General features: G+C 48.7%; 54 protein-coding genes and 2 pseudogenes (2 of these 56 running past the window's edge). 39 read left to right on the top strand and 17 right to left on the bottom strand.

Annotated elements, in window-relative coordinates:
* Nucleotides 1-634 carry the 3' portion of a carbohydrate ABC transporter permease gene (locus tag ACFQ03_RS04790; RefSeq protein WP_144941317.1) on the top strand. The gene continues 248 nt to the left of window position 1, outside the view, so the window shows 634 of its 882 coding nt (coding positions 249-882); its start codon lies beyond the left edge, outside the window; its stop codon occupies nt 632-634.
* A gap of 40 nt (nt 635-674) precedes the next feature.
* Entirely contained in the window at nt 675-2,198 is a 1,524-nt protein-coding gene (locus ACFQ03_RS04785) for an extracellular solute-binding protein (RefSeq protein WP_379286427.1), read from the top strand.
* Between the two features lie 51 nt (nt 2,199-2,249).
* On the opposite strand, the gene ACFQ03_RS04780 is transcribed toward ACFQ03_RS04785, so the two are convergent.
* Nucleotides 2,250-3,539, bottom strand: a complete 1,290-nt coding sequence (locus tag ACFQ03_RS04780; RefSeq protein ID WP_379286425.1) for a helix-turn-helix transcriptional regulator — start codon at nt 3,537-3,539, stop codon at nt 2,250-2,252.
* A gap of 33 nt (nt 3,540-3,572) precedes the next feature.
* Entirely contained in the window at nt 3,573-4,574 is a 1,002-nt protein-coding gene (locus ACFQ03_RS04775; protein ID WP_379286423.1) for a hypothetical protein, read from the bottom strand.
* Between the two features lie 340 nt (nt 4,575-4,914).
* On the opposite strand from ACFQ03_RS04775, the gene ACFQ03_RS04770 reads away from it, so the two are divergent.
* From ACFQ03_RS04770 to ACFQ03_RS04680, 19 genes are all read left to right on the top strand, one after another.
* Entirely contained in the window at nt 4,915-5,307 is a 393-nt protein-coding gene (locus tag ACFQ03_RS04770; protein ID WP_144941312.1) for a VOC family protein, read from the top strand.
* A gap of 408 nt (nt 5,308-5,715) precedes the next feature.
* Nucleotides 5,716-6,093 carry a GntR family transcriptional regulator gene (locus ACFQ03_RS04765; RefSeq protein WP_144940374.1) on the top strand — a complete coding sequence of 126 codons (378 nt, stop codon included), beginning with the start codon at nt 5,716-5,718 and terminating at the stop codon, nt 6,091-6,093.
* A 47-nt stretch (nt 6,094-6,140) separates the two neighbouring features.
* Nucleotides 6,141-6,914 (top strand): hypothetical protein, encoded by a 774-nt coding sequence (locus tag ACFQ03_RS04760; protein ID WP_379286420.1) that lies wholly within the window; start codon nt 6,141-6,143, stop codon nt 6,912-6,914.
* A 12-nt stretch (nt 6,915-6,926) separates the two neighbouring features.
* Nucleotides 6,927-8,360: a hypothetical protein gene (locus ACFQ03_RS04755; protein ID WP_379286418.1), complete on the top strand. Its 1,434-nt coding sequence runs from the start codon at nt 6,927-6,929 to the stop codon at nt 8,358-8,360.
* The gene (locus ACFQ03_RS04750; RefSeq protein ID WP_379286416.1) at nt 8,357-9,073 is read left to right on the top strand and encodes an ATP-binding cassette domain-containing protein; all 717 of its coding nucleotides are present in this window, start codon (nt 8,357-8,359) and stop codon (nt 9,071-9,073) included. Before ACFQ03_RS04755 ends, ACFQ03_RS04750 begins: the two co-directional genes overlap by 4 nt.
* A 282-nt stretch (nt 9,074-9,355) precedes the next feature.
* Nucleotides 9,356-9,778 (top strand): hypothetical protein, encoded by a 423-nt coding sequence (locus ACFQ03_RS04745; protein ID WP_379286414.1) that lies wholly within the window; start codon nt 9,356-9,358, stop codon nt 9,776-9,778.
* Nucleotides 9,779-10,845: 1,067 nt separating this feature from the next.
* Entirely contained in the window at nt 10,846-12,474 is a 1,629-nt protein-coding gene (locus ACFQ03_RS04740; protein WP_379286412.1) for a serine/threonine protein kinase, read from the top strand.
* A 255-nt stretch (nt 12,475-12,729) separates the two neighbouring features.
* The gene (locus tag ACFQ03_RS04735; RefSeq protein ID WP_379286410.1) at nt 12,730-13,836 is read left to right on the top strand and encodes an AAA family ATPase; all 1,107 of its coding nucleotides are present in this window, start codon (nt 12,730-12,732) and stop codon (nt 13,834-13,836) included.
* Nucleotides 13,785-15,047 carry a CpaF family protein gene (locus ACFQ03_RS04730; protein WP_379286408.1) on the top strand — a complete coding sequence of 421 codons (1,263 nt, stop codon included), beginning with the start codon at nt 13,785-13,787 and terminating at the stop codon, nt 15,045-15,047. The genes ACFQ03_RS04735 and ACFQ03_RS04730 overlap by 52 nt, the downstream gene beginning before the upstream one ends.
* Nucleotides 15,048-15,099: 52 nt before the next feature.
* A complete protein-coding gene (locus tag ACFQ03_RS04725; protein WP_379286406.1) occupies nt 15,100-15,936 on the top strand; it encodes a type II secretion system F family protein in 837 nt (278 codons plus the stop codon).
* Nucleotides 15,937-15,947: 11 nt separating this feature from the next.
* Nucleotides 15,948-16,733, top strand: a complete 786-nt coding sequence (locus ACFQ03_RS04720) for a type II secretion system F family protein (RefSeq protein WP_379286404.1) — start codon at nt 15,948-15,950, stop codon at nt 16,731-16,733.
* A 115-nt stretch (nt 16,734-16,848) separates the two neighbouring features.
* Entirely contained in the window at nt 16,849-17,067 is a 219-nt protein-coding gene (locus ACFQ03_RS04715; protein WP_379286402.1) for a Flp1 family type IVb pilin, read from the top strand.
* A 4-nt stretch (nt 17,068-17,071) separates the two neighbouring features.
* The gene (locus ACFQ03_RS04710) at nt 17,072-18,085 is read left to right on the top strand and encodes a TadE/TadG family type IV pilus assembly protein (RefSeq protein WP_191964395.1); all 1,014 of its coding nucleotides are present in this window, start codon (nt 17,072-17,074) and stop codon (nt 18,083-18,085) included.
* Nucleotides 18,086-18,101: 16 nt separating this feature from the next.
* A complete protein-coding gene (locus tag ACFQ03_RS04705) occupies nt 18,102-20,411 on the top strand; it encodes a DUF5702 domain-containing protein (RefSeq protein ID WP_379286399.1) in 2,310 nt (769 codons plus the stop codon).
* Nucleotides 20,412-20,457: 46 nt separating this feature from the next.
* Nucleotides 20,458-21,081: a hypothetical protein gene (locus ACFQ03_RS04700; RefSeq protein ID WP_379286397.1), complete on the top strand. Its 624-nt coding sequence runs from the start codon at nt 20,458-20,460 to the stop codon at nt 21,079-21,081.
* 37 nt (nt 21,082-21,118) lie between these two features.
* The gene (locus ACFQ03_RS04695; RefSeq protein ID WP_379286395.1) at nt 21,119-21,631 is read left to right on the top strand and encodes an A24 family peptidase; all 513 of its coding nucleotides are present in this window, start codon (nt 21,119-21,121) and stop codon (nt 21,629-21,631) included.
* Nucleotides 21,632-21,650: 19 nt separating this feature from the next.
* Complete coding sequence (locus ACFQ03_RS04690; protein WP_379286393.1) at nt 21,651-23,171, top strand: DUF6382 domain-containing protein; 1,521 nt, start codon at nt 21,651-21,653, stop codon at nt 23,169-23,171.
* 332 nt (nt 23,172-23,503) lie between these two features.
* On the top strand, nt 23,504-25,063 hold the full coding sequence (locus ACFQ03_RS04685) for an ABC-F family ATP-binding cassette domain-containing protein (RefSeq protein ID WP_379286391.1): 1,560 nt from the start codon (nt 23,504-23,506) through the stop codon (nt 25,061-25,063).
* 134 nt (nt 25,064-25,197) lie between these two features.
* Complete coding sequence (locus ACFQ03_RS04680; RefSeq protein ID WP_144940404.1) at nt 25,198-25,485, top strand: Dabb family protein; 288 nt, start codon at nt 25,198-25,200, stop codon at nt 25,483-25,485.
* A 963-nt stretch (nt 25,486-26,448) separates the two neighbouring features.
* Here the strand turns inward: ACFQ03_RS04680 and ACFQ03_RS04675 are convergent.
* Nucleotides 26,449-26,880, bottom strand: coding sequence for a hypothetical protein (locus ACFQ03_RS04675; protein WP_379286388.1), 432 nt, complete (start codon nt 26,878-26,880; stop codon nt 26,449-26,451).
* A gap of 121 nt (nt 26,881-27,001) precedes the next feature.
* Entirely contained in the window at nt 27,002-27,334 is a 333-nt protein-coding gene (locus ACFQ03_RS04670; RefSeq protein ID WP_144940408.1) for an ASCH domain-containing protein, read from the bottom strand.
* 155 nt (nt 27,335-27,489) lie between these two features.
* Between ACFQ03_RS04670 and ACFQ03_RS04665 the strand changes: the two genes are divergently transcribed.
* The 4 genes and pseudogenes from ACFQ03_RS04665 (at nt 27,490) to ACFQ03_RS04650 (ending at nt 32,211) form a co-directional block, all read left to right on the top strand.
* Nucleotides 27,490-28,536: a M42 family metallopeptidase gene (locus ACFQ03_RS04665; protein ID WP_379286386.1), complete on the top strand. Its 1,047-nt coding sequence runs from the start codon at nt 27,490-27,492 to the stop codon at nt 28,534-28,536.
* A gap of 6 nt (nt 28,537-28,542) precedes the next feature.
* A pseudogene (locus ACFQ03_RS04660) lies at nt 28,543-29,889 on the top strand (ABC-F family ATP-binding cassette domain-containing protein); the annotation flags it as partial.
* A gap of 18 nt (nt 29,890-29,907) precedes the next feature.
* Nucleotides 29,908-30,477 carry a hypothetical protein gene (locus tag ACFQ03_RS04655; protein WP_449290180.1) on the top strand — a complete coding sequence of 190 codons (570 nt, stop codon included), beginning with the start codon at nt 29,908-29,910 and terminating at the stop codon, nt 30,475-30,477.
* A gap of 117 nt (nt 30,478-30,594) precedes the next feature.
* The gene (locus ACFQ03_RS04650; RefSeq protein WP_150960335.1) at nt 30,595-32,211 is read left to right on the top strand and encodes an ABC-F family ATP-binding cassette domain-containing protein; all 1,617 of its coding nucleotides are present in this window, start codon (nt 30,595-30,597) and stop codon (nt 32,209-32,211) included.
* Nucleotides 32,212-32,783: 572 nt separating this feature from the next.
* Here the strand turns inward: ACFQ03_RS04650 and ACFQ03_RS04645 are convergent.
* On the bottom strand, nt 32,784-32,984 hold the full coding sequence (locus tag ACFQ03_RS04645) for a hypothetical protein (protein ID WP_144940417.1): 201 nt from the start codon (nt 32,982-32,984) through the stop codon (nt 32,784-32,786).
* Nucleotides 32,985-33,188: 204 nt separating this feature from the next.
* Between ACFQ03_RS04645 and ACFQ03_RS04640 the strand changes: the two genes are divergently transcribed.
* The 5 genes from ACFQ03_RS04640 to kapB all read left to right on the top strand — a co-directional run bounded on the left by ACFQ03_RS04640 (nt 33,189) and on the right by kapB (nt 36,132).
* Entirely contained in the window at nt 33,189-33,668 is a 480-nt protein-coding gene (locus tag ACFQ03_RS04640) for a glutathione peroxidase (protein ID WP_144940419.1), read from the top strand.
* A 112-nt stretch (nt 33,669-33,780) separates the two neighbouring features.
* On the top strand, nt 33,781-34,302 hold the full coding sequence (locus tag ACFQ03_RS04635; protein ID WP_379286381.1) for a hypothetical protein: 522 nt from the start codon (nt 33,781-33,783) through the stop codon (nt 34,300-34,302).
* Between the two features lie 342 nt (nt 34,303-34,644).
* Nucleotides 34,645-35,394, top strand: a complete 750-nt coding sequence (locus tag ACFQ03_RS04630; protein ID WP_379286379.1) for a DUF6483 family protein — start codon at nt 34,645-34,647, stop codon at nt 35,392-35,394.
* Nucleotides 35,387-35,701 (top strand): thioredoxin family protein, encoded by a 315-nt coding sequence (locus ACFQ03_RS04625; protein ID WP_186328464.1) that lies wholly within the window; start codon nt 35,387-35,389, stop codon nt 35,699-35,701. Before ACFQ03_RS04630 ends, ACFQ03_RS04625 begins: the two co-directional genes overlap by 8 nt.
* Nucleotides 35,702-35,736: 35 nt before the next feature.
* Nucleotides 35,737-36,132, top strand: coding sequence for a sporulation phosphorelay system protein KapB (gene kapB, locus ACFQ03_RS04620; RefSeq protein ID WP_379286376.1), 396 nt, complete (start codon nt 35,737-35,739; stop codon nt 36,130-36,132).
* A 45-nt stretch (nt 36,133-36,177) separates the two neighbouring features.
* Here the strand turns inward: kapB and ACFQ03_RS04615 are convergent, their stop codons facing one another.
* Nucleotides 36,178-37,092, bottom strand: a complete 915-nt coding sequence (locus ACFQ03_RS04615; RefSeq protein WP_379286374.1) for a stalk domain-containing protein — start codon at nt 37,090-37,092, stop codon at nt 36,178-36,180.
* A gap of 487 nt (nt 37,093-37,579) precedes the next feature.
* Between ACFQ03_RS04615 and ACFQ03_RS04610 the strand changes: the two genes are divergently transcribed.
* Nucleotides 37,580-39,310, top strand: a complete 1,731-nt coding sequence (locus tag ACFQ03_RS04610; RefSeq protein WP_379286372.1) for a hypothetical protein — start codon at nt 37,580-37,582, stop codon at nt 39,308-39,310.
* 153 nt (nt 39,311-39,463) lie between these two features.
* Nucleotides 39,464-39,784, top strand: coding sequence for a hypothetical protein (locus ACFQ03_RS04605; protein WP_225312782.1), 321 nt, complete (start codon nt 39,464-39,466; stop codon nt 39,782-39,784).
* A gap of 410 nt (nt 39,785-40,194) precedes the next feature.
* Here the strand turns inward: ACFQ03_RS04605 and ACFQ03_RS04600 are convergent, their stop codons facing one another.
* Entirely contained in the window at nt 40,195-40,953 is a 759-nt protein-coding gene (locus ACFQ03_RS04600; protein WP_144941170.1) for a (S)-benzoin forming benzil reductase, read from the bottom strand.
* A gap of 149 nt (nt 40,954-41,102) precedes the next feature.
* Complete coding sequence (locus ACFQ03_RS04595; protein WP_379286369.1) at nt 41,103-41,699, bottom strand: hypothetical protein; 597 nt, start codon at nt 41,697-41,699, stop codon at nt 41,103-41,105.
* A 335-nt stretch (nt 41,700-42,034) separates the two neighbouring features.
* Between ACFQ03_RS04595 and ACFQ03_RS04590 the strand changes: the two are divergent.
* Nucleotides 42,035-42,154: pseudogene (locus ACFQ03_RS04590) on the top strand (VOC family protein); the annotation flags it as partial.
* A 12-nt stretch (nt 42,155-42,166) separates the two neighbouring features.
* Here ACFQ03_RS04590 and ACFQ03_RS04585 read toward each other — a convergent pair.
* Both ACFQ03_RS04585 and ACFQ03_RS04580 read right to left on the bottom strand, forming a co-directional pair.
* A complete protein-coding gene (locus ACFQ03_RS04585; RefSeq protein WP_379286367.1) occupies nt 42,167-43,354 on the bottom strand; it encodes an MFS transporter in 1,188 nt (395 codons plus the stop codon).
* Nucleotides 43,355-43,729: 375 nt separating this feature from the next.
* Nucleotides 43,730-44,521, bottom strand: a complete 792-nt coding sequence (locus ACFQ03_RS04580; RefSeq protein ID WP_150960343.1) for a class I SAM-dependent methyltransferase — start codon at nt 44,519-44,521, stop codon at nt 43,730-43,732.
* A 256-nt stretch (nt 44,522-44,777) separates the two neighbouring features.
* Between ACFQ03_RS04580 and ACFQ03_RS04575 the strand changes: the two genes are divergently transcribed.
* The 4 genes from ACFQ03_RS04575 to aac(2')-IIb all read left to right on the top strand — a co-directional run bounded on the left by ACFQ03_RS04575 (nt 44,778) and on the right by aac(2')-IIb (nt 47,033).
* Complete coding sequence (locus ACFQ03_RS04575; protein ID WP_379286365.1) at nt 44,778-45,377, top strand: short chain dehydrogenase; 600 nt, start codon at nt 44,778-44,780, stop codon at nt 45,375-45,377.
* 109 nt (nt 45,378-45,486) lie between these two features.
* Nucleotides 45,487-46,011, top strand: a complete 525-nt coding sequence (locus ACFQ03_RS04570; protein ID WP_150960345.1) for a GNAT family N-acetyltransferase — start codon at nt 45,487-45,489, stop codon at nt 46,009-46,011.
* Between the two features lie 84 nt (nt 46,012-46,095).
* Entirely contained in the window at nt 46,096-46,317 is a 222-nt protein-coding gene (locus tag ACFQ03_RS04565; protein ID WP_260982222.1) for a DUF1963 domain-containing protein, read from the top strand.
* Nucleotides 46,314-47,033, top strand: a complete 720-nt coding sequence (aac(2')-IIb, locus tag ACFQ03_RS04560; RefSeq protein ID WP_379286362.1) for a kasugamycin N-acetyltransferase AAC(2')-IIb — start codon at nt 46,314-46,316, stop codon at nt 47,031-47,033. The genes ACFQ03_RS04565 and aac(2')-IIb overlap by 4 nt, the downstream gene beginning before the upstream one ends.
* A 125-nt stretch (nt 47,034-47,158) precedes the next feature.
* On the opposite strand, the gene ACFQ03_RS04555 is transcribed toward aac(2')-IIb, so the two are convergent.
* Entirely contained in the window at nt 47,159-48,109 is a 951-nt protein-coding gene (locus ACFQ03_RS04555) for a cation diffusion facilitator family transporter (protein ID WP_379286360.1), read from the bottom strand.
* A 339-nt stretch (nt 48,110-48,448) separates the two neighbouring features.
* Here ACFQ03_RS04555 and ACFQ03_RS04550 point away from each other — a divergent pair, with 339 nt between their 5' ends.
* Entirely contained in the window at nt 48,449-49,066 is a 618-nt protein-coding gene (locus ACFQ03_RS04550; RefSeq protein WP_379286358.1) for a nitrite reductase, read from the top strand.
* Between the two features lie 166 nt (nt 49,067-49,232).
* Here ACFQ03_RS04550 and ACFQ03_RS04545 read toward each other — a convergent pair whose 3' ends face one another.
* Both ACFQ03_RS04545 and ACFQ03_RS04540 read right to left on the bottom strand, forming a co-directional pair.
* Nucleotides 49,233-50,666, bottom strand: coding sequence for a DUF6179 domain-containing protein (locus ACFQ03_RS04545; RefSeq protein WP_379286356.1), 1,434 nt, complete (start codon nt 50,664-50,666; stop codon nt 49,233-49,235).
* Between the two features lie 2 nt (nt 50,667-50,668).
* A complete protein-coding gene (locus ACFQ03_RS04540) occupies nt 50,669-51,136 on the bottom strand; it encodes a DUF6323 family protein (RefSeq protein ID WP_144941154.1) in 468 nt (155 codons plus the stop codon).
* Nucleotides 51,137-51,715: 579 nt separating this feature from the next.
* Here ACFQ03_RS04540 and ACFQ03_RS04535 point away from each other — a divergent pair.
* Nucleotides 51,716-53,089, top strand: coding sequence for a UDPGP type 1 family protein (locus ACFQ03_RS04535; protein WP_379286353.1), 1,374 nt, complete (start codon nt 51,716-51,718; stop codon nt 53,087-53,089).
* 164 nt (nt 53,090-53,253) lie between these two features.
* Here ACFQ03_RS04535 and ACFQ03_RS04530 read toward each other — a convergent pair whose 3' ends face one another.
* The 4 genes from ACFQ03_RS04530 to opp4C form a co-directional block, all read right to left on the bottom strand.
* Entirely contained in the window at nt 53,254-54,957 is a 1,704-nt protein-coding gene (locus ACFQ03_RS04530) for a proline--tRNA ligase (RefSeq protein WP_379286351.1), read from the bottom strand.
* Nucleotides 54,958-55,432: 475 nt separating this feature from the next.
* A complete protein-coding gene (locus tag ACFQ03_RS04525; RefSeq protein WP_379286349.1) occupies nt 55,433-56,398 on the bottom strand; it encodes an ABC transporter ATP-binding protein in 966 nt (321 codons plus the stop codon).
* Nucleotides 56,391-57,377 carry an ABC transporter ATP-binding protein gene (locus ACFQ03_RS04520; protein ID WP_379286346.1) on the bottom strand — a complete coding sequence of 329 codons (987 nt, stop codon included), beginning with the start codon at nt 57,375-57,377 and terminating at the stop codon, nt 56,391-56,393. Before ACFQ03_RS04520 ends, ACFQ03_RS04525 begins: the two co-directional genes overlap by 8 nt.
* Nucleotides 57,378-57,388: 11 nt before the next feature.
* On the bottom strand, nt 57,389-57,671 hold the final stretch of the coding sequence (gene opp4C / locus ACFQ03_RS04515) for an oligopeptide ABC transporter permease (RefSeq protein WP_379286344.1). Its footprint extends 647 nt past the window's final position; the window shows 283 of its 930 coding nt (coding positions 648-930); its start codon lies off the right edge, out of view; its stop codon occupies nt 57,389-57,391.

The raw sequence follows: 57,671 nt of genomic DNA, 5'->3' as shown, positions 1-57,671 counted from the left end.
TGGAACCGTGCTGAGCCTAGTTGTCAGCTCCGGGTTGGCGTATGCGATTTCCCGCAAAAGATTGCGTTTCCGAAGAGTGTTCATGTTCGCTATCCTGTTCACGATTTTGTTTCAGCCCGGATTGATTCCGCAATATTTGATCGTCCGGCAGCTGGGATTGATCGACAGCCTCTGGTCCCTTATTATTCCGTCTTTGACCGGAGGATGGTTCGTGCTGCTGATGAAAGGCTTCTTCGACAGCATCCCCGATAGCCTGGAGGACGCCGCCCGAATAGATGGAGCCAATGAAATTGGAGTTTGGCTGAGGATCATTCTCCCGTTATCCGTTCCGGCTCTGGTCGCTTTCGGACTGTTCTTCGCCGTCGGCTACTGGAACACTTTTTTCAACGCAATCATGTTTATCAATGACCATAAGAAATGGCCGCTTCAGGTGCTCCTGCAAAATATGCTGGTCGATCCGACATCTTCGGTCAATGCAGGCTCCGCCATGGATTTCCGTTCGAATCGGCAGATGCCGACCGAAACGCTGAAGATGGCTTCCGTCGTCATCGCGACTTTACCTATTATGCTGGTGTATCCATTCCTGCAGAAGCACTTTGCCAAAGGAGCCATGGTGGGCTCCGTCAAGGAATGAGAACATACAAAGTTAAAATCAAAAAGGGAGGTATTGTGATATGAATAAAAAATCGATAGCATTGCCGTTCTCGGTGCTTCTGTCTTCGTCACTTGTATTATCTGCCTGCGGGGGAAGCACGAGCTCCGGAGGTGGACAGCCGACCGATAAAGACCAGGCGCCGGTAGAGCTTACGTTGAACACCCTCAGCTACGGAACGCAATTTCCTGACGATAATAATCCGGTGGTCAAGGAATTTGAGAAGCGGACGAATACCAAGCTGAAGATTGACTGGGTTCCTGTTACCACTTCAGAGGACAAGTTCAAAGTGCTGTATGCCTCCGGAAATCTTCCGGACGTCACTTTCGTGGAGGACTTGAATGATTCCCAAATCCGGGGGCTGATCAAGCAGGGCGTCTTCTGGGACTTGACCCCATATATTAAAGATTATCCGAATTTGATGAACCCGAATTTGGCGGAAATGTGGGAGATCGCTAAAATTGAAGGCAAAAATTATTCGATTCCCCGCTATTATCCGACTCACGGAGGCGGAGTGTTTCCGATGCTGCGCAAGGATTGGCTGGATAAGCTGGGAATGGAGGTTCCGGAAACGCTGGATGAATTTTACGAAGCTCTGAAGGCATTTAAAGAGAAGGATCCGGACGGCAACGGGGTAGACGATACGATCGGTTATTCCGCCGGTCTCGCCTATATGGGATTCATTTATAACGTATTCAACGATACCCAGGGAGCCTGGAAGCTTAGAGACGGCAAGCTGTATCCGATCATTACCGAGGATGCATCGAGAGACGCTCTGCTGTGGCTCAAGAAAGCTTACGAGGACGGTCTGTTCCCGCCTGATTTCGCGATTTTGAAATTTTCACAGATTAACGATATTCTTCACAGCGGAAAAGCGGGCGGCGGAGGCTACGCCATGAACAACTCGTTGACCCGTACCCAGGAAATCCGCAAGATCGATCCCGAGGCGAATTTGATTCCGCTGGCTTATTTAAAAGGGCCGGAAGGCAATGAATATGTCCCGTCTGGCGCTCCCTTCTACGGACATTTCCTCGTGCCTAAGAAAGTGCCGGAAGAGAAGCTGAAGGCCATATTGGGGTTCATGGATTTCGGATACAGCCAGGAAGGCTCGGATTTGGCCACCTACGGTATCCCCGATGTACATTACAAGATGGAGAACGGCCAACGAATCCCGACCGAGCAAGCCAAGAAAGATCTGGTGGCGGATGCGATGCACTATTTCTTCCATCCGCTCGGCGATGAAATCGTCTTGGGAGATCCTTCGACAACTACCCCGGAAATATTCGAACGGAATGTTCAGATTCTGGAAGAGAGGAAGAAAGTGAAGGTGGATTATCCGTCCCTGGGCCTGGTATCCGATGCGAATACGAAATTAATGCCGGATATCAAGCAGAAGGTGGACGACATGAGAACGAAAGTCGTCCTGGGACAGGTCACGATTGAAGCCTATGATGAATTCATCGAGAAGCTAAAGCAGGATGCCGATCTGCAGAAGATCGTGAAAGAGATGAACGAAGCTTATCAGCAAAAGCTGGCCAGCCAGTAATGAAAGAGAGGCCGGGCTTTCCAATCGGGAAGGCCGGGCCTTTTGCTTTGTCTATGAAATAGGACAGACACTAGGAGGAATGCCGTTTGCGGAATTGGCCGGCGTCATTCCTTCACCTTTCTTGAACAGGCGGATCAGGTGGGAAGGCTGGTACCGCAGCATTTCCGCGATATCGTTTATTTTCAGATCGGTCTTAAGGAGCAGCTCCTTGCATTTATCTATTCTCAGCCTCGTAACGTAATCGACGTAATTTTCTCCGGTGATTTGCTTGAAGGCCCGGCTTAATTTATACGGGCTCATTTGCATTTGTTCCGCATACCCCTCCAGGGAGATATCTGACTGAACCTCCTCCCGGATTCGTAGAAGCAGTTGATCGATGGCGGCTTTCAGTTCCGGGTCGCAGGACGGAGACAGAGATTGAATAAAAGGGGCCACCAGCTTGTTTCGGAACCAGTCAAGCATTTCCCCGGGCTCTCTGATCGCTTGCAGCTGCTCATACAAATCTTCACCTTGATACAGGATATACGGATTTGCTCCGGACTTAAGGACAGCGTCCCACATGCTTCCTAACAGCTTCATCATGCCTTGATGGACGATGAGCTCGGTGCTGGATTCTTTCTGCAGGGCCTGCATAAACCGGGAAATCCGCTCAAGCGTCTCTTCTTCCATTCCGATGCTGAAGGCGTGGACGATCTCCCTCTCCAATTCAAAAGGAAAACGGACCGGCTGATGTCCGGCCAAGAGGAAATCATCCATATCGATCAGCTGGTTGCAAGGATCGATTTCCCGGTAACGAAGGGCCTGCCGCGTTTGTGCGGCCAACTCGGGAAGCTCCCCGATATGGCGGGACGTTCTGCTGATTACAATCGTCACATTCATCCGGAGGACCTTATTCAAGGCGGAGATGAAGTCGTTGGCCAATTTGGTCAGCTTTTCCTTGATTTCAATGGGATCTGTCGAACCGTCGACGATCAGGAACAGACCGATGGACAAATCTTGAAAGTTAATGACATGAAACAGTTCCCGGGAGGAGGAGCATAATTCCTCGATAATATTCGCTGCAGCGAAGGAAATTAGCTGCTTGTCCTTCTCGGAGGCCGCATCATAGCTGGACATTCCGGAGAGCTGTACAGCGACGTAAGCGAATTGTTTGTTCTCGGTGTCCCAATCCAGCTCTTTCATTTTGCCGGCCAATTCCTTGTCGCTTAAGTAGTATAAGTGGCCTTCCAGAAGCTGCAGCATAAACCCTTCCCTCAGACTGGGTATGGACTGCTTGACCTTGCGGTAAAGCTGCTCGCTCTGTTCCAGCTGCCGCTGCCATTGCCGTTCGATGTAGGCCAATTCATCGTTGGCTACGGGTTCCCCGTCCTTGAATTACTGAAATACTTTGGTCAGCCTTCGGATCGGATGGTAGATTCTTCGCGAGGCGAACCAGGACAGCAGCAAGGCCATAAACAGGCCGAAGGTGCTTACCAGAAGGATCGTCCTCACCATGGCGGATACAGGGGCCATGATTTGGGAGAGCGGGGTAGCCGAAATATAAGTAAATTCATCCCCAAGCCTGGATAGCTTGCCGTAAGAGACGGAGAAGCTCTCTCCCTGCCATTCATAAACGAACGTATTCTCGAGGAGATTATCGTTTCGCACGTAGTCTCGTAACTCCTCTTCCAGCCCGCGAATTCCTTCCGTATTGGAGGAATCCGTGACCTGCCGGTCTTGGTGGTCCATAAGAAAAGCGACGCCCGCACCGGAAGTCAACTTCTGTACCATGTTATTCAGAGCCGACTGATTAATATAGATGATGAATGCGCCATAAGCTTCCTTCTGAGTCCCTCCCGGAAGCTTGATGATAACTCCATGACGAGCCATATCCGGCAGGTGAACGGGATGAATGGAATGAATCCAATAAATTCCTTTATTCGGGTCCAACAAGGATTGGAAAAGCTTCCGCTCCGCTTCATCGGACAACGTCCGGACGCCGGAATCGTCTCCGATGACTTTGTTGGAATCCTTGAGATATAAAGCGACTGAGCTGATAAGAGGGTTGGAGTTCTGCATCAAGGCTAACGAACGAAGCAGCTCGTCCGTTCTCTGGAATTGCTGGTGAAAGTCGATCTCCGTCAGCGATATGTCAAAGCCCGGATTGAACCCGAGCTGGGCGGAATATAGCTCCAAATGCGACAAGTAGTCATCCAGCCTCTGGATGGATTGCTTGAGCTGGATTTGATGTGCCTTGTTCAATTCGTTAACGATCCGATCACTGCCGGTGTAGTAGAGACCGATACTGATCAGGGTCACGGGCAGGCAGGTAATGATGAGGACAAGAATTAAGCTTTTTCGGTAAAAGCTCCCCTTAACCATTCCAAGATTGATCATAAATAAAGCTTCACACCTCTCCCGAAAAATCGGAACAATATTTCTAGTATACCAACATTTCATTATTTGTGAAAAGGCTTTCTTTGACCTTTGCGCTGTGCAGCTGTTGTCGGTAATCCTTGAGCTTTAGTATATAGAAACCTCCGGGATTATATTGACGGCGAAAACATTGGACCGGATTAACGTAGGATAGAAGCTTTAATTGTCAAACGGATTAGTTTGGTTGAAGTCTCATTCTCCTGCATTTGCAAAAGATAATCAAATACCGATATTTCAGATGAAAATACACGGCTTTTATGATAGGATAAAAGAAAATCATAAGAAGAGGATGGGGAAGCAAATGGCAAGAACGAAAATAGAGCATGTTGGATTAATGGTGGCCGATATGGACAAGTCCATTTCTTTTTACGAGGAAGTGGTTGGTCTGCGGCTGAAAGGGAAATTGGATCACTCCAACGGGGTATTGAAGCTGGCTTTTCTCGGATTTAATGTCGACGGGGAAACGGAGATCGAGCTGATTGAAGGATATAATGCCGGGCTGCCGCAGGAAGGGAAGGTCCATCATTTAGCCTTCACCGTAGACAGCATAGAAGAGGAGTTTGCCAGAATCAAGAGTCTGGAGCATGTAAAGTTGATTGATCAGGAGATTACGACACTGCCCAACGGTTCGAAATATTTCTTCTTCCACGGACCGGACGGGGAATGGATTGAATTTTTCGAGCCGGGACGTTAAGAACGCTCAATTCGTCCAGCATGTGAGCACGCAGGCCTTGTACGATCTATAGATAATTCGCAGCCGCCCTTGGTAAAAATCCGAGGGCGGTTTTTAACCACATTAGAAAGTTTAAGTTGATTAAAGCATTAAAATGGAACAAAATTTCTAATTGGCATAAAAAGCTTCCTCTAATACCGGGTTATTCGTCTTCGAAGAGGCTCCGTTAGGAGCTTTTTTTACCACATTAGAAAGTTTAAGTTGATTAAAGCATTAAAATGGAACAAAATTTCTAATTGGCATAAAAAGCTTCCTCTAATACCGGGTTATTCGTCTTCGAAGAGGCTCCGTTAGGAGCTTTTTTTACTATTGACAATAATGTGTACTATACCGATAATACACATAAGAGAGAAGGCAGGTGAGCCTCGTGTGCTGAATTTCCATGATCTAAAGCTCAATAACAAAGAGCCTGTATATATCCAGATTGCCTTGTATGTCAAGAGACAAATCCTGCTGAAAAGAGCCGCCACCGGTGATAAACTGCCGTCGAGGCGGGAATTGGCGGCACAGCTTAATGTTAACCCCAATACCGTACAGAAGGCCTTTCGACTGATGGAAGAGGAAGGCTATGTGCATACAAGCGGCAATCAGGGCAGCATTATTTACGTGGATTCGGCCATCGCTGCCTCCATTGAAGAAGAGCTGACCCGCCAGATGGTCAGGGAATTTATTGCCTCGGCCAAAGAGATTGACCTATCATTCAAGAAGGTGATCGATCTCATCAGCGATCTTTGGGAACAAGATTAATTTTGGTTAAAGTGTACTAGTTGATTAATACAACTGGGGGTTGGAGTATGAAAGGATTCTATCGATTATTGAATTATGAGTTTTCAACGATGCTCCGGGCTGTTTTGCTGCTTTGTCTGGGCACCCTTATATCGCCGCTGTTGTTTCTGAATACAGCCATCCGGGATTTGAGCATTTATTCCGTTCATGAGCGGTTTGAAGATTTATATGTTTCATCGGGCTGTGTCATTGTCTTTTTGATTTATTTGGTGACCTTATTCGCCTTTTTTGTGAAATCCGTATACGCCAACTATTGGGGGAGCAAAAGCATCTATACTTTACTCACTCTTCCGGTAAGACGGGAAACAGTTTATTTTAGCAAATTGCTGGCTTTTGCGATTGGTCTTGCTATTCTGCTTTCGGTGCAGATCTTCAGCGTGTGGCTGGGATACGGCTGGGTCGCCTCCAAGCTGAAGCATTTGAACGAGGGGCAATTTCTAATGGCGAACGGCTTATTTCTGGCCTTCATCCGCTCAGAATTTCTACGAATCCTCCTCCCCATGAATATAAGCGGGCTGCTGTCATCGGCCAGCCTTTGGATAACCGTTCTAACCGGAATTTACTATGCGGTTTTGTGTGAGCGCAGTAAGCGCTATTGGGGATTTGTTCCGATAGCGGCGGCTATTGTGGTATTGATTTATGTCATTAATCACCGGTTAGCCCCGCCTGCTTATTACGGCATCCACCACGATCTCTACCTGCCCAGCATCCTCTTGCTTTCTTTAAGCGGTTTTTTCATGTGGCACAGCATTCGATTAATTCAAAAAGGCGCCATCGCGTAGGAAGGGGAGATTATGTTGGATCGCTTAAGGAAGCATTTAGCCATTCCGCTGCTCATTATCGCTTTAGCGCTGATTGGGGGAATGTTTGCAAAGCTGTATTTGTCCAAGGACGAGGGGACATTTTACTTGCAGGACCTGTACGGCGACCGCTCCGCTCTTGAGGGCGTAACGATTAGCGGGGACCTGCGGGACGGGTATCACCGGACACATTTTTCTATTCGTGGAAGTCAGGTCGTAACTGCTACCGATTTTTATGAGAAAAACCCGGGAGGATTCTCGCATAGACATTCAGTCGGTGCAGCAAAAACCATTGATGGTATACAGCATGAGGCAAGACCCTCATTTGTGGGTGAGTATGATTTCGATATCACCTATCAGGATAGAAGGAATCCTAAACATATGATCACAGGTACGGGCTATGTAAAAACAGGTTTAGCCTTTCACGATCCAAGCAAGAGCACGAATAACGACATGATTATGGATTATACGGATACCGAAATGATCACGGGGACGAATACGAACACCGGGTCTGGAACGACGGGGGCTGGGAGTACTAATGTTTCGTCCAGGCAGTACTTCTTCGCGAATGACCTCAATTACGGGATTACAAGAATTGGTGACAAAGTCTACTTTACAGTGCCCACTACAAGTGGATATACGGGAATGAACGGGATATATGAGATTACGGATTTTTCTGTTGGAGGATTCCTGCGTCCCGCTGAAAAAGCTGCTCGAGAGCTGGTGGCTATCGATCTGGATAACAATGGGAAAGAAGGGGCCCCCAAGGTTGAAGTGCTTGGATTGGAGGCGGTCGGCGATAAATTGGTGCTGATCCTGTCCGAAGATAACAAACTGACGCTTCGGGGGTTCGACAGCCATAGTGGAGCAGATCTGGGCAAAGTCACAATGGAGGATATCGCAATCGGGGGGCGGGAAAATGTAAAGGATCCGTCTGATTCCAAGGAAGAGACGCATTATGCCGCTTATGAAGCTTTTATCGATCATGATGTGCAAGTGATTAATCTGATATTCAGCAGAGGGCCTGCGGAGCCCGATGAAGTGAAAACTACGATGCTGAGCTTTGATTTGTCCGACGGAGTCATGTTAATCGGCACGGTTAAGGAGAGCTATCCGAGAGAGGAAATCGACCGTTTCTATGATACGACTCTGATCAGCCACCGACAGGGCAAGCTTTATGTAGTGAAAACGTTGAGGGACAGTGAAGAAAAGAGTCAAATACCTTATGATATTGTACGTCCTAAACATCTCATGATCTATGTTTATGAGAATGCAAAGCTGGTTTATAAGGGTGAACTGGTGACAGATATGAATGATGATGTCATCCATGTCCGTAATTTGCCTCCTTCGACCGGAGGATTCGGATATGATGAGGTCAGATACAGAAATTTCGATAACGTTCGCATCGGGCAGGGGGGAGAAGCATGATTGAGATGAAGTTCGTTACCAAGCGATATGCCGGAGGCCATTACGGATTGTATTGGGAAAGCGCAACGATCCCTACTGGAGAAATCGTAGGAATATTAGGGGAGAACGGCAGCGGCAAAACAACCCTGCTCAAAGCGATCATGGGAATTGGAGACATTGAGAACGGTGAAATCCGGATTGACGGGCTTCCGGTCACGCAGCAATATGAGAAGATGGCTTTTATTACTGAAGAAGGAAGCTTCCTTCCTGATTTGACTCCCTATGAATACGGCCAGTTTTTGGCGGATTTTTTTCCTCGATTCGATTGGGAACGGTATAACAAGCTCTTGAAGTTTTTTAACATCGAGAGCCACGGACAGATCAAGAAGTTTTCCAAAGGACAGAAGTCCAAGCTGGAGATCTGCGCCGGTTTTTCCAAAGGGGCCAAGTACATTCTGATGGATGAGCCCTTTCTCGGCAAGGATATGTTTACCCGGCGGGATTTTTTGAAGCTGATGGTTTCCAGCCTGAAAGGGGACGAAACGATCCTTCTAACGACTCATATTATTGATGAAATCGAAAATGTGCTGGACCGGGCCATCATTCTTCGCTACGGGCGGGTGAAGGCCGACTTTTATATTGACGACATTCGGGAGGAAGGCAGAACCTTGGCCGATGTTATGGCCGAAATAACAGGATATGAGGAGAACCAATATAAGGAGATATTTGATTAGGGGAATTTCTCGATGTTTCATAAGGAGGTGAATGTTAAGAGTTAGTTGGTGATTGGATTGCTGCTTGTATCCTCGGTAGCAATGACAGCCTGTGAGAGCAACCCAAATACAAATAAGCGCGAAGCAATCGTCTCCATGCTACTTGAAGGCGCTTCTTCAATATGAATTCTCCCAGGTTGAAAACTTATTGGAAGAATGGGCGAAAATGTTCTCAATCAAATGCTGGACGATGTATTGGAAGGATGGCATCTATACAGATATCCCCAGGGGAGAGATCGCAAGTTGAATCGACTTCTCCTTCAAAAGGGCGGCGATCCTAACGCAGTAGACAGCAACGATGCCTTATTCAAGGTGGGAACGGCAGAAGTGTTATATTTTCATGTCAAGAGCTCGGATGGTGCGACATTGTTACTTAATGCGATTGGTGCACGATATAGGGAGATGGTTCAATATTTACTAGAGCAAGGTATGGATCCGAATGAAAAGGGGTGGGCTCAGGAAGGGGAGCCGATGACTTCACTGCATTTCGTCATTAATTTCGACGAGGAACACCATATTATAAAGATGCTGCTCGATCATCCCGAGATTGACTTGCTCTCAAAGAACCAGCTCGAAATGACCCCATTAGAGTTGGCGCAGCGACAAGGAATGACCAAAGTCATCGAAATGATTGAGGAAAACTCGGTGAGTCTTCTTGATTTATAATAAACTGTAAATAATCATTGATCACACATCACCACTTGCAGTTAGCAAAATTTAATCAATGTCAAAATAAATCAAGTGACAACACGTTTTGTTTGTAGTACAATACAGTGGAATATGGCCAGCACGATTAGTTTATCACTACGTCCAAAAAAATTTGGTATGGGAGTGGTAAGCTTGAACAATAAAAGTAATAAGAAGAAAAGCAGTAATAAGGATAGAACCAGCGACAGTTTTGTCAAAGGGATTCTTGGGTACCTGATTATTATACTATTTCTGGTTCTGCTTATTAAAATTTTTAGTAAGTGATGCATGTAGGAACGAGTGTCATGCGATTCGCAAAATGATGTAGATAAACTAATCGTGGTGAGCCATTCAAGTGAATGGCTCACCACGATAAAAAATAAAATAATAAAAAGGGATCAAAACCGCAACCTGTTCTTGACGAAACGGCCCTCTGAAATTGGTGATTCTGCATAGCTGCTTTGCCATGCCAGACTAGAATATGGTGCAAATCCGCACCACATGTTTGGGATTGTATCCATTTTATTTTTATAATTAGGGTGCGAAAATGCTCCCTGTTCACAACGTTTTTCGTAAACTAATGATTTCGTTGAGGTGCTTTTGCACTTTATCGCACTACAATCTCTCAAACCTCTAATTAGTTTAGCGGAAATGGGAATCTAAGCACTCATTATGGTTTGATCGAAAAAAGAACCTTCAAATTTGAAAGTTCTTTTTTGATTTTCCAAGGAGTTAATGAAACTGAAGAAAGTGATGTCTTTTCTCATAGTTGGGTTGATCATCGCGGGATTATTATTGGCTATAAAAACTCCTTTGTTAGCATGAACAAGGTGATAATTTGAATTAAACGCCGGCAGGTCAATTTTTAAATACGATAGTTGACATTAATTTCCGTTTGTTTTATAGTAAAAAGTAACCTATTACCATTAAGATATATTATTTGAAAATATAGGCTCATTTCGAGACGGAAGCACCGTCCTTATGCTTTAGCAAGCATAGGGGCGGTGTTTGTTTTTTTACTGTGGCCAGAAAGGAAGAGGAGAAGAATGAACACGTGCGAGCCCATGCTCACCGGACAATTATTGGCGGGGCGTTATCGGATTCTGTCCGTCATCGGCAGAGGGGGGATGAGCAACGTTTATTTGGCGGAAGATACGAAGCTTCCGGGCAAACGCTGGGCTGTCAAGGAATCGCGGAAGCATTCCGGGCATAAGAAGCTGTTTCATGAGGAAGCGGCCCTGCTAATCCGTTTAGACCACCCGTTTTTACCCAAGATCGTCGATTTTTTCCCGCCGAATGAGGAAGGCTTAAGCTATTTGGTGACCGATTATATTCATGGGGAAACCCTTCAGCAGAGATTTCAACGAGTGGGAGCTCTGCCCTATAACGATGTGATCAAATATGCGGTTCAGCTTTGCGAGCTGTTCGATTATTTGCATCATTTTAAGCCACGCCCCATCATATACCGTGATTTGAAGCCCAGCAATGTAATGATCGATGAGCAGAATAACGTTCGCTTGATTGACTTTGGCATTGCCCGTAAATATAATGCCGAGCGTACGGCCGATACGATTCAGCTTGGTACGATTGGATTTGCTGCGCCGGAGCAGTTTTTGAATCGCCAGACAGACGAGAGGACGGATTTATATACGCTGGGTGCGATGATGTACTATCTGCTGAGCGGGGGAAGATATTACAGCATCGATGCCCGCGACCGCGCGGTGAGGGAACTGCCCAAGAATTTGCCCGCATCATTGACGCATGTCATGTTTCGGCTGCTGGCAGACCAGCCAGATGAACGAATTCAGACCGCGTTAGAGGTTAAGCGTCTGCTTCAGGAAGGGATGGAGCTTCCGGATAACCAGCGGCCGATGAACGGTCATTCGCCGGGCGACAAGCATCCCGACAAGCGTAAGCTTGTCGTCATCGGGGGACTTTATCCCGGTGCCGGAGCCACCTTCGTCGCGGTTTCTCTGGCCCGACTGCTGCACGACAGCAAGATCCCCCACGCTCTTATTGAGCACTCGGGCAATTCGCCCGAGCTTCATTCCCTTCTGTTCGGAGAGCGAAATGCACCGCCGGAATATCGTTACTACACACAGCAGGACTTCATGACCGAACGCTCGACCGGAATGCGCTGGCAGGACGGATACACCGAGTGGCTGCCGCTTCCTCCAGAGCGTATGTCGGAGAGAGTGTGGACGGCGGATCACTATTTCCGGCTGCTGTACTTACTGGACTATCCGGCTGTCCTCCTCGATGTTTCCAGCCAGTGGGGCGACCCTACGGTTCAAGAAATGTGCAGGGAGGCCGATCATGTGATCATTGTCGCAGACCCTTATCCTTCCAAATTAAATATGCCGCAAACCCAGGCTTCCCTTCGCTTCATAAGCGGCCTTTCGAATAAAGAAGTCCATTGGATTGCCAATCGTGATGAGTCTTTCTCAGGCCGAAGAGAGTGGTTGGGCACGTTTCCGCGGCAGCCGGTTTGTCTTCCCGCTTATGCGGGGAAACATCTTCTGGACTCTCACTGGAAGGGGAGGATAGCACAGGATCATCCGGGTATACTTGATTCGTTAAGGCAGCATTGCGGGTCTCTTGTATCCGCTATCTGCCATCCAGGAGACAGGAGCGAACGAAAGCTCGGCAAATGGCTGGTCAAATGGTTTAAATAAATTTATGTAAATATATTGAATAGTTATCATTTTATGGTATAATTCTAATAGATTTCATTTTCAAGCGGAAGCACCGCAGAGCAAATTGATTTTGCTTTGTGGTGCTTCTTTTTTTGTCGGAAGGGAGAGATGAATAATCGGAAAAGAGATGAGATTAGCGGTCGGGATTGCTGTGTTGTCTCTCTTGCTGATCGCCGGCGGGGCGCTGCAAATGGCCGGATTACTGTCGTAGTAAAGCGGGAAGGAGGAAGAAATATGGAGAAAAGACGAATTGCAATTCTGGATAACGATCTCGCTTATACTAATATGCTGCTTAACTATGTACGAACATCGGAATACAGGACCAAGATGATCGTTAAAATCTTTACAGAACCCGGCATGCTGGAGGAGCCGGACAGCTTTGATCTGATTCTGGCCGGTTCGGACCTCTTGCCCGAACAAATACCGTCCGCAATACCGGTAGCCAGCCTCGTAGACGAACCGGTTCCGGCGGATAATGCCGAGCTGAAGATTTATCGGTTTCAGCCGCTTAATCAACTGTTTTCACAGTTAACAGCGATCATGATGGAACGGCCCAATCCGTGGCGGTTGACCGGCGGCGAGGAAGCCGAACCGAGCTTGATTTCGGTTTATTCCGCTGTCGGGGGCAGCGGCAAGACCGCTTTGGCTGTCCATTTGGCCGCGACTCTGGCATTTCAGGGCTCCAAAGTATTCTATTTGAGTCTGGAGACAGTTCGCTCCATTCCATACTTTCCCCGGCAGCCGGAGAAGCGTTCGTTCGAACGGATGCTCTATTATTTGCAGGCGGAGTCTCCTTACATTCAATCCAAGCTGGAGCAGTATAAAAGTATTGATCCTGTAAGCAAGGTGGAATATCTGGACCCTTGCGAGAGCATGGAAGAGATGGAAGGCATGACGGAACAGGACACGCAGAGGCTGCTCTGGCTTCTGAAGCAATCGGATTACGATTACGTCATTATTGATGGAGATTCCGCCATGCACACAAGGGCTATGGCAAGCCTGATGGCGAGCGATCGAATTTTGTGGCTGATTGAAGATGAACTCAATCATTTAACGAAAACTAAGCAGGTGTATGAGCGTTTTCGGTTGGGAGCCGGCAAATCCGTAACAGAAGGGAAGCTGCCCGAGGTTTTGTTCATTCTTAACAAATATACGGGAAGTCTGGTTAACGACATCGGCGGCTTTGGATTTCCATTATTCGGGCATTTGCCGTTCGTTCCGGATTGGAGCAGCCTGCACTCCGCCTCTCAGTTGTTTGCGGACAACAGCTATCGCGTTCAATTGATGAGATGGTTGACGAAGCTGGCGCCGGAAGCAAGAGGGGAGGAGATGACCTGCTGATCGAGGAGGAACTGATTCGGAAGCTCCGTCTGTCTATCGCTGAACAATTGGATTATTCGGAGGCCAAATCGGATGATGAATTAATAGAAATGATTGAAGAGGAAGTCTTCTCCTCCGAGTGCTGCACCGGCTGGACAGCACGGCAGAAGGCGTACGCTGTCAGACGATTATTTCATTCGTTTCGCGGATTGGATGTCCTGCAGCCCCTGATTGATGACCGTTCCATCTCGGAAATCATGATAAACAGCCATCAAGAGATCTTTATCGAAAGGGCGGGAGAGGTCCTCCCTTATCCTACAGTGTTCGAGGATCCTCAGAAGCTGGAGGATATCATTCAGTCTATCGTTTCCAAAGTAAATCGTGTCGTGAATGAAGCGTCTCCTATCGTAGATGCGAGATTGGCGGACGGGTCGCGGGTCAATGTCGTTCTGCCGCCCATTGCGCTGAAAGGACCGACGATGACCATCCGGAAATTTCCCGACAAGCCCATGTCCATGAAGGAACTGGTTGACAAGGAGGCATTGACCGAAGAGGCGGCTGGTTTGCTGGAGCAGCTCGTCAAAGCGAAATACAACATTTTCATAGGGGGAGGAACAGGTTCGGGCAAGACGACCTTCCTGAATGCCCTGTCTGATTTTATCCCTGCCGATGAACGGATTATTACGATAGAGGATTCGGCAGAGCTGCAAATAAGGAATGTGCCTAACCTGGTAAGCTTGGAAACGAGAAACGCGAATACCGAAGGCAAGGGTGAAATTACGATTCGCGACTTGATTCGGGCATCCCTCCGCATGAGGCCTAACCGGATCATTGTGGGAGAAGTACGGGGGGCGGAAGCTCTGGACATGCTGCAGGCGATGAACACCGGGCATGAAGGCTCGATCTCTACCGGCCATTCCAATTCCACCGCCGATATGATCAGCCGTTTGGAAACGATGGTGCTGAGCGGGGCGGAGCTGCCGCTAGATGTTGTACGGAAGCAGATCGCTTCGGCCATTGATATCATGATTCACTTGACCCGATTGCGCGATAAATCCAGGCGGGTAACGGAAATATCGGAGGTAATCGGAATGCGGGGAGGGGAGGTGCACTTGCAGCCGCTGTTTATTTTTCGGGAAGAAGGCACACAGCAGGGCAAGATCATAGGCAAGCTGCAGCCTACGGAGCATAAGCTTACCCGAACGGATAAGCTGCACGCAGCAGGATTTTAAGAAGAAGGTGGTGTGAGCGATCATCATCATAGCCTGTGCCGCAGGGATAGGATTGTTCGTATGGGGACTGCTCTCTTTGTTGGAGCGCACCCGCAAGTCCAAACAGGGGGACATATCTCAGTTCAAAGTGTCGAGGGCGGAAACGGTCATAGATTACTCGGTGTACCGGTTATCCGTACAAGAGAGGGTTATGGCGGTTGTCGTAGCAAGCGGGAGTCTTTATGCTGTCGGATATCTTTTTTACAAGCAGCCGTTAATCTCTCTCATTATGGCGGCACTCGGATTATTCTATCCGAAATGGATATCCAGGAAAAAGATGATTAAACGCAAAGCGGAGCTTAATGATCAATTCCGGCAGGCCCTTTTTTCATTGTCCTCATCGCTAACAGCCGGAAAATCGGTGGAAAGCGGTTTGGCGGAGGCGGTTAACGATTTAAAAACCCTGTATTCCAATCCTAATACCTATATTATTGCAGAGTTCGATCGGATGAACAGAAAAATCCAGAACGGCGAGACGATTGAAGCCGTGCTGAGAGAATTTGATGAAAGAGCCGATCTCGAAGATATTCATAATTTCGTAGACGTTTTCGTTACCTGTAAAAGATCGGGAGGAAATTTAATCGAAGTCGTCCGCAGAACCGCGAACATAATCGGTGAGAAAATCGAAATTCAGCAAGAAATAGCGGTGCTGATCGCGCAAAAGAAGTTCGAATCGGCGATTCTGAGCGCTGCCCCGTTGGCTGTTATCGGTTTGCTGACGATCAGCTCACCGGATTATATGGCTCCGCTATATTCGGGTTTAACCGGACCGCTTATTATGACGCTATGTTTAGTACTGCTGTTAGGCTGTCACTGGCTTGTCAAAAAAATAATGGATATCAAGGTTTAGGGGAGATGAATTTGGAGGAGACACCTAGCAACTCTTCAATATACAAATGGCTAATGCCTCTTGCGATGAAAGTGGTGACCAAATCGGGACTGATGGAAAGGATGCCCGCCTTCGTCACCAAGCTGCATTTAATGATGGTCTCCTGCTATGGGCGGAGAGCGACAATGGAAATGACCAAACAATTCATCGCAAGGATGATTACGAGCGGAATACTGGTATTTATGCTGACACTCTTGCTGGCTGCTGTAACGGGAGAATGGTTATCGGTTTCGCTGTGCGGACTGCTGCTTGCTGTATTGGCGCCTTGGATAGAAGTGCGCGGTTTAAGTAAGCGAATAAGGCTGCAGAAGAGAAGCATGCTTATTGAGCTTCCGGAATTTCTGAATAAGCTCACCTTGCTGGTCAATGCCGGGGAGACGGTACAGGCGGCGATCATCCGCTGTGTAGATTCCCGCCGGGAAGAGGAATTATCTCCGCTCTTCCGGGAATTATCGATCATGTCCAACGAATTAAAGAATAACCGTTCTTTTGCCAGGGCAATGGAGGAATTGAGCAAGCGGTGCGCTCTTCCCGAAATATCGTTATTTACGACGACTGTGCTGCTTAATTATCGAAGAGGCGGAGACGACTTTGTTGTTGCCCTAAGAGAATTGACGAGAAACCTTTGGGAGAAGCGCAAAGCGCTGGCAAGAACTATGGGCGAGGAAGCTTCTTCCAAGCTTGTGTTTCCGATGGTCATTACTTTCGGAATAGTCATGGTCATCGTTGCCACTCCTGCCATATTAATCATGGGCTAGGTGCAGAATCACGGATGAGACCGAACCGGCCATGCCTTTCAATAACGGCCTAACAGAAGTGAAGTCGATATTTGCAAAACTCAGTATATGAAAATAGAAAATTGGAGGAAAAACTATGCGGAACCTGAAGCAAGCTATTATTCGTTTTTGGCAGGATGAGGAAGGGTTAGGAACGCTTGAGATTTTATTGATTCTGGCGGTGATCGTCATTGTGGCAGTAGCTTTCAGGAAGTGGATTTTTCAGTGGGTGGAAAGCTTGTTTAACAAAGCGGATAAAGAAATTAACGTCCACACCGGTGATGATACGGGCAATATCATGCCTAAAGGAAAATAAGCCGATGCGGAACGTAACGCAAGGGAGAAGGCTGCGGCGTTTCTGCCTGAGTGAGGCCGGAAGCTTTACTATAGAGGCTTCTTTAGTGCTTCCGGTGATCTTTCTATGCACGATCGCCATTCTGTTCTTCGCGCTGTTTATGTACCAGAAGGCGGTATTGTTCCATACGGCGGCAGTCAGTGCGGATCGAACGGCGGCTCATTGGGACAATTCGTATAAAGATCCGGTGACCGGATCATACCCCTTGGACAAGAATGACGGGCTGTACTGGAGAGTTTTTAACGATCAGGCGTCAGACTTGCTGGGAATCATCGGATTGGGTAATCCGGCAGTCGTCGAGCTGCCTCAATCAGGAACGCAGCCTTCCGGGTCCGGCCCGAATAAGAAGCTTTTACAGGCGGCTCAACAACTTCCCGTCTCCTTGGAGGGTCAGTTAAGCTATTCGAACCACGGTCTCGACCGCACCGTGCAGATCAAGCTTAACCAGTTTTTGGGTATTCCTTCTTTAGTTCAAGACTGGTTTGCCATGGACCAGGCGGCGGGAGAGTCGGTCGCACAAGTGACGGATCCCGTGGAATGGATTCGCGCGGTAGATTTAACCAAGTCCTATCTAAGCAGGATTAAGGGTAAAGCTCCTGCAACAGATGTGAAGAAAACATGGCTGGAGAGTGTTTCGGACCCGCCGGAAGTAATCATTCGCTCAGAAAAAGAAGCAAGTGAATATTTACGGAATTTCGTCAATGGGAAGTCGGTAGAAATCGAAACTCATACGGTGGGCCAGTATAGGATAATAGATGCACTAGATCGGGATGGCGTTGCTCATGAAGCGAAGTATACAATCAACTCCAAAAATGTTAAGGATCAAATAAAAAAGGATGTCGAACTTATGAAAAGGGGAGAAGTGAAGGGGGTAGTGTGGCATTTTTTCCGGCATGTCAAGACTGGAAAGACAGCCCTCACTCCATCGCTCAGAAGAGAACTGGAACGGAATGGCATCGTTGTGATCGTCCATAACTGAAGGATGGAGGAATGGAATGAAGCTGAAGCGGTTTCTACGTACCAGTGACGGTTCTGTTTCCGTCTATTTGATCGTGATCATCGTACCAATTTTTCTGTTCCATGCCGTTCTGATCGATTTTGTCCGGGTTAAGCTTGCGGAAAGAGAGACGGAGGCCGCTCTTTGGGCCGCCAACCGCTCGATGTTTTCCCGCTTTGATCGAGAGCTGCAATCCTACGGATTATTCGGAATTGCGGGCAATGAGGAAGAAAGCAGGCAAGTATTTCAAACCGTACTGGATCACAATTTGACGGCTTCCAGCGAAGATTCTATTTTCAATTATTTGGATATCCGCTCCGAGCCGGAGGACAGTTATATACGGCCTCTATTTACACTAGCCAATCATGTCGTGTTTCGGCAGCAGATGCTGGAAGATATGAAGTATCAGGCCCCGATTGAATTTACGATGGAGCTTCTCGACCGGTTCAAAAACTCCGGCTTGACCAAGCAGTTAGCGCAAGCCGCTAAATTCCACGAGCATGCAAATATACTGGAGGAAAAAATAAAGCCATGGAATGAAGCATTGGAGGAGGCATGGGAAGCCGCACAGGACTTCATCGATAGGGGCAAACGGCTGCATCTGAAGTACAGCGGCACTTTGGGCGAGCTTCACGAACGGGCGGACCGCATTGGTCTAAATACAGCGGATAGTGTCAGACAGTCGATTCACGAGGTGGAGGAAGGGTTGGAGAAGGCCGAGGAAGCTTTGGATTCTTTGCAGCAATCTGCGGATTCGCTTGGCAGCACTATCGCCTTATTACTGATGAATCCCGAAGGGAACGCCGAGGCAATAAATTCGCTCTATCAATCCTTGCAATCTACGAAGAAATCCATTTCCGAAACTCAGCGGCAAATTTCCGAGTTTTTACAACGAAAATATGAACTGGAGGAGCTCTTGAAGGATATTTTGGCCTATACTGCTTTATTGGCATCTTTTCAAGTGTCGCTGGAGGAGGATTACGCCGGATTTGCCGAGCAGCATGAGCGCTTGTTGGAGAAGGTAGAGAATGCCAGAGTATTAAATGAGGAGCTCCGCGCGGAAAAGGAAAAGCTGAAGAGCAGCCTGGACAACGACTCATTCCAGGGCTATGACGTGCTGGACAAAATTCCGGTGTACTCCCTCGAATACTTCTCTATTTACAAAACAGAGTCAGCCAAAAGCCTGGCGCAGTTCTCCTGGCTGAAGGAAAAATGGCAATCTACTGTTTTTTTCATCGGGGATGACTACGGAGAAATCTCCAGACAGTTGGAGAAGATGCAAGAGCTGCTTGTCCGATTTGAAAGTGAGCAGGGAGAGAAAGAACGGGAACGTCAGGAGCGGATGAATCAGTTGGAGGTTAGCGATAAGGAACATAAACAGAAGCTCGGGGATGCTCTCAAGGAATTGAATTCTATGTTGGGCCAGTGCGGCATGTGGGGCAGCCAGGACCCTTATACAGCGTTATATCAGAGGCTCGAAGGGGATTCGAACGGGAACCCGGGGCTGTATTCTAAATATTATCAATATAATTCCGATCAACCCCCGGAGATGTCTGAGGTGTACGCGGCCGATCGCCCGGATCAAGCGATCAAGCAGGCTGTAAGCTTCTCGGAACGGATTTCGAATGTGCTTACCGGAATACGTGATGAGATCTATATGAACGAGTATGCATTAACGAAATTCAGTTATCGGACAGCCAAGCTGGAAGCGGGTAAAGGCGGGGTGCCGCCGGCTTCTCATGTGCCGTCTAAGCCGTTGGATCACCCTCTTGCAGATCAGGAAGCGGAGTATATTCTCTATGGAATGAATTCCTGTGCGTCCAATTATTCCGCAGCATATGGCGAGATGTTTGTATTTTTTATGGCGGTCCATATTGTCGAAGGACTTATGGATCCGAAGAAGAGTGTTTTAAATATCGGATCTCCCCTGCTTTTATTTACTGTCGTAGCTGCCCAGGCGGCCATTGAGGCAGTGCAGGATATGCAGAAGCTGGTGAAGGGTGAGGCGGTGCCCGTACTAAAGAAGGTGAAGTCATTAACCGTCTATTATAAAGATTTACTTAGGCTTTTTATGCTGCTCCATAGCAATGACAGTAAAATGATGTCTCGCATGCAGGCTTTAATCGAGTTGAACACGGGGAAGGATCTGACAGAAAGAACGACTTATTTGCAGGCAACCACTTCTTCAACCGTTCGAATCTGGTTTATGCCGGCAGCCATGAGGTTAATGAGTGATCTTGGCTTGCTGGATTGCGGCAATAAAAATAAACGATGCCAAATAACAAAGACAGCGGTGATGTCCTATTAAAGCATTTATTCGGAGGCTGACCCATTGTCAGGAAGGCGGAATAGCCTTGGAAGCGGCGATTGTCATGCCTGTCTTTCTGGTGTTCGCATTAGCGTTAAATATGTTTGTCCAGCTTTCCATTCTCGAGCTATCGTTGAAAACTGCAGTTACCGAATCTACTAAACAAATGGCTGCCTACATGTATCCGGTAGAACTGCTGTATGTGGAGGCCAGGGATAAGGCTTCGGGAACCAAGGCCGCTGCTGTGTGGCGTGATTTGGTGGAGAAGATCGGTCAGGCAAGGGATAAGCTCGTTCAGGCGGAGGAGTGGGTGGAAGACTACGCCGCTTTCTTGCCTGAATCCATCGTAAAGTGGGTGCAGTGGGAACAGACGATGAGAGAGGAGGGGGAAGAGATGGGCAAGGAAGCCTATCATCAATATTACAACAATACTTTAGCCCCCCTTATCTACGAAGCTTTTAAGCCGATTGTTCTGCACCATGCTAATCAGTCCGTTATTAAACCGGACCGCTTCCGCATTACGGATATGAAGTTTCCGACTCTAGGAGATCCGTCTAAGGCTTATTTGGGGATTGAAGCGGAAGTTGCCTTCAAGCTGCCCATTCCCTTCGTTAATAAAACGGTGTATTTACGCAAAAGAGCTTACGAGAGAATATGGACCGGGGCCTGAGGACAGGGCCCCGGCAATCGTGGAAAGGGGGAAGTCAATGGTACCATGGTCAGTTGCTTCCATACTTATGGCCGCTTCCTTCTATACAGATGCGACGCGGCATAAAATATCGAATTCCATCGTGCTGATAGGTTTGACCGCGGGATTCGGTTACTTTAGCTGGTCGGACGGCTGGTCCGGCTTTCTCTACTCTTTATCCGGAATGGGTGCCGGTTTTGCTTTAATGTTTTTGCTTTACCTGCTCAAGGCAATCGGGGCGGGGGATGTCAAGCTTTTTGCGGCTATAGGTGCACTAACGGGTGTGGAGTTTGTCTGTTATTTCCTCTTTTATTCCCTATTCTACGCCGGAATCATCGGTGTGGTCATCCTGCTGGTCCGCAAGCAGTGGGCGGCCAAGGCATCCGGTCTCGGTTTTCGCATCATTGATTTTATTATCCTGAAAAACCGGAAAGCAGTTAGGTTTACAGGCAAAGACGTTATTCGATATCCTTTTCTCTATGCCGCATTTCCGGGTTATTTAACAGCACTGTATGAGGTATTTAACCTATAGGATAGAAAGGAAGTGAATCATGACTACCTTGCTGTATGGTTTAAAATGTGAAATGGACAGACAGCATGGCTGTTATCTGGTTTTATCCGGGGAACCGCCGTTGACACCTGATGATGTTGTCCTGTTAGAGCACAAAATGCTGGAAACCTATACCGTTCCCCGGCAGCTTCCAATAGAATTTGAACAACAGAATCGAAAGATCCGGTTAAGATATGAAACCACCTCATTCATTCCGCTTTCGGAGGCAGTTAAGCAATCCAGACTTTCTGAACAGCAGTTCTATACGTTTCTGTATACGTTGGTTGCGGCTTTGGACGATTGCAAAATCTATATGCTTAGCGAAGACCGCTACGTACTTAAGGAAGAGTTTATCTACATCGGGCAGCGGCATGATGACATTCATTTGCTGTATCTGCCGCTTAAGGAATTATCCGGTAAAGGGAGTGCGCAAGAGGACTTGGTCCGCTTGGCAGATTATTTAGCGAAGCATACATACGTGGAGCAGAGCGAAAATTGGCGCAAGCTGCAAATGCTGCTTAGCGGCGGGCGATTCAGTTTGATGGAGTTGAAGTCCGTTCTGCTCGAAGCCATGGAACGACAGCTACTAGAGGAATCAAAGCCGAATGAAATCGAGCTCCCGGCTCCACAAATAACGGAAAACAGGAAAATTGATAGCCCTGTTGTGCCAGAAGACGATCTGAACTTCGGAACGGAGCGCGCTTTATCCACGTCGTCCGGCAAGCTGATTGTCCTGCTTGGTACGGTCTTTCTGATAGCGGTCTGGGCCTTCTATTGGACGGAACCGTCCGAAGGATTGTTGTATATCGGACTAGGGACCAGCCTGCTGCTGGTGGACGGAATTTATATTTTACACAAAATGGGCAGGCTATCCTTAACTTTCCGATCGAATAAACATCAGGAAGGCAAGGATGCAACAGTGGGCTCGGAGAGTGCAGCCGATATCATGGAGTCTTTCCGTTCAACCGCGTTAGAGCCGGCTGTACCTGGGTTCTCGCGGACCTTATCCAAAGAGAGCCATTGGGAGCATCGGGCTTCTTCGGGGATGGGAGCGGAACGGGAGGAGCTTACGTTTTCGAACGTAAGTCCGGGCGGAAATACGGCCGCTGTCTTGAATCATTCTTCGACTCTGACTGAACAAACTACACTGCTTGTACCGCAGGATGCGACGGTACTGCTTACGCCGGAAGGCATTGAAGCGATTTCGGGCCCGGCCAGACCTTATCTTGAGGTGAAAAGAGAGGACGAGACCGAGAAGGTGCCGATTTCAGACGATGTCTTCCGAATAGGGAGAAGCCAGGAAGCGGTCCATTACGTGGAGGATACGATCGGGGTCTCCAGAATTCATCTGGAAATCAGCCGCAGCGAGGAGCAGGAGGGCTATTTTGTTCAGGATTTGGGCTCGAAGAACGGCAGCTACTTAAATGAAGAACGGCTTATTCCATATCGGAAATATGCAGTGCAGGCAGAGGACCGAATCAAGATCGCCACCGTGGAGATGATCTTTAAAAATCCGTCATAAAACTGGGGCCATATCAATACCCCACGTGACGTAACCTTCGAAGCTTATTCCGTCCGCACTCCAACAGAGTCGGCGTCCAAACCTTCCTCTAAACGCGGTCGCTCTTCATGACTTTACTTCGATAAAGGTTTATACAGTACTTTGAAGGGAGTCCAGGAACTGAAGACGCCCGGCATTAGTAGAAGCTTTTTGTGACAGTAGGAATTACTGTAAAATATAAAGATTCCTATTGTAAAAAATCTGCCGTCTTTCCTGTCCGATTCAGTTGGTGTTATAATAAACCGACGGGTTAGACCGATGATTAGGAATAGACAGGAGATTTGGAATAGAGTATGAGCCTTTTGACAGTTGAAGATTTAAGTCATAGTTTTGGCGACCGGATGTTGTTCAAGAACGTTTCGTTCCGGCTGCTGGCGGGTGAGCACGTCGGATTGGTCGGTGCCAACGGGGTCGGGAAGTCGACGTTAATGAATATATTAACGGGTCAGCTTCTGAAGGATACGGGCAAGGCGGAGTGGACTCCGAATGTCCGTTACGGTTATTTGGATCAGCATACTAATCTGCAGCCAGGCAAGACGGTCCGCGATGTATTGAAAGAAGCTTTCCTTCCCCTATACGAGCAGGAGAAAGAGATGATGGCCATTACCGAGAAGATGGCCGATGCTTCACCTGAAGAGCTGGAACCCCTGCTTGAGCAGATGGGGGAAATTCAGGAAAGACTGGATCATAGCGGATTTTATATGCTTGATGTGAAAATCGAGGAGACCGCAAACGGCCTTGGCCTGGACGCGATCGGACTCGACCGGGATGTCGCCAGCCTGAGCGGAGGTCAAAGAACGAAGGTGCTTCTGGCCAAGCTGCTTCTGGAGCAGCCGACGGTGCTGCTGCTGGACGAGCCGACCAACTATTTGGATGTCGGTCATATTGAGTGGTTAACGTCCTATTTACAAGAATATCCGTATGCGTTTATCCTCATTTCCCATGATACGGAATTTATGAATAAGGTCGTTAATGTGATTTACCATCTGGAGTTCGCGAAATTAACCCGGTATTCGGCCAACTATGAGAAATTTCTGACGATGGCGGATATCAATAAGAGCCAGCATATCGAAGCCTACGAAAAGCAGCAGGAGTTTATTAAAAAGCAGGAGGATTTCATCCAAAGGAATAAGGCTAGATACTCCACCTCAGGCAGGGCGAAGAGCCGGCAGAAACAGCTTGACCGATTGGAGAAGATTGACCGTCCCGAGGAGGCGGCGAAGCCGGTTTTCACGATCAAGGAATCGAGGGCCAGCGGAAGAATCGTCTTCGAAGCGGAGGATCTGGAAATTGGTTATACCCGTCCTTTGCTGCCGAAGCTGAATGTGACCATCGAGCGCGGAGACAAGATCGCGATTGTCGGCAGCAACGGGGTAGGAAAGTCGACGCTTCTCAAGACCATTCTTGGCAAGATCGAGCCGTTATCCGGCAGGACCTTCACCGGAGACTATCTGTATCCGGCTTATTTCGAGCAGGAAGTGAAGCCGGGCAATCTAACACCGATCGACGATGTGTGGAACGAATTCTCGCATATGAACCAGCACGAGGTTCGGGCAGCCCTTGCACGGTGCGGTCTGAAGAACGAGCATATTACCCGGCCATTAAATATGCTTAGCGGAGGAGAGCAGGCCAAGGTCCGCTTGTGCAAATTGTTCATGCGGGAGAGCAACTGGATCCTCTTCGATGAGCCGACCAACCACCTTGATGTAGTGGCCAAGGCGGAGCTGCAAAGAGCCCTCAAGGAATACAAAGGCACGGTTCTGTTAGTCTGTCATGAGCCGGACTTCTATGAGAATTGGATTACGAAGGTCTGGAATGTGGAGGAATGGTCTCATCGTCAGGTCATTTCCTGATAACCTTCCGCTATATTTTCCGGCTTCGCGGCTGGGGCTGATCGCCAAGAGTTTAAGCTTCGTCGTGCAGCTTCGGTTTACGGGTTGAAGCAGCACGATGAAATTAACTATATTTTGAGAAGGAGCCATCGGTTATGATTACCCACATTGTATTTTTTAAATTGAAGGAAAGATCGGAAGCGGTAGTATCCGAAACAGTTAACGTCTTAAGAAATATGGAAGGAAAAATCCCGCAGCTGCGCTACATTGAAGTTGGTGTGGACGTTCTCCATACCGAGAGATCGTATGATATCGCCTTGATTACTAAGTTCGACACTCTTGACGATCTGCAGGCGTACCAGGTACATCCTGTCCACCAGGAAGTCATCCGGCATATGAACAACGTGAGGGAATCCTCCGTTGCAGTAGATTACGAGAGCTGATTGTTTGCCTAAGATTAGTATGAGGGAGCCGTTTTATAAGCGGCTCCTTTTTCTAGTTAGACGGCCAATCCGCTTGCACGGCACCATCAGAAAATGAATAATAGACGGATTTTCAAGGTAGAGCACGCTTTGCCTGGGAGGGGGATGATTACTACGGATGAGCCCGAATTAATGTTTCTGGTGATTTTGCATACTCTATTTAGCTGAAAAAATATATAGTGATTTGGGCATTGAAGAAACAAAAATTCACTTCCGACTTTCATTCAATATCCTCCCGGTCGATGCTTTGGACTGTTATCCCCTTTACTCAGAAAGGCGCAATTGCCGAGATTCTCAGCGGTCAACCGAGATAATAAGCTTCGACCCTATTTGCCTAATTTTAAAAATCATTTACGCCGGAATCTTGTCCCAGAAAGACACTGAGCCTAAGGGATAACAGTCAGAAGGTCAGTAAGAGCATCCGGTCCGTCACAAAAGAAACTGGGTCAAAGTGATAACGGCCAAAAGAACGGAGAAGGGCAACTATTCGCACAAAAGTACTGATTCAATGGGATAATAGTCAGAAGGTCAGTGAGAGCATCCGGTCCGGCACAAAAGAAACTGAGACAAAGGGATAACAGCCAAAAGAACGGAGAAGGGCAACTATTCGCACAAAAGGTACTGATTCAATGGGATAACAGTCAGAAGATCAGTAAGAGCATCCGGTCCGGCACAAAAGAAACTGAGACAAAGGGATAACAGCCAAAAGAACGGAGAAGGGCAACTATTCGCACAAAGGTACTGATTCAATGGGATAACAGTCAGAAGGTCAGTGAGAGCATCCGGTCCGGCACAAAAGAAACTGAGTCGAAGGGATAGCTGTCAGAAGGGCGGGGAGAAAAGAGAGTTGAGGCCCCGTCGGATATTGCAATAATTTTCAATAACCGATAAGCGAGGCCCAATCATGTGATTCCTGGGGTCCTATTACCACAGCTCGGGTTTGGCGACCATGAACCACATCATAAGCAGCATGAGAATGAGATATAGGATCAGGTTCAACCGCAGCTTCGCGGTCAGCGCTTCCTTATCCGCTTCGGGCTCCATAATTTTGCGCAGGGTGGGAGAGAAGGCCCGGGCGATAAAAAACAACGAGCCAAACATGACAACCAGCGTCATCACTACCCAAGAGGTCAGCCATGTCCAGTGAGTGATCCAAATAAGAAGAGCCCCTGATATGACAAGCACATGTCCGGCATGCTTGCACAGACGCACGGCATATTTAAACATGGGCACATAGTGAGAAAGGCTCTCTTGCGTAGCCCGGCGCATTTTGGGCAGCAGCGGGAAGAGAATCAGGAAAGGGCCGATGGAAGCAACAGCACTTAATATATGTACATACAACAACAACGAATACATTCGGTTTATCCTCCGGAACGTTTGAAAAATACAGTAAAACAGTGTAGTATCCTAAATGGAACTACACTGCAAAGTTGAAATAGCAGGTTCGCCGGGCTGACGGCCATAAGTTGTCAGAAGCTTAAGCGATGGGGCGGAATTCATGTACCCATACTTTCATATTCGCTGACCAGGGCATTCCTGGATGCATGGACAAAATATATTGCTTGTATGCTTCCAGACTCTCGAAGCCTTCCGCTTGAGCTTGGGCATCGGTCAGTTCGCCCAGAGATTGCCTGTAGACATTATAGACTTCGAAGGAACGGCCGTTCAGCTCCATAATCTCTCCCGGATCGGCGTAGCGTCCGTTTCGCCTTTGTGCGGATTTTGTGCCGTTCAGCACTTTTTGAATATCTTCCTCAACGGTGATCAAACGGTCTATTGAACAAGTTTTAGGGGGAAGTGTTTCCGACATAGCTTAGTCCTCCTTCCGTTATCGGCCTTAAGGCCATAAATCAATGCTGGCTGTTCAATCATTTTACCATAATAACTGTAACCACTTCGTGCTGTTTTTACTCGTTATATTAACATTTCGCGAACAATGTATTCCATATTCCAGGAGGGATTTCAATGATGGATCAAATCAACCGTGACTATGTGCTGGATTTTCTGCGGCGTCTGCTGTCTATTCCAAGTCCGAGCGGTTACTGCAAGGAAGCCATGGAACTGATCGCTCAAGAAGCCTTGAAGCTGGGCGGCCAGTTCGAGCTGCTGCCCAAGGGCGGGGGAGTCATCACGGTCCAAGGCCGTAGCGTCCCGCCGATCGGGCTGACGGCTCACGTGGATACCTTGGGGGCGATGGTCCGATCCGTCAAAGATTCCGGGCGTCTCCGCTTATCCCCCGTAGGCGGTTTTGCAATGAGCTCCATTGAAGGAGAGTACTGTACGGTACATACTCGTGACGGGAGACAGTACTCGGGTACCATTCTAACGACCAGTCCTTCCGTTCACGTTTATCCGGATGCCCGGGATTTGAAGCGCGAAGAGGCAAATATGGAGATCCGGCTGGATGAGGAAGTCGCCAACAGGGCAGATGTGGAAGCGCTGGGCATTCGGGCGGGAGACTATGTTTCCTTTGATCCCCGAACCCGTTTTCTGCCTAACGGATGGATCAAGTCCAGGCACTTGGATGATAAAGCGGGAGTAGCCTGTCTGTTCGGATTGTTGGAGTGGATTGTTGCGAGAAACATAGAGCTGCCAAGAACGGTAAAAATCTTCATTTCCGTCTATGAAGAGGTCGGTCACGGCTCGTCCTATATCCCGGAAGATATTCGGGAGCTGATTGCTGTCGATATGGGGGCCATCGGGGACGATTTGACCTGTACGGAGAAGGACGTGTCCATCTGCGCCAAGGATTCGACCGGTCCCTATGACTATGAAATGACCTCGAAGCTGATTCGTTTGGCCGAACGTGACAAACTGGATTTTGCCGTCGATCTGTATCCCTTCTACGGCTCCGATGCATCTGCTGCGCTGCGCGGCGGCAGCAACATCCGGGCTGCTCTGGTCGGCCCCGGAGTTCAGGCTTCCCATGCGGTAGAAAGAACTCATGAGAAGGCGTTGTGGAATACGACAGCTTTATTGGCTGCTTATATAACGGACGAAGCCGGGAGTTGACCGATAATGAACATTTTAACAGCAGAGCATTTATCCAAAAGCTATGGCGATAAAATACTGTTTAACGATATAACCTTCTCGATTGCCGAGAAGCAGCGGATAGGCCTAATAGGGGTGAACGGTACCGGCAAATCGACCTTGCTGAAAATCGTGGCGGGCTTGGAGACCGCGGATCAAGGCGAGGTCATTCATTCGCGGCAATTCCGTGTCGAATATTTGCCGCAAAATCCGGATTTCGAAGAAGGGACGACTGTTCTCGAATACTTGTATAAAGGCGACAGCCCCATCATGCAGGCCGTCCGGGAATACGAGTCGGCCTTACTCGATCTGGAGCGCAGCCCCGAGGATGAGGCCGCTCAACGCCGGCTGTTTCAGGCGCAGGGCAAGATGGATGCAGCGGATGCATGGGAAGCGGGAACACAGGCCAAAACCATTTTGACCCGATTGGGAATTTTCGAATTCGATAAACCGGCCGCTCTATTGTCGGGAGGCCAGCGCAAAAGGGTGGCTTTGGCTGCCGCATTGATCCAACCCGCCGATCTGCTTATTCTGGACGAGCCGACGAACCATATTGATAACGATACGGTGGAATGGCTGGAAGAGCATTTGTCCAAATACAGAGGGGCCCTGCTGCTTGTCACCCATGACCGCTATTTTCTTGACCGTGTTACCGACAGAATTTTCGAAATCAGCAGAGGCCAACTGTACAGCTACGAAGGAAACTACGGTGTCTTTCTGGAGAAGAAGGCGGAGCGGGAGGAGCAGGAGGCTTCAAGCGAGGCCAAGAGACAGAATATGCTTCGCCGGGAATTAGCCTGGCTCAGAAGAGGGGCCAGAGCGAGAACGACGAAACAGAAGGCCCGTGTTCAGCGGGTGGAGGAGCTTAAGGAGAGGGGGCCCGGAGCACAAGCGGAGTCACTGGATCTATCGGTTTCCGCCTCCAGATTGGGCAAGAAAATCATTGAGATCGAGCACCTGTCGAAAGCTTTCGGCGGGCGAATCTTGATTTCAGATTTCAGCTACATCATGCTGCCTAAGGATCGCATCGGAATCATTGGCCGGAATGGCAGCGGCAAAACGACCTTGCTCCAACTGTTGGCCGGCCGGATGCAGCCGGATGAAGGACGGATCGAAATCGGACAAACCGTCAAGCTGGCGTACTATACCCAGGAAAGCCAGGACATGGACGAACAGATGCGCGTGATCGATTACATTAAAGAAGGGGCGGAGATGATTCGCACCCAAGACGGTCAGACAATTTCCGCAGCACAGATGCTGGAACGATTCCTCTTCCCGCCGGCCGCCCAATGGAACCGCATTGGCAAGCTGTCGGGAGGGGAACGCAGACGGCTGTATTTGCTGCGGACCTTGATGGGGGAGCCGAATGTTCTGCTGCTGGATGAGCCGACCAATGATCTGGACGTCGAGACATTGACCGTTCTGGAAGATTATTTGGACAGCTTCCCCGGAGTGGTCGTAACGGTCTCTCATGACCGCTATTTCCTTGACCGGACAGCAGATCGGCTGTTTGCTTTCGAAGGGGAAGGCCGTATCCGAACCTTCGAAGGCAGTTATTCCGATTATTTATCCTTGAAGCGGGAAGAAGCCAGAGAAGAGGAAGCGGAGAAGAAGAGGCTGCCGGAAGAGTCACTCCGTTCCGGCGACAACCGCAGGTCGGCCGATTCTTACTCCAACCGCCCACGAAAGCTCTCTTATAAGGAGCAGAAGGAATGGGAGGAAATTGAAGAGGTTATTGCGGAACTGGAGGAGCGGGTTCAGCAGCTTCAGGAGAAAATCTCCGGGGCCGGAAGTGATTTTACTCAGGTCCAGTCGCTTTATGAAGAGGAGCGAATCGCATCGGAGGAGCTGGAGAGGGCGATGAACCGCTGGGCGGAGCTTTCCGAGCTGGTGGAGCAGATCGAGCAGGAAAAAAGAAAGTGAGCTTAAACCGTCCTCTTATGTTAAGATAGAAGTTGCGGCCTTCGCCCTATATTTTCGGATTGGGACAGGAAGGCTGTTGCGGAATAAGAATGATCCTTGCGAAGGGGGTTCCTATAAATGATCAGCACAAGTAATTTAGGGCTGCGCTTCGGCAGCCGGGCACTTTTTGAAGACGTTAATATTAAATTTACTCCAGGGAACTGCTACGGGTTGATCGGCGCTAACGGCGCGGGCAAATCGACCTTTCTTAAAATATTGTCGGGAGAGATCGAGCCTACGAACGGAGAAGTTCATATAACGCCGGGCGAACGACTCGCTGTTTTGAAGCAGAACCATTTCGAATATGATGAATTTGAAGTGTTAAAGACGGTCATCATGGGGCATACCCGGCTGTACGAAATTATGGAAGAGAAGGATGCTCTGTATGCCAAGCCAGATTTCTCCGACGAGGACGGGATGAGGGCGGCCGAGCTTGAAGGCGAGTTTCAGGAATTGAACGGCTGGGAAGCCGAATCGGATGCCGCTGAATTGCTTATGGGTCTCGGGATACCCAAGGAGCTGCACGATCAGAAGATGAAGGAGCTAAGCGGGAACGAGAAGGTTCGCGTACTCCTGGCTCAGGCTTTGTTCGGACGGCCGAATATTTTGCTGCTGGATGAGCCGACCAACCATCTGGATCTCGAGTCGATCCGCTGGCTGCAGAATTTCCTGGACGGCTATGAAGGCACCGTTATTGTCGTATCCCATGACAGGCATTTTCTGAATGAGGTTTGTACGCATATCGCCGATATTGATTTCGGTAAAATTCAGATGTATGTCGGAAACTATGACTTCTGGTATGAATCCAGTCAGCTCGCTCTGAAGCTGGCCAAGGAAGCGAATAAGAAGGTGGAGGAAAAGCGGAAGGAGCTGGAAGCTTTTATCCAGCGCTTTAGCGCCAACGCTTCGAAATCGAAGCAGGCGACCTCCCGGAAGAAGCTGCTGGAGAAGCTGACGCTGGATGACATCAAGCCGTCTTCCCGTAAATACCCGTACATCCATTTCAAGCCGGAGCGGGAAGCGGGCAAGCAGCTGTTGACCGTGGACAGCATTTCGAAGCAGGTCGATGGCGAGAAGCTGTTGAACAAAGTTAGCTTTGTCGTTAATAAAGGGGACAAAATCGCTTTAGTCGGACCCTACGGCAATGCCAAGACGGCGCTTTTCCAAATTTTGATGGGAGAGATGGAGGCGGATGAAGGAAGCTATACTTGGGGGGTCACCACTACCCAGGCGTATTTTCCGAAGGATAACGCCCGCTATTTCGAGAACGACCTGACTTTGGTCGATTGGCTTAGACAGTTTTCCAAGGAGCAGGACGAGTCTTTCATCCGCGGATTCCTTGGAAGGATGCTTTTCTCCGGGGAAGAGGCGTTGAAGAAATCGAGCGTACTGTCCGGAGGAGAGAAGGTGCGCTGCATGTTCTCCAAGATGATGCTGTCGGGGGCCAACGTTCTTCTGATGGATGAGCCGACCAACCACTTGGATTTGGAGTCGATCACCGCGTTAAACAACGGCCTGATTGATTTTGACGGGACGCTTATTTTCGTATCCCACGACCATCAATTCATTCAGACGATCGCGAACCGCATTATCGAAATAACGCCTAATGGCCTGATCGATAAGCAGATGACTTATGATGAGTACCTGGATCATCCCGATGTGAAAAAACAGAGGGAGCAGCTTCTGGGCGTATAATAGGCACGGCCGGGTGGCCCCGGTAGGAAGGGGCTGCTCCAAAAGCGTTCGCATAAAACGAGAGCATCCCAAAAACGAAGAAAAAAGGACCTCAAATCCCACTGTGAGTGGGAACGGGGTCCTTTTTTAGCAGCCAACTTTAACACTAGGTGGGGCTTGAAAAATCATAAATCGACTTATGAGATAGCCCCGGTTGTCCACCGGATGGTGTAAAAGACAATCAAAACTGCAGGTCTTTTCTGGAAAAAGCCGCGTAGTGCCCTATTCTAAAGCGATAATGCAGGTCTTTGGAGCGATTTTTGCGAAATGGCCGCATTTTGCCGAAAAGACCGGCACATTTGAGCGTCTTTCACCCTCTTTTTGGAAAAAGGCGCGATTTTAATGTATTTTTGCTCGTCTTTGCGATGTATTTACCGACCCGGATGCGACGTGTGGCTTTCCCCTGCATACGTCACAGTAGGTGGATTTTACAGGGCTCATACTCATCCTGCACAAAAAAATGACGTGAAAAGTACTGATCGGCACTCTTCACGTCACGCCCCCCGGTTTGATTATCTAACTTTCGGGGAACATTAACTGCCTCCGGTCCGCCGCCGCTGATTGTTGACTTTCTTGGTCATTTGGCTCTTCAGTACCTGATTTTCTTGCGGGCCGAAGTTTTTGTTGCTCTGGCTCTGGGCCTGCTTCTTCTGAGCGAGCTTATTGCGTACGGCATCCGCCAAGCTGATTTTTTTCGGTTGCTGCGGATTTTCGGATTGGGTGGAGTCCGTCATTGTCGTATCCCTTCCTTGTCTTCAACGTTTTTGTCACCATTTTAATGGTTTTGGTGGCGATCATCAACTATTCTTAACGGATTTTCTTATGTATTTTTATGTTTTGCCCGGATTAGATTCGACGGTTTGTTGCTGGTATAATAGGGAAAACAGTAATTCTGCAAGTATGGATGATATTACATAAACCTTCAGGAGGGATTCTATATGAAAGAGAGTATTTATGATCTGACTGTGAATAGAGCGGACGGACAGCCTGTAAAGATGGCGGAGTATAAAGGAAAGGTGCTGCTTCTTGTCAATGTGGCGTCTCAATGCGGTTTTACACCGCAGTATGAAGGGCTTGAGAAGCTGCATCGGGAATACAAGGACCGCGGTTTAACCGTGCTGGCCTTCCCTTCCAACGATTTTGGCGGACAGGAGCCCGGGACGATGGAGGAAATCATGACCTTCTGCCGGACGAGATACGATGTAACCTTCGAAGTAATGGAGAAGGTACATGCGATAGGAGAGCAGAAGCATCCGCTCTATCAATGGCTTACGGACGCTTCAGAGTCCGGCGAAGAAGTGAAGTGGAATTTCGAGAAATTCCTTATTTCGCGCGATGGCCAACTGCTGGCTCGCTACGACAGCCGGACGGGCCCGGAGGACCCCGTTCTGTTGTCCGATGTCGAGAAGGCGCTGTAATCGTTCGCGCTGCAATGGGACGGCGGTAGTGCTCGCAGTTTCCCGCAATGTAAACAGATATAATCGAATAGGCTACGCAATTCAATCACGGGATTAAAGGCAGGTAGAAAAATTGTTTGACCCGACCATTTATGACAATATTAAAGTCGTCCTTGAAGGGGCCGTCTATGATTGGGATTTGGCCGGAAGGATTGCAATTATAGACCGAAGCGACCGCGTAGATTTGGCCGTGCTGGCCCGTTCCTACTCTGTTCGTTTCACTGAACGGGACCGGGATGGCGTTGTCAGCGCAGAAATGGAGCTGCATGCCGGCACGGCCGATCTGGCTTCCGAGATAATGGAACTAGAAACGATGAAGCCCGGCTGCAATCTGACGGTCCGGTTCTTCTCCAGAGTGAAGGACGAAGAAGCCTGCCGCGCCATAAGGACTATTCTGGAAGAGCTGTGGGGCACCGAATACCGTATAACTCAAACCCTTTCCTACGTATACGGTGAGCCCTCCCGGGATTACCGGAATGAGACGGCCATTGATTTCGGAAGGAAGTTCGGGGAAGAAGTGATAGAAGATATTCCGCGTCTGATCGAGAATATTATGCAATCGCTCAGCCAATTAAATGACCTTTGCGGCAGATGAACGGGGGAGACTGGGTTGGCTTTCCATCCGGGTTGTGCTGACAAACATCTGCAAAAGTACAGGTCTTTGGAAAGGAATTGGTTAAAATTGGCTACAGACATGCAATTGTGCAGGTGAATTCTCCATTTATCTGATTTGGCAATTTTTACGGCGATAGACCTGCAGTTTTGCTCGTCTTTTACACAATTTGCCCGATTTTCGCCAATTGACTTGCACTATTGCTTGTATTGGCCGCCATCTTCATATTACTGGCGGAGCACCATTGGAGTCCGATTACGGCGCGGATGTTAATAAGCCCCAACACATTTTTAGACAACCGCTGCATAATGAGGGGGACCGGATGTGTATCACAGAGATTATTTGATGCGGCTTATCGGTCAGATGACCCAGATGCTTGGCCGGATGGCCGGGCTGCGAAAGGAGCAGAAGCACGAGCAGGCGGAAGCGATCATGGAGGAGTGGCTGGGACGCTCCCTCGGCATGAGCTTGAAGCTGATCCGGGCATTGTCGTACCAGGATTTGATCCGGCTGTTGACCAGCGGCAACGGGACCGACACCGACAAGCTGTTGATTGTAGCCCGGGTCTTGCGGGAGGACGGTGAGCTGACCGAGAGCAGATACGGGCGGGATGCCGCATATCCGCTGTATGTCAAATCGCTCATGCTGCTGCTGGCGGCTCGCAGATTGGGAATTACCCATTGCGATTATATGGACTTGGCGGAGGAAACCGACGGACTGCTGGGGCGCCTGGACTCCTACTCCTTGGAAGAAGATTGCTTGCAGGCAATATGTCTGTATTACGAGCAAACGGGACGTTATTCCAGGGCGGAGGACCGGCTGTTTGAATGGTTGGAGAATGCTGCCATGGATCAAGCGAAAGCCATCCGATTCGGAAAAGCAATGTATGAGCGTCTCCTGGAGCTTCCGGACGATGCGCTTCAACAAGGCGATCTGCCAAGGGAAGAAGTACTGGAAGCTGTGAGGGAGCTTCAAGCGATCGAAGAGCAGCGGCAGGGTGAGAACGTGGTATCCGTTGCCCCCGCATCTTGTTCTCAATCCGATAGACACAGCGGAGCGAATGATCATGACTGAGATTACAGAAGAGGAATGGTTTCAGAAGGTAAACGCATCGGAGGATGCATTCGCCGTCTTCCTGTATACCCCGTTCTGCGGGACCTGCAAGCTGGCCGGACGAATGCTTGAGATCGCGTCCGAAGCGCTGCCCGGTCTGCCCGTCTACCGGTGCAACCTGAACTTCGCCCCGATGGCGGTCAGCCGATGGCGGATTGCAACGGTTCCGTGCGTTCTGCTTTTTGACAAAGGGCAATGTACCCGGCGGCTGAACCGGATCGAATCGGCAGATACGTTGTACCGGTTTCTCATGCAAGCCAAGGAATAAGAAGCAATTGACGAAAGTAGAAAGGAGATGGTTTTATGGCAGAGGTTTATCCGATTGGAGAAATTGTGCAGGCGGATTATAAAACGGGCCGGTATATCGGCAAGATTATCGACTGGAATCCGCAGGGGACCAAAGCGGCTGTTCAAGTTCTAGCCGTGCTTAAGCATCCTATGCAGGGCAACTTGCATCATCCGATGAGTCCCGATGTTTCGTATTTTCATCAAAGAAGGGCTCTGGCCGACCAGGAAATCGCATTGATGCCGATAGATACTATCCAGCCCTATTCCGGCACAGTCCCTGATTACGAATCTTCTTTGAAAGATGCGCTAAGAGCGGATATGGCCGCTTTGGATAAAACGATCCGTTTCTCGCAGAAATGCTTGGCGGAGCTGGAAGCACTGCAAAAAGAATATTTTCCGGATGAATCATAAACGAAAATCCCGGTCAGTCCGTTCTGACTCGGGATTTTTTTCCTTCTAATGGCCAAATTCATGCATGAATTGCTGAGTCCAATAAGTGCTGCTCGAGCCTTCGTGGCTGCCAATGCCAACATAATCGTAATCTTCCGAAACGATATTGATCAGATGACCGGGACTCTGCTCCCAACCCCAAATGACCTCTTCCGTTGACGGGTAGCCCATAGCTATATTTTCGCCGGCACTCTGAAACTTCAAGCCGAACGACCTCATCATATCAAAGGGGCTCCCATAGGTAGGAGAAGTATGATCGAAATATCCGTTGTCGCTCATATCCTTGGATTTCTCCCTTGCTACCTTGCTTAATTCCACGTGAAGCCCAAGGGGGAACGATGCTCCATGCTTGGTTCTGACGCCGTTCGTCAGGAAGAAGGCATCCAGCTCGGCTTCCTTCATCTGTTTAATATCTCCCTTCGCCGGATAGTTGGGGAAGGAGAAAGCTGTGGCTTCCGTTCCGTTCGGCGTCAGCTCCGCGGTCAAGGTGGACTCGTCCCAGTTTACGGTATAACCAAGCAGCTCTCCACTTGCCCGAAGAGGAATCATCGTTCGTTCTTCCAGCAGCATGGCCGGCACATCCAATTGAGCCACAAGGGAGACCGCTTCCCCTTGCATCGAGCTTTGAATATATCGGGAATTCAGCATGATCATTACAGAGGTCTCATTCAATGCAATCTCTGCGGACCGGCTCTCATTATTCCATTTCACCTCGGCACCCATAGCTTCCATCACCGGTCGGATTGGCACTAGTACTCTGCCGTCTATCCGGGCCGGCCCCATGTCAGGAAAAGAAACGGGTTGTCCATTAATCTTGATTGTAATTTGCTCTGCCTGGGCTGCTGAGCCTCCGGGAAACAGCATGAATGCCGTCAGGCAAAGGGTGAACCAGCAGGTGATCCATTTTCCTATGTTCTTCATTTCTACTCCACCTTCTTATTGCGATCTGGTTGTCCTATAAGATTTCGAAGAAAAAGAGCCTTTTAAGGGAGGTACGTTCACCTATTACTTAAAGCAGTCGCTTTAATCTATGGCTTCCCGTCATTTCCAGAACAGTGTACGGTTCAAGAACAGGATTCACTGTCATTTTCCTCCTTGCTTTTAATGGATTGGGGGTTTTGGAGACACCGTTGCCTCTATTGAATAATGTACTAATCTGGAAATTCGAGTCCCCTTGTATACAATTTACCACAGGTTTAGCGATCTGTTTGATATTATTTTTTTTGCATTGCCGCCTGCTTGGCAAGCTTGTCCTTTTTCTTGCCGCTCCATTGGCTCTTCGCATCTTCCTCGTCGAAAAATTGTCCATTACTCTTTAGCTCAAAGGAATCTCCGCCCGCATGTCGAAAACTACAAAAGAAAAATGCACTTGTAACCATGGCGTACGGTGCAATAGGGAGGAATAATCATGTCTGCTATAGCCGACTGGCGAGAGGTCCATGCTTCGATGAAACAGGTTTTATCCGAGTTTATTCCAGTGGTTCGCTCCTGGACGACCGAAGAAGATAACCGGGTTCTGGATCCATTCGAAACCCATTACAGTGAAAATTACGCTCCCGGCAATGCGGCCGTTCTCCTGTCTTCCGCATACCGGAATCAGGGACGTGCAGAAGATCTGGAAGCATGCCTGGACATGGTGCGCAGATCGGTCGAGCTGCTTAAGGACCGGGAAGGGGTCTCGCCTTTCTGCCGGGTCTTCTTATTCCATTACAGCTTGATGTCTCTGCTGCTTCTGCCGGAGGAGGAGCGCGAACGCTGTCGGATGGAATTCGCGGGATTTTATGCAAAATACGAGGATGACTGCTTGCAGATCAATACGAATTGTGCGGCTCTGCAATGGGGGATGGAGCTGTTTCTGGATGCTCTCGGGTTCCGGGAGGCGGATGCTGTTAAGTTGGAAAGCCTTCTCTCTATGGTTGAAATGGCCCAGCTTCCCAGTCATTTCATTAACGATGAACTGACCCATGAGCGGATTTCTCTTGACGGGATGCCGATTGCTTATCATTTGTTCATTGTTTTTATTCTTGCCGGGACGCTCATAGCGATCGAACGGTGGAAACCGGTTCATGCACAATTCAAAGCCCGGGCGGAATCCGTGATCGCACGGGGGATCGATTGGATGCTCCCCGCGATGGCTTCCGATGGGACATTGGCCATGACGGAACGCAGCAGTCATCAGATGTTTACCTGGGGGGCGCTCATTGTCCTTCTTAGTCTCACCAATTTAAAGAATGAGCCGATTTTCAAAAAAACGTGGGAATATTGGCTGAAATTCCGCAAAGAAGACGGCAGCTACAGCTGCACCCCCAATTATTTGCCTCACGGGCTGAGAGTCGGATTTGAAACCTATACTCACGTTAATATGTATAATAATCTGGGCATGACCGGGATCGCTTTGGCGGAGCTCTGGCTTGCCCGGGGCGGGAAGATTTTTACTCCGGAAATGGACGGATACAGGATACACGAAGAGAGTCGTGTGCTCGATTTCCACAGCGGGTTCGCCTTCATCAAGCGGCCGGGCCAATCCTTCGCCAGTACATTGCGGATGCACAGCTGGAAATATACTCCGGCCATGCAGGGCTTTCATTATCGGCTGGACGGTTACTCGCTCCCTCTGGCAGAGCCCAGACTGCCGGCCTACGAAGCCCGGGATCAACGATTCTTTGCAGATGGAGTATGGGAAGGGGTGCTGCTGGTTGACGAGAATGGCGGGTATTGCTTTCCCGATACAGTGGAGAACGTTGAAGCAGAGGTCAATGAAACGGGAATCAGCATGCATTGGCAAACGGAAGCTCTGGATTGTCGGAAAGAAATCGTTATGCTGGACAGAGGGTTTTCTTGGAGATATCGCCTGCACTTAAAGCGAACGATCAATTCCCTTCAACAGAGGCTGCCCCTATTGATTCACGATGGACGGGAAGGCTTGCGGGTAAGGGAGATTTCGAGGCAGCAATTGGTGTTGTCCTGGGCGGGCCAGACTTATCGCCTTGAATGCGGGCGGGCATCGGGAATCGAAATCGGCCTAGAGAGAAGTCTGCTATCCGCCTCGGGAGTGGCCGCATCCGGCATCATCAATATCCCCATTCCGTCTGCAATCGGTACCGTAATCGAATGGGAAACGAGATTGATAGCGGATTAGTGGAAGGAATAGAGCCGCATAACTCTGAACAATTAATGAATATTTGATAAAATGATTGACATTCGAAACTATGGAAGTCAAAAATGGAATAGTGTCTTGCCTATGCGCGGGATTGGCCGTTTCGAAGACTTTGATACATATGAGGTGACAAATTTGAGAAGCAAATCCATGTTGGTGATGGTAGCGGTAGTCGTGGTGATCCTCTGCCTGACCCTCATTAAGGTCAATGTATCGCCTCCAGGCAAAACCAGAATCATATTGGAGCATACCTATAAGACTTACATTGCTCCCTCATGCTTTGAACAAGCCAAGGTGACCAATAATTTGGCAGATTCCACCTTGAGCAAGGCGCAGGAGCTAAAGTATGAACCGGAATCGGCATGTACGGAGCAAGCTTTGGGCAAGGAGAAAATGTCTCTGCTCGATACCATTCTAGTGAAGGCCGGACTGAAAAGCAGTAAATGGAGCTGGTAGGCAGTAAGTAAAGGGTTCCTCCAAGCGGAGGAACCCTTTACGCTATTACCGCGGGACGAATTCCTGCGATTATACACCAATTTAGAAGCGATTCAGAATACTCGGGGAGAAAAGCGGCGAGAAAATACATTAATTTCTGAAAAAAATCAACCAATCACCGTTGGACCGAGTAAAAAGATGTATTTTCACAGGCTTTGCTGCGGACACGGGACTCAACGGCTAAAAGCATGCAGAATTGCATGCTTTCTCACCACCGCAGTGTAAGCATGGTGTGAACACAACAATAGTGGTCATCGTAAAAAGCTGCCCAATGTAAGATTGCCGCTGGAAGGTCGTAGTAAACGAAGCCGGCACAACGTTAAAATTTTCGCTCCCGATGGTGATCGAAGGCCTAGCGGCACTTCATTGGGTTATTCCAAGTCGCGGACATCCATAACCTGCCCGTTAGGAAAAGATTCGCTCAGCAAAACCTTGAGCAGCTTGGCGGCCGCCTCTTCCGGAGAGTACAGAAGTCCCTGCTTCTTATAATCGATAAACCGCTGCACCTGTTTAAAATCCTCTTCTTTGGAAGCCCGGATTTCCGCCTGCATATCGGTATCCACCACCCCCGGAGCGACGGAAACGATTTTCACCCCGTGCTCCAGCTCCTCTTGCTCGGCTCCCACACATCTAGTGAAATGGTCCAACCCTGCTTTGGAGGTGCAGTATCCGCTCCAGCCGTAGTAAGTTTTCTTGCCTGCACCCGAGGAAATATTAAGGATCCGCTTGTCTATTTTAAGATGGCGGGTCTGCTGGATAAAGCTTGATGTAATAATCATCGGCGCAATCAGGTTAATCCGGATATTGTCCGCGATCTGCACGCCGTCGTTGTTTTCCACAGGGCCAATAGGCTGCAGTACGCCGGCATTATTGATCAGATAAATGGAATCCAAGCGGCTCAGATCGATAGAAGCGATGATGTCCCGGATTCGTTCCTCCAGCAAGTCTACCTCATTCAGATCGATAGTCACCCAATCCAATTTGACCTGTTTGTCTGCGGCTTCCCGGGCAAGCGAATCGTTACGGCTTCTGGACAGGCAGATCAAGTGATGGTCCGGTTCCAGCAATTGACTGGCCAAGGCTTGTCCCAACCCTCTGGAAGCGCCTGTCAGTATGATGGCTCTTTGCAAAGCAAGTCCCCCTGTCTATGGATATTCTAAGCACCAGTGTATCAAATAAAGGAGGATTGGGCTATCGCCGCAAAATTGCTGGAACGCTATTCCGTTCCCCTTAAGTACGGGACCATGCTAAAGCAGAAGCGGCCAGAGGCCGCCTCTGCTTATTTTTCCATATGTTCAAAATCGAACCGGTAAAATTCATTATAGTAATGATAAGGGACTTTGGAAAACTTAAAGGCCATCAGAATGCCGGAATCTTCAATTCTAACAAAATGCAGCGCTTTGGTGCGGACGCAGCAGCGAACCAGGCAATCGGCCATCCGGTTGTCATTGCAACGGATAGCTCTCACCAGCTTCGCGGCAAATTTGCGATTACAGGCGATTTCCCGGTAGAGGGGAAGGACAGCCCTGGAAATGAAACGATGAATAGGGGTGCTGAAAGTGAATTGGACGTGCCCCGGGCGGATTGAGGTGGCGTTGACATATTCATGGATAGGGGCTTTGGTATTGAAGCCTATCATATACCCGATGCCGTTCGTCGATAGGGACGCCCTTCTTCTTGTCACCGGAGCGGTCTTATAGAACATCTTTTCCAGACGGTCCAGGTCGGCTTTGCGCACGGCGGACGACCAGGTTTTGGCATAACTGCGGCTGGCGGCAATTTTTCGGTAGAAAGGGACCATAGAGGCGGCCATCCGTCTTAAGAGCGGAACCGTGACATAACCGTTCCGTTTGCGGCTGCGGTGTTGTCGGCTCATCGTCGGACCTCCTTGTCATTATGACGTATGCCGTTGCTATAACCTATGCCCCTTCGGGCCAAACGCGCACGGCATTCGCCCGGACGATTGTTTACGGCTTGTCGTTGAAAAGGTACAGCGGAGGCGATCGTGCTGTCTTTATAACGAAACGGTCCGGGAAGCTTGGGCAAAATCCTTGCTGCTAAAGCCAGGGGAATATTATGCCGCCATGCGGCGGTGTCGGGAATTTATAAGCCAAATCCACGATGCAATTTGAAGAAGGAAGTGATTGACGATAGTGGGGGAGTGGTTATGTTGAAAGAATGGCTGCCGTATGATTGGAGTAGAGGGAAAGAATGTTGAAGGTCGGTGGCATTAACCATCTGCTTTTTTCTGTAACTGATTTAGAAAAATCCATTAAGTTTTACAAGGAGCTGTTTAATGCAAGGCTATTGGTCGAAGGCAGGAAATTGGCTTGTACACGTGTTTCATCCTTCCACCGTTCTTCCCGGTTTCATGCGTTCGCTGTATAGCACTTTGACCATCAGCATAATCGAAAGAACGATCAGCAGCGCCGGAATCCAAAAAATTTGCGGCGTAATGCCTTTGATCAGCAGAGGCAGGAAATATCCGATCAGAGATGCGGTCTGGGAAATAAATACATACAGGCTGGCCCCGAATCCCGTCCTGTGAATGAACATGCGCTGCACATATCCCATACCGACACCGTAAAGCACCGAGACGAAAAAAGAATACAGCGGCTGTACGATGAAAAAGACCGGCAAGGATTCGCTTACCGTATATGTAACATAGGTTCCCAGCGCAAACAGGCTTCCAAGCAAAATAATCGGCTTGCTGCCGTATTTAGCCGCCCAATAGCCGGCCATCGTCATAAATAATAACTCGAAGACCGCCTGGGTGCTCCAAATGTAAGACATCAATTCGGGGTTGCCGAACCGGACGTTAATCACAAGCGGCAGATATAGTCCGCGAATGGCGTCGGCGCAGGACAACAGTAAAATCGCAAACAGCATAACCAGCGAGAAGGGTTCGCCAGCCGCTCTCTTGCCGGCGGAAGAGTCGGCCGTAATTTCCCGGTAAAACAATAACAGCGCAAACAGTGCCGCATACCCCGCCAAATTACCCCACAGCACGCCTTGAAAAGTGGCGATCAGGAACAGATTCGCACCCAACAGCAGCCCGGTAAAGAAGCCGACGCTATACGTAGCCCTTAGCCAAATTTGCGAGATTTCCACTACATCCGGAGCGAACTTCGTAAAATGACTGCGGGCCATGGCGAACAGCTGCCCCATGATCATCCCGGACGGAGCCATGGCGAGACACATTCCGATTAACGCAGGCACATAGCTGGAAGCGCCCATATAGATGATGATTCCGGTCATGCAAAGAACAGCCGCCACGAGCGGAATCGTTTTTTTGCGCTTCATCCGGTCGCTTACTATGCCGACCGAAATCGTCAGAACCATATTCAGAAACAGCGATATGGAGTAAATCGAAGCGATCTCCAGCTTGCCAAGCCCTACCGAATCCTGCAAATATATCGCATTCATAGGAGCGAGAATTCCTGTCCCGATCCCGTAGAACAGCAGGGTCAGCACCAGAACCCAGGCTCCTTTAATTTTTAGAAACGCCCGCAAATCCTGCCATAACCGCATGATGGAGGCTCCTTCCGGGGAAATGAATATTCCTTGCGCTACAGTCTATGTTTAAGTTTACCACATTAGAAAGTTGAAGTTCATTTAAACATTAAAATGAACCGCTTTCTAATTGGCATAAAAAGTTACCTCTAATACCGGGTTATTCATCTTCGAAAGGGCTTCGTTAAAAGCTTTTTTTACCACATTAGAAAGTTGAAGTTCATTTAAACATTAAAATGAACCGCTTTCTAATTGGCATAAAAAGCTACCTCTAAAACCGGGTTATTCACCTTTGAAAAGGCTTCGTTAAAAGCTTTTTTTACCACATTAGAAAGTTGAAGTTCATTTAAACATTAAAATGAACCGCTTTCTAATTGGCATAAAAAGCTACCTCTAATACCGGGAATTAATTTTTACAGCAAACCATATTGTCCATGAATCTTTTTCAACAATAGGAGCTTTATAACCACTGAGCTTATCTTTTATGAACGATATCAAATCGAGAAGTTCATCATCCGTCAATTCATGAAGAATGGAGCGGCCGGTTCTTAGAAGTAGGTCGGTATTTAATGCTTCGAAATGATCATACACACGTCTTATCTCCCGGATGGAAACCGTTTTGTCCAGACGAAATCCATTCGATTCCAGTGCTTGCTGTACTTGATTTACGTCATACCTGCGAGCTATTTCTTTTTCAATCAATCGGGGGAATTTTTCGAAAAAATAACCTCTTATATGATTTTCATCCCCGGGCAGCAAACAATCTTCGGGAGTTCTGTCCTGAACGATGAGAATGCCGCCAGTTTTCATAATGCGGTTGGCTTCTTTGAAGCAGGCATCCAAGTCGCTCAGGTGGTGGATTAATGCTCTTTCCAACACGATATCGAATTCATTTGCAGTCAGGTTGGAATGATAAGCATTTCCAAGAAGGAATGCAGCGTTGGGAGTATTTTTGCAATTCTCCATAGCGCCTTTTAACATTACTTCCGAGAAATCTACACCGATAGCTTGAGTTGCCCCCATTTCAATCAAAGCTTTCGTGTAAATGCCCCCACCGCAGCCAATATCCGCAACCCGTTTATTCGATACTTCCACCATCTCTTTCATTAAAGAGACCCAGGATTCATCGGAAATTCTTGCTGCATAGGTCCGCCTGTTTTTGTCATCGTGAAAGTTGATCGGCATTTTAAACGAGCTCCTCTCACTATTGGTTTTATTAGGTGAAACTTCGTTTCATATATTATACCATAAAATTCCACGCAGTCTGCAAAAATAAAAGCCTGGCGGTTTGGAGGGACTGTATACAGGCTGGATGAAGGAAGACTGACGAAGCAGTCCTAAGCTTCATTCGTCATAAGATGGTGCCGCATTTTTGGGTCATATCAGGATTGTGCTACAATATAATGGCAACGAATTATCAACCGGAAAGAGGGATTGGATAATGAAGATAGTCGTTGTTGGAGCAAGCGGCACGATCGGACAAGCGGTCATTCAGGAATTAGAAAAAAAGCACGAAATCATTCGTGCCGGAAGAAATGGTCAGGATGTTTCAGTCGATATTACATCCGTTGTTAGTATTAAGAATATGTATGAACAAATCGGTAAAATAGATGCCGTAGTGAGTACAACAGGCGGTGCACATTTTGCACCCATTACGGAATTAACCCCGGAGTTAAATGAAATAGGAATCGAAAGCAAGCTCAAAGGTCAGATTAACCTGGTACTTTTGGGCATGGAGTATATGAATGACGGCGGAAGCTTCACTTTAACAACCGGAATTATGATGGATGATCCGATTCCTCTAGGAGCATCTGCTGCAATGGCTAATGGAGGTGTTAAGGCGTTCGTCAAATCTGCAGCCATTGAAATGCCAAGGGGAATTCGCATCAATAGCGTTAGCCCCAACGTTTTGCAAGAATCATGGGACAAATATGGTGAGTTTTTCCCGGGCTTTGAAGCCGTTCCTGCCAGCCGGGTAGCACTTGCCTATAGAAAAAGTGTAGAGGGAGCTCAAACCGGACAAAACTACGAGGTCTATTAAGCGGCCTTAGGTTGAAGGAAGACAACCAAGAATCAAAGATCATTCAGTAATCGGCGCAAGGTCCGTCATGCCCTATAAAACAGCTTAGATAAGGATGAATCTGATCATTATGAACATTAGAGAATTTGATAAAGTTTACGCCATAATGAAAGCCTCATTTCCTGACAGTGAGCGGAGAACTTATGCCGGACAGAAGGAGCTGCTAGCCGATCCGCATTATCGTCTCATTACGGAAACGGATGACAATAACAACATTATTGCTTTCATGGCTGTATGGGAATTTCCCCAGTTCCGCTTTGTGGAACATATTGCCGTCGATCCGAATACTAGAGGGAGCGGTATCGGAGGGAAGTTGATGAGCACATATATCGGAGAGTCCGCAAAGCATGTAATACTGGAGGTGGAACCCCCTGATACCGATTTGGCGCAGCGGAGAATAAGCTTTTACGAGCGATTGGGGTTTCAACTCAATTCTTTCGAATATGTGCAGCCGCCTCTTCAGACAGGACAGCCGGATTTGCCGCTTAAAATCATGAGCTATCCTCAATCTCTCACGGAAGCGGAGTTTGTCCTGTATAGAGAAATCTTGTATACAAAGGTTTATAAGGCTGCCGGTGGGCGGCAAGCACCTTAAAGATGCGAACTAGGTGTAAATGGATTGATGTGGAAATTGCTGACTGCTTGTTCGAACATGGCTAATGGGAGGGAAATCATCAGAATGGAGCCGTTTACTAAAACCGGCGGTTATCCGTCCTACATCCAATCTCCGATCTCATTGAAGGAGTACCAATACGTAATGCAGATTGCATCGGAAGAGAAGCCTCGCTTTATGATTGGGGACAACGGCAATCTGTACTTGTACAGATCGCGTACGGATGGGAGTGGTACATGCACTGGGATTGTTATTAGAGATAGAGAGGTTTGTGAGGTGAAAGCTTGAGGGATCGGGAAGAAATTAAACCAACCGCCGTGGAACTGATGGAGCTCCATGTTGAAGCGCTGTTTACCCATGACCGAAATAAGAGGCTGCTTACTATAAACGAGCCTTGGTCCGGAGAGGATCCCGCCGCCCGCTTTTTCTTGGGTCGAACTATAGAGGGGACGGCTCTCTGCCGATTTCGGTATGATGTCCCGGAGAAGGTTATTGAGCAGCTGGAAGAGTTATGTGCCGATGAACCGATCGTCAGTGATTTTCGGACGAAACCGAAACATTTTGAAGCCTATATGAGCCTTCTCCAAGGAGAAAGGTTTACGATGGGGCCCTGTTATCTGGTTCCGGCCCAGGCCGCGCCGGCCATGCAAGTGATCAGTATTACCCGGGATAATATGAAGGAATTTTTGCATGGCGATTTCGAATGGTTAACATCGGAAATAGACAGCGCGCAGCCTTGTATTGGGCTTGTGCGCGAAGGGCGGGCCGTGTCCATCTGCCGCAGCGTTCGCATCACTTCCAGAGCACATGAAGCAGGGCTTGAGACCTTGGAAGGATATCGTGGTAGGGGATATGCCGCTGCCGTCGTTGCTGGATGGGCGACAGAGGTAAGAAGGATGGGAAGACTCCCTTTATACAGTACATCATGGGACAATTTCGCATCCCAAAGTGTCGCGAGAAAATCAGCCTTGTCCTTATATGGAGTCAATTTTACAATTAATTAAAACTAGCCCTGACAAATTAAATACAGATGGGTTGTCGTCATCAACATTGAAAAAGTAAAGCGTCCCATGAAGAAAGGTTCAGGGGACGCTGTTTTGTTGACCATATTTAGAAACGGCGGAACCTGTTAAACGGTCATTTCCTCGTGATGAATTGCAGAAGTTTCAATTTGAATGGTGGTATGCCGAATCTTAAATTTCTCCTCGATGATGTGAATGGCGGCCTGTAAAATTTTTTGACTGTCCATATGATCTTCGATGAGGATATGGCAGCTTAATGAATCCAGTCCCGATGTAATCGTCCAAATGTGCAGATCATGTACATCAACCACTCCGTCGATGCTTCCCAAAGCTTCTTTCACTTCCGTTTGGTCAATAGTAATCGGCGTGCCCTCCATCAAAATATGAACCGTATGTTTAATAATTCCCCAAGCGCTTTTCAAGATCAATAAGGCAACCAGCACGGAAATAATAGGGTCAGCAGCATACCAGCCAAACAACAGCATGATGATTCCGGCAAGGATAGCACCTACAGAGCCCAATGCGTCACCGATCACATGCAGGTAAGCGCTGCGAAGGTTGACGTTGTTTTTGACATCGCCTTTGCGCATCAGTGTCCACGCGCTTAACAAATTGGCGAGAAGCCCGATGGAAGCAATTATCATCATCGAACCGCTGGCAACCGTCGGCGGATCGTAAAAACGCTGAATGGCCTCCCAAGTAATAAATCCGGCAATGACAAATAACGTAACTCCGTTAAACAAAGCGGCTAAAATCTCAAAACGGTAAAACCCGTAAGTTTTGTTGGGAGAGGCCGGCCGGGTCGCAAACCAAATGGCAATCAAGCTTAGCAAAAGCGAACTGGCATCACTCAGCATATGTCCCGAATCAGACAAGAGCGCCAGGCTGTTCGTTATTAACCCACCGAAAAACTCTAGCAGCATAATACCCGAAGTGATGAGCAAAGCAATAGTTAACCCTTTTTTGTTTCCTTCTCTGCTGCGGTCGTGATGATGATGTCCGTGCCCGTGTTGGTGGTGATGGCCATGGTCGTGGGGATGGTTATGATGATGGTGCATTCTAATCTCCTCCTGATAGGTTAATGGCCTGTTAAGAAGTTATTATTCACTCAACTCCAAAATTTAATATATGAGCATATGTTCATATTCACATTATGAGGAGTGGAATGAATTTTGTCAAGGATTAACAATCATTAAATAGTTTAAGTTGGAGTAGAGAAATTACCGATTGACAAATATACCATACGGGGGTATCCTAATAACTAGCAAAGGTAAAAAATATGCTTCATCCCATTCTTGTTAAGACACGGGAATGAAAGGGATTGGAATTCCAACAATAAAATGAGTCATTCGGCTTGGTTCGAGCGGCGAAGTGAATAGATATCGGAGGAGAGACAAATGTCAAGAACGAAGTTTGCGATCACTCCCGGTTTTGAAATCGGAGGAACATTATTCAAACCGGAACAGCTGGCTGTGCTCGGTTCCATTGTCGGCGAAGACGCGAGGATCGAATTGACCACCTTTAAACAACTGTATGTGGAACTGGAAGAAGATCAATTGGAAGAAGTAAAACAAAAGCTGAGGGAGACCGGACTGGAAATTCACCCGGCCGGATTTTTCACCAAAAGCTTGATTGCTTGCAATTTTTGCCGGGGGGCCGAGGATGCGGGGCTTGATGTTGCGAAAGCATTAGGTGACGCCATTGCCGGTTATGAAGTTCCGAGTCCATTGAAGATAGGATATGCTGGCTGTGCTTTGGGGACGAGCGAACCATTGCTGAAGGATATTGGCGTGGTGAAAATGAAAGACAAGTATGACATTTATGTAGGCGGCGAGGGCAAGTCCCTGAAAGCCACCGTTGGCGTTCTGTTTATGTCGGGTCTAGCTGCAGAACAATTGATCCCGGTCATTCTTCAGCTCATTAAGCTTTTTCAGCAAAACGGCAGAAAGAAAGAGAAATTTTCGAAGTTTATTGAGAGAATGACCATGGAGAAGCTGAGAGAAGCGGTAAGTTAATTCGGATAGAGGAATGGTAATTTTAGACGGAAAGACTTGCGAAGCGATTAGCGCTCAAGCCCAAGCATGGCATGACTTCTTCGTGAAAACGATGGGCAGGTGGGAAAACCCCGGCACTGCTTTCGGGTGTGAAAATAGGCCGGGATTACCTGTGAATCGGTTATAATCAATGAAAAGTTATTTCTTGATAATCGATATGATGAATTAGAAGTTCAATGGACCCAAGGCGGTTCCGGCTCAAGCTCTTCAAATAGTGAGTAAAATACGTCTGCCATTCGCTTCCGTTAACTTCCGTATCGTTAATGATCGTTAACAAATGCTTTCGATCATTCCGGATTGATTCGTAGAATACGATTTTGAATAAAACCGCCAGTTCTATATCGCCAAAGGTTTCAAAGAGTGCTTCGTATTCATCTTCATATAGACAATCGGATTCCAGTATATCCAGAAAGTCGTGCAGGGAACGAAGTCGCGATTTGATCAGCTTCGCCTTATCTTCCTTATCCTCCAATTGTCTGATTTCTTCAAGCATTAGGCGAAGCTCGGCATCGCTTATCCGGTCCTCTGCGCTAACAGAAAATGCAATGGGCTTCATTGTTTCCTCTTGACGGGTGATGATTACGGCTTCCAGACTGTTATGTTTCGCCGCATGGACGATTCGCTGTATGACTTCCTTCTTGCACCGGTTCATGTAATCCGCTAATGAAGGGTCACAGATTTGCCGCTCTTGCAGCAGACGATGGATCGCTTCTTGAATCATTGAAGAAACTTGTGAAGGGTCCGTCTCCGACAGCAGCCGATTTAATCGCTCGAATGAAGCTGTTGAAATCTGAAGTTGATGGGCACCGGCTCCCGACAGCATCGAAAAAATCGCATTGTTCAGTACCAACTCAAATATATTAAACAATTCAATTCGGTAATCAAATCTGCACACTCTCCCGAAATTCACCAGCAGCTCACGAAGATCCGCCTGACTGAACATGCGGCAAAAGCGGGTTTCGATCTTTAGATGCTCCAAATACTGCTTCATATAAAAGACTCCCTGAACTCGCATATCATCAATCGCTAAGGGATAGTCGATGCTGGCCATCGTCTGATGAGCATCGAAGACAATTTCATATTTCTTGAAAAATACAGGCAAGGATTCATCTATGGTCATGTTATAAGCGTCCACCGGGACATCCAGCTTATTGCGTCTGACTTCCCGATATAGCTGTTTAGTATCTTCGAAGCACTGACGCACCCGTTCAACTCCTGCTTCGTAAATTTTTTGAAGACTTCCGGTTTTTAAACAGGTGATCGCTTGGTCCGGATGTTCGATGCTCTGCATATACGCGTCTATTGCATACATGATGGAGGATAGGAGGCTTTCTGCCGTTTCCGCAGCTACCGAGGAGCTTTCTCCTTGCGTATAGCGTGCTATGAGACTCTGCAAAATAATCATTAGGCGGTTTTGTATGCTGTAAACTTCCTGTTGGTTAAGCAGCCCTGAACGCAACCCATCCTCCATAAGGGATATCGTGTACTGGTTCGGCTTAAGGTTCTTCGGCCTTATCCGTACCGGAGTCATGTGCGATGGCAGCCCGTTTGGACCCTTCAAGCTTATTCCTCCTCCTTTGGCAGAAATTCATTGTGCTGCATTTCTCTTCTGTAATGGTAAGCGTACTCTTCCAGATTGCTCTTCAGCAGCTCCAACGAGCCTCCGCTTTCCTCGTCGAAGAGCTGTCTCATGATTTCCACCAGCCTGGCGTCACCGATCTGATCTTCCGTTTCATTCTTTAGATAATAAAAAATCTCTTGCAGCTCATTTAGAGTCGGGACATAATTCTCGTCGTTTATATAGGGCGAGGCTGCAAAACCGTCGATTAACGATCGGATGACCTCGAAGCCCAACTCTACTCGGCCATAACTGTAAAGCAGTTGATTTCTGACATGGATCATTTGGGCGGCTTCCTCCGGCGTCAGCATCAAACCGAACGGCGCGGTCTTCTCATTAAGTTCCAGAATCTCCATTACTGCCTGCTCCTGAGCCGTTTGGTTCAAAGAGTGGAATAAGCGTGATAACCGCATGAAATTTCCCTCCCTTGGTCAGGTGAATAAAAAACTAAAACAAAAAAACTATTGACAAAAAGAAATTATTGTGTTATAATATCTAGATTAAATTATTGAATAATTATTTTATCCTTATTTATTCGTTTTGTCAATTGGATGACCGGGCAACAACTTCAGAGGCCGAGATTATCGATCCGCCACACCTATCTGACGCTTGACGGATTGAATTTTAGTTTTCGTCCGATTTCGTCGGGAAAGAACGTCAATAGGTTTGGAAATAGGCCGGACCGTGAATCGGTTGATCAGATTCCAAGGAATATTCAAACGCGGGACGCTGCCCGCGTTTTTTTAGTATGCCTAACGAATCGGACATTTTGGGCATAGATTGCGGCCGGGATAGGCATTCGGTACTACGAAATAACCCCCTTTAGCGGCATGTGGGCCAAAATGGGGCTTAAGGGATAGATTCCCATTTCCGGTGATGTGGTACAATAGACGAGGCGGTGATTCGAAGCTTCATCATTCTGCCGAGGGAGACACTAAGGTTATTCTATTAGGAAGCTATTAATCTATCATTCAAGCACGAGGGGAGATTAGATGAAGTCCAGGAAGGAACAAGCCGAAGCGCTGCTTCGTCAGTATAATCAACAGCATTTATTGAATTTCTATCATGATTTGACAGCCGAGGCTCAGGAGAGCCTGCTGGATCAGATTTTTTCTCTCGATTTCGAGCAAGTAGCTGCGTTATTCGATCAGAGGACGGATAGCCCGGCGCAGATGGAAAATGAATTAACTCCGATAGAAGCGGGAGTCTGGGATGAATTCAGTGAAGAGAGGAAACAGCAGGAGGAGGAGGCCGGCTGGCAGGCGCTTCGTTCAGGCCGGGTGGCCGCTCTGGTGGTAGCGGGAGGACAGGGAAGCCGCTTGGGCCACGACGGGCCTAAGGGAACCTTCAATATTGGCCTTCCTTCCGGAAAATCTTTATTCCAGCTGCAGGCCGAGAGACTACTAAATTTGAGCTCGCAAGCGGGGCGAACTATTCCTTGGTATGTGATGACCAGCCCCGAAAACGATGGGGAAACAACGGAATTTTTCCGGAAAGCGGATTATTTCGGTTATCCCCGGGAAGCGATTTTCTTCTTCGAGCAGAGCGTACTGCCCGCCATAGATGCCGAGGGCAAAATATTGCTGGCTGACAAAGACCGGATCAGTCTGGCCCCGGCCGGCAATGGGGATTGCTTCGCAGCCATCAAGCGTTCCGGCGCATTGGCGGATATGAAAGCACGAGGAGTGGAATGGGTATTTTATTACAATGTCGACAACGCTTTGGTGAAGGTAGCGGACCCGAAATTTATCGGGTACACCATCTCCAGCGGGGCTTCTGCAGCCTGCAAAGTCGTTCCGAAATCCCATCCGGAAGAGAAGGTGGGAATCGTCTGCCTCAACCGGGGGCGGCCCGCAGTCATCGAATATTCCGATATGCCGCGCGAGATGATGACGGCACAGAATGAGGAAGGGCGTCTGTTGTATGACCAGGCCAACATTTCGATGCATCTGTTCCGCCTCGATTTCGTCGAGAAGGGCGCTGATTATCCGCTGCCATATCATGCCGCTCATAAGAAGATAGCCGCTATCGATGAGCAAGGTAATCCGCTCAAGCCTTCCGAGCCTAATGCGTATAAGTTCGAGCGGTTCATCTTTGACCTGTTTCCGCTGGCAGATAAACTGGCGGTGCTGCAGGTTAACCGCAGCGAGGAATTCGCACCGGTCAAGAACAAGGAAGGGGAAGACAGTCCGGAGACAGCGAGGAAGCTTGTTCTGGAGCTGCACCGCAAATGGCTTCTTGAAGCCGGGGCAGCGGAGGAGCTGCTGGAGGGCCGGACCGTGGAAATCTCTCCACTTATATCCTATGCCGGTGAAGGGCTTCATTTGAGAATTTCCGAACTGCTGGAGCAAGAACAGAGCATCTAGCTGGATAGTCAAGCAAATCCTTGTCAAAGCATGACTCCTTGGACCGGAAATCGGGCCAAGGAGTTTTTTGGGGTTGGGGGCGGGGCAGAATAGAAGACCTGCCTGACGAAAGTACTGCCGCCCAGCTAATCTTCATTAGCCGAGGGATAGATCCCGATACTTCTTCAGCTCTTCATCCTTCCCAAGACATGAGTGACAACATCCTCGTAACCGATGACTTCCGCAGCGGCCTGCCCTCGTTCTTTAATTTCCACCAAGCCTTCGCCGGCTTGTTTGCCGACTACGATCCTTATAGGAATACCGATCAGATCGGAGTCTTTGAATTTGACCCCGGGCCGCTCCTCCCGGTCATCCATCAACACTTCCATGCCCTCTGCCTGCAGACGATAGTATAGCTTTTCCGCAAGACCTCGCTGTACCGGATCTTGAACGGAAACCGGAATCAAATGCACATGGAAAGGGGCGATCGCCATCGGCCACAGGATTCCGCCATCATCATGATTCTGCTCGATGACCGCGGACAGAATGCGTGAGACGCCAATTCCATAGCAGCCCATGATTACCGGGTTCTCCCGGCCTGCGGCATTCAAGAAGCCTGCCCCTAGAGCCGCGCTGTATTTGGTCCCCAGTTTGAAAACATGGCCGACTTCGATCCCGCGATAAAATTTGAAAGTCCCTTCGCAATGCGGGCAAGAATCTCCCTCCGTTACATTACGGTAATCGCCTATATGCTCCAAGGGGAAATCCCGCCCGGGAACGACATAGCGCAGATGATAATTCGGTTCATTTGCACCTGCGACTCCGGATTCAATAATAGCGGCTTCCTGATCGATCCATAGGGGCAGGCTCAAGCCGACCGGTCCGGCAAATCCTATCGGGGCCCCCGTATGTTGACGGACTATTTCCTCATTTGCCAGCTCGATATGATTCGCTCGGAGAGCATTCTTAAGCTTGGTTTCGTTCACTTCATGGTCGCCTCGCACAATCACGGCGACAGGGCGGCCGTCCGCCATGTAAATGAGCGTCTTCAGAATATGCCCGGCCTCGATGTCCAACGAAGCTGTCAGCTGATCGATGGTGCGGACCCCCGGTGTATGAATCTTCTCGGGCTTGGGGACAGTCCGTGCTTCCGCAGGTGACGCTCCATGCCTAGTATAGGCCGTCTCCAGATTGGCGGAATAGCTGCAATGCGAGCAGACTGCGACCGTATCCTCGCCAATGTCGGCCAGAGCCATAAATTCATGGGTTTCGCCTTCTCCGCCGATAGTCCCGGCATCGGCTTCCACAACCCGGTAGGTGAGCCCGCAGCGGTCAAAGATGCGGGTATAGGCATAGTATACGTTCCGATACGTATCGTCCAAGCTTTCCCAATCCGCGTCGAATGAATAAGCATCCTTCATCATAAATTCCCGGCCTCTCAGCAGTCCGTATCGCGGTCGGCGTTCGTCCCGGAATTTAGTCTGGATTTGATACAGGATCATCGGCAGCTTGCGATAAGAATTGACTTCATCCCGGATTAATGAAGTAATCACTTCCTCATGAGTCGGGCCGAGTGCAAATTCACGATTATGGCGGTCGTATAGCCGCACAAGCTCGGGACCGTACAGAGAGTAGCGCCCCGATTGCTGCCATAGCTCCGCAGGCTGCATTGCCGGCATCAGCATTTCCTGCGCGCCTATTCGATCCATCTCTTCCCGGATGATGGAGGAGACTTTCCTCAGCACTCGCCATCCTAACGGCAAGTAAGTGTAGATGCCGGCGGCCAGCGGCCGGATCAATCCCGCCCGAAGCATAAGCTGATGGCTCACGACATCCGCCTCTGACGGCGCATCACGCAAGGTGGGAATCAGAAGCTTGCTTTGAAGCATAAATATAACCTCCCAAGAAACAAATTTGGATTGGAAGCCAATAAGAAGGACGCAAAAAAGCGCATCCGTCAGGGACGAATGCGCCGTGGTACCACCCTTATTTAACCGTTAATTGTAATTAACGGTCCTTCTGCCTGATAACGGATAGGTTCCGGTAACGGTTGCTGATTCCCCGTTACAGCTCGCAAGGCGGGGAGATTCCTTCGAATCGGGAAACCTTCCAGCCGCGGATTTCCTCTCTGAACCATCGAATCGTGGAATCCCATGTCCTGGGTCATGGCTTTTCCTGCAATAATGATTTTATATAGAATACTATCAGAATCTTCAAGATGCAAGTGTTAAGTTCCGGGGCTCCCCGCAAAGTATCCGGAATACACTTCGAAGGTTACGCGTCACTTTGTGGGGTATTTTACAGGGCTCCCCGCAAAGTATCCGGAATACACTTCGAAGGTTACGCGTCACTTTGTGGGGTATTTTACACCAGATGGCAGGCGACGTGGTGGCCGGGGGCCACTTCCCGGTACTTCGGGACCTCGGATTTGCACTGATCCACCGCCATGGGACAGCGGGTATGAAACTTGCAGCCCGATGGCGGGTTGGCCGGGCTCGGGATATCGCCCTTCAGCACAATCCTTTCTCTCCGCATGACAGGGTCGGGAATAGGAACTGCCGACAGGAGAGCCTTCGTATACGGATGGAGAGGGTTGCGGAAGAGCTCCTCTCTGGATGCCTGCTCGACCATCGAACCCAGGTACATGACAGCAACATGGGTACACAGATGCTCTACGACGCTAAGATCGTGTGAGATAAACAGATATGTGAGCCTCTTCGTTTCCTGCAGGTCGCTCAGCAGGTTAATGATCTGGGCTTGGATGGAAACATCCAGAGCCGAGACCGGTTCATCCGCGACGATGAAGTCGGGATCCAGAATCAGAGCCCTTGCTATTCCGATCCGCTGTCTCTGTCCGCCGGAAAACTCATGCGGAAAACGATCGATATGATACGGCGCGAGCCCGCAAATATTCAGCACCTCAAGCACCCTTTCACGGACCTCCTTCCGGTCTGCGATTCCGTGGTCAATCAGTGCTTCGCCAATGGCTTCGCCTATTTTCATCCGCGGGTTCAAAGAGCTGTAGGGGTCCTGAAACACCAGCTGCATCCTCGGACGCAGCTTCCTCAGCTCTTTCCTAGGAAGCTCATGAATGTTCGTCCCCTGAAAGAGCACCTGTCCTTCCGTTTTATCATTCAGGCGAAGGATGGTGCGGCCAACCGTGCTTTTGCCGCAGCCGGACTCACCGACCAGGCCGAGGGTTTCCCCCTTCTTCAGGGTGAAGGAAACGTCGTCTACCGCTTTGACGTGACCCACCGTTCTTTGCAAAATCCCGCCGCGGATCGGAAAATATTTTTTTAACCGTTGAACCTCCAACAATACCTCACCCATGGGCGGCCCCTCCCTCGTAAAGCCAGCAGGCTACTTTATGCTCCTTGTTTTCTACCAGTAAATCCGGTTGGGCCTCTTTGCAAACCGGCATGCAGCGATCGCAGCGATCGCTGAAATAGCAGTTATTTCCCAGCGAGATCGGGTTAGGCACCTGTCCGGGGATGGAATAGAGCCGTTTTTGCTTCTTGTACAAAATAGGCTTCGCTTTAAGCAGCCCTTGGGTATACGGATGCTTGGGGTTATGGAAAAGCTCGACAACCGGCGCTTCCTCAATCACTTTGCCGGCGTACATAACGACGACATAATCGGCCATTTCAGCGACCACCCCAAGGTCATGGGTAATCAGCATAAGAGAGGTGTTCAGCTGCTCCTTGATTTTTCTCATTAAATCAAGAATTTGCGCCTGGATTGTCACGTCCAGCGCGGTCGTCGGCTCGTCTGCGATCAGCAGCTTCGGATCACAGCTTAACGCTATGGCGATCATGATTCTTTGCCTCATCCCGCCGCTTAACTCATGGGGATAAGAGTCCATGATTTGCTCCGCGCGCGGAATGCCGACCAAACGGATCATGTCTATCGCTTTTTCGCGGGCCTCTTTTTTGGAGAGCAGCTTATGCTCTATCAGCGGTTCCATGATTTGCTCCCCGATCTTGAGGACCGGGTTCAAGGATGACATGGGCTCCTGGAAAATCATCGCGATCTCGTTGCCGCGTATGGCCCGCATTTCATGCTCCTTCAGCTTGAGCAAATCCTGACCCCGGAACAGGATTTCTCCGCTTTCGATCTTCCCGGGGGGAGAGGCGATAAGCCTCATCAGAGACATGGCGGTGACGCTTTTGCCGCAGCCGGATTCGCCAACGACGCATAACGTCTCCCCTTCTTTTATTTTAAAACTGACATCATTGACCGCTTGGACGACGCCGGCCTCGGTGTAGAAGGATGTTTTTAAATTGCGAAACTCCACCAAATTTTCTGCCATATTCGTTTCTCCTATCTTTTCATTTTAGGGTCTAAGGCGTCTCGTAATCCGTCCCCGATCAGATTGATGGAGATGACGGTGACAAAGATGCAGATTCCGGGTGGAATCCATAGCCAAGGCCGTAATTGAAAATCGACGAGATTGTTGGCCGCCTGGATCATATTCCCCCACGACGGAGTGGGAGGGATGACCCCCAGTCCAAGCCAGCTCAAGGCGGACTCGGCCAGAATGGCCGAAGCTACCAACAACGTGGCCGACACGATGATAATCGGAACGGTGTTGGGCAGCAGATGG

This window comes from Paenibacillus residui, from assembly GCF_042677205.1.
Classification (GTDB): Bacteria; Bacillota; Bacilli; order Paenibacillales; family NBRC-103111; genus Paenibacillus_L; species Paenibacillus_L residui.
The sequence above is the reverse complement of the archived record's forward strand: the minus strand, read 5'-3'. Positions and strand labels throughout refer to the sequence as shown.

What these genes read in the sequence shown, in the direction of transcription:
- ACFQ03_RS04710 (WP_191964395.1), top strand. Translation starts at nt 17,072, where the DNA reads ATGCGGAACGTAACGCAAGGGAGAAGGCTGCGGCGTTTCTGCCTGAGT.
- ACFQ03_RS04565 (WP_260982222.1), top strand. Translation starts at nt 46,096, where the DNA reads ATGGAGCCGTTTACTAAAACCGGCGGTTATCCGTCCTACATCCAATCT.
- ACFQ03_RS04525 (WP_379286349.1), bottom strand. Translation starts at nt 56,398, where the DNA reads ATGGGTGAGGTATTGTTGGAGGTTCAACGGTTAAAAAAATATTTTCCG.
- ACFQ03_RS04610 (WP_379286372.1), top strand. Translation starts at nt 37,580, where the DNA reads ATGTCTGCTATAGCCGACTGGCGAGAGGTCCATGCTTCGATGAAACAG.
- ACFQ03_RS04675 (WP_379286388.1), bottom strand. Translation starts at nt 26,880, where the DNA reads ATGTATTCGTTGTTGTTGTATGTACATATATTAAGTGCTGTTGCTTCC.
- ACFQ03_RS04690 (WP_379286393.1), top strand. Translation starts at nt 21,651, where the DNA reads ATGACTACCTTGCTGTATGGTTTAAAATGTGAAATGGACAGACAGCAT.
- ACFQ03_RS04680 (WP_144940404.1), top strand. Translation starts at nt 25,198, where the DNA reads ATGATTACCCACATTGTATTTTTTAAATTGAAGGAAAGATCGGAAGCG.
- ACFQ03_RS04625 (WP_186328464.1), top strand. Translation starts at nt 35,387, where the DNA reads ATGACTGAGATTACAGAAGAGGAATGGTTTCAGAAGGTAAACGCATCG.
- ACFQ03_RS04770 (WP_144941312.1), top strand. Translation starts at nt 4,915, where the DNA reads ATGGCAAGAACGAAAATAGAGCATGTTGGATTAATGGTGGCCGATATG.
- ACFQ03_RS04705 (WP_379286399.1), top strand. Translation starts at nt 18,102, where the DNA reads ATGAAGCTGAAGCGGTTTCTACGTACCAGTGACGGTTCTGTTTCCGTC.
- ACFQ03_RS04775 (WP_379286423.1), bottom strand. Translation starts at nt 4,574, where the DNA reads ATGATCAATCTTGGAATGGTTAAGGGGAGCTTTTACCGAAAAAGCTTA.
- ACFQ03_RS04585 (WP_379286367.1), bottom strand. Translation starts at nt 43,354, where the DNA reads ATGCGGTTATGGCAGGATTTGCGGGCGTTTCTAAAAATTAAAGGAGCC.
- ACFQ03_RS04760 (WP_379286420.1), top strand. Translation starts at nt 6,141, where the DNA reads ATGAAAGGATTCTATCGATTATTGAATTATGAGTTTTCAACGATGCTC.
- ACFQ03_RS04715 (WP_379286402.1), top strand. Translation starts at nt 16,849, where the DNA reads ATGCGGAACCTGAAGCAAGCTATTATTCGTTTTTGGCAGGATGAGGAA.
- ACFQ03_RS04540 (WP_144941154.1), bottom strand. Translation starts at nt 51,136, where the DNA reads ATGCGGTTATCACGCTTATTCCACTCTTTGAACCAAACGGCTCAGGAG.
- ACFQ03_RS04655 (WP_449290180.1), top strand. Translation starts at nt 29,908, where the DNA reads ATGGGGGAGCCGAATGTTCTGCTGCTGGATGAGCCGACCAATGATCTG.
- ACFQ03_RS04730 (WP_379286408.1), top strand. Translation starts at nt 13,785, where the DNA reads ATGGTTGACGAAGCTGGCGCCGGAAGCAAGAGGGGAGGAGATGACCTG.
- ACFQ03_RS04575 (WP_379286365.1), top strand. Translation starts at nt 44,778, where the DNA reads ATGAAGATAGTCGTTGTTGGAGCAAGCGGCACGATCGGACAAGCGGTC.
- ACFQ03_RS04735 (WP_379286410.1), top strand. Translation starts at nt 12,730, where the DNA reads ATGGAGAAAAGACGAATTGCAATTCTGGATAACGATCTCGCTTATACT.
- ACFQ03_RS04580 (WP_150960343.1), bottom strand. Translation starts at nt 44,521, where the DNA reads ATGCCGATCAACTTTCACGATGACAAAAACAGGCGGACCTATGCAGCA.
- ACFQ03_RS04530 (WP_379286351.1), bottom strand. Translation starts at nt 54,957, where the DNA reads ATGCTTCAAAGCAAGCTTCTGATTCCCACCTTGCGTGATGCGCCGTCA.
- ACFQ03_RS04740 (WP_379286412.1), top strand. Translation starts at nt 10,846, where the DNA reads ATGAACACGTGCGAGCCCATGCTCACCGGACAATTATTGGCGGGGCGT.
- ACFQ03_RS04595 (WP_379286369.1), bottom strand. Translation starts at nt 41,699, where the DNA reads ATGAGCCGACAACACCGCAGCCGCAAACGGAACGGTTATGTCACGGTT.
- ACFQ03_RS04615 (WP_379286374.1), bottom strand. Translation starts at nt 37,092, where the DNA reads ATGAAGAACATAGGAAAATGGATCACCTGCTGGTTCACCCTTTGCCTG.
- ACFQ03_RS04685 (WP_379286391.1), top strand. Translation starts at nt 23,504, where the DNA reads ATGAGCCTTTTGACAGTTGAAGATTTAAGTCATAGTTTTGGCGACCGG.
- ACFQ03_RS04695 (WP_379286395.1), top strand. Translation starts at nt 21,119, where the DNA reads ATGGTACCATGGTCAGTTGCTTCCATACTTATGGCCGCTTCCTTCTAT.
- ACFQ03_RS04520 (WP_379286346.1), bottom strand. Translation starts at nt 57,377, where the DNA reads ATGGCAGAAAATTTGGTGGAGTTTCGCAATTTAAAAACATCCTTCTAC.
- ACFQ03_RS04535 (WP_379286353.1), top strand. Translation starts at nt 51,716, where the DNA reads ATGAAGTCCAGGAAGGAACAAGCCGAAGCGCTGCTTCGTCAGTATAAT.
- kapB (WP_379286376.1), top strand. Translation starts at nt 35,737, where the DNA reads ATGGCAGAGGTTTATCCGATTGGAGAAATTGTGCAGGCGGATTATAAA.
- ACFQ03_RS04665 (WP_379286386.1), top strand. Translation starts at nt 27,490, where the DNA reads ATGATGGATCAAATCAACCGTGACTATGTGCTGGATTTTCTGCGGCGT.
- ACFQ03_RS04645 (WP_144940417.1), bottom strand. Translation starts at nt 32,984, where the DNA reads ATGACGGACTCCACCCAATCCGAAAATCCGCAGCAACCGAAAAAAATC.
- ACFQ03_RS04785 (WP_379286427.1), top strand. Translation starts at nt 675, where the DNA reads ATGAATAAAAAATCGATAGCATTGCCGTTCTCGGTGCTTCTGTCTTCG.
- ACFQ03_RS04750 (WP_379286416.1), top strand. Translation starts at nt 8,357, where the DNA reads ATGATTGAGATGAAGTTCGTTACCAAGCGATATGCCGGAGGCCATTAC.
- ACFQ03_RS04670 (WP_144940408.1), bottom strand. Translation starts at nt 27,334, where the DNA reads ATGTCGGAAACACTTCCCCCTAAAACTTGTTCAATAGACCGTTTGATC.
- ACFQ03_RS04755 (WP_379286418.1), top strand. Translation starts at nt 6,927, where the DNA reads ATGTTGGATCGCTTAAGGAAGCATTTAGCCATTCCGCTGCTCATTATC.
- ACFQ03_RS04570 (WP_150960345.1), top strand. Translation starts at nt 45,487, where the DNA reads ATGAACATTAGAGAATTTGATAAAGTTTACGCCATAATGAAAGCCTCA.
- ACFQ03_RS04550 (WP_379286358.1), top strand. Translation starts at nt 48,449, where the DNA reads ATGTCAAGAACGAAGTTTGCGATCACTCCCGGTTTTGAAATCGGAGGA.
- ACFQ03_RS04650 (WP_150960335.1), top strand. Translation starts at nt 30,595, where the DNA reads ATGATCAGCACAAGTAATTTAGGGCTGCGCTTCGGCAGCCGGGCACTT.
- ACFQ03_RS04640 (WP_144940419.1), top strand. Translation starts at nt 33,189, where the DNA reads ATGAAAGAGAGTATTTATGATCTGACTGTGAATAGAGCGGACGGACAG.
- ACFQ03_RS04555 (WP_379286360.1), bottom strand. Translation starts at nt 48,109, where the DNA reads ATGCACCATCATCATAACCATCCCCACGACCATGGCCATCACCACCAA.